60 protein-coding genes and 2 tRNA genes are annotated in these 56422 nt (G+C 30.9%); 40 read left to right on the forward strand and 22 right to left on the reverse strand.

The window, feature by feature from the left end; translation table 11 throughout:
- Positions 1-124: 124 nt before the first annotated feature.
- From GXK57_RS22405 to GXK57_RS22425, 5 genes are all read left to right on the forward strand, one after another.
- Positions 125-199, forward strand: a tRNA-Asn gene (locus tag GXK57_RS22405).
- Between the two features lie 406 nt (positions 200-605).
- Complete coding sequence (locus tag GXK57_RS22410; protein WP_160680245.1) at positions 606-1589, forward strand: polysaccharide deacetylase family protein; 984 nt, start codon at positions 606-608, stop codon at positions 1587-1589.
- Between the two features lie 254 nt (positions 1590-1843).
- Positions 1844-2530, forward strand: a complete 687-nt coding sequence (locus GXK57_RS22415) for a response regulator transcription factor (RefSeq protein WP_160680246.1) — start codon at positions 1844-1846, stop codon at positions 2528-2530.
- Between the two features lie 10 nt (positions 2531-2540).
- The gene (locus GXK57_RS22420; protein ID WP_160680247.1) at positions 2541-3926 is read left to right on the forward strand and encodes a HAMP domain-containing sensor histidine kinase; all 1386 of its coding nucleotides are present in this window, start codon (positions 2541-2543) and stop codon (positions 3924-3926) included.
- Between the two features lie 11 nt (positions 3927-3937).
- The gene (locus tag GXK57_RS22425; RefSeq protein ID WP_160680248.1) at positions 3938-5452 is read left to right on the forward strand and encodes a hypothetical protein; all 1515 of its coding nucleotides are present in this window, start codon (positions 3938-3940) and stop codon (positions 5450-5452) included.
- A gap of 86 nt (positions 5453-5538) precedes the next feature.
- Here GXK57_RS22425 and GXK57_RS22430 read toward each other — a convergent pair whose 3' ends face one another.
- Positions 5539-7401: an LTA synthase family protein gene (locus GXK57_RS22430; RefSeq protein ID WP_160680249.1), complete on the reverse strand. Its 1863-nt coding sequence runs from the start codon at positions 7399-7401 to the stop codon at positions 5539-5541.
- A 419-nt stretch (positions 7402-7820) separates the two neighbouring features.
- On the opposite strand from GXK57_RS22430, the gene GXK57_RS22435 reads away from it, so the two are divergent.
- Genes GXK57_RS22435 through GXK57_RS22450 form a run of 4 tightly spaced genes read left to right on the forward strand, consistent with a single transcriptional unit; the run spans position 7821 to position 10034 of the window.
- Positions 7821-8177: a hypothetical protein gene (locus tag GXK57_RS22435; RefSeq protein WP_160680250.1), complete on the forward strand. Its 357-nt coding sequence runs from the start codon at positions 7821-7823 to the stop codon at positions 8175-8177.
- Positions 8161-8949 (forward strand): histidine kinase, encoded by a 789-nt coding sequence (locus GXK57_RS22440; protein WP_160680251.1) that lies wholly within the window; start codon positions 8161-8163, stop codon positions 8947-8949. Before GXK57_RS22435 ends, GXK57_RS22440 begins: the two co-directional genes overlap by 17 nt.
- Positions 8942-9310, forward strand: a complete 369-nt coding sequence (locus GXK57_RS22445; protein WP_160680252.1) for a response regulator — start codon at positions 8942-8944, stop codon at positions 9308-9310. The genes GXK57_RS22440 and GXK57_RS22445 overlap by 8 nt, the downstream gene beginning before the upstream one ends.
- 4 nt (positions 9311-9314) lie before the next feature.
- Complete coding sequence (locus GXK57_RS22450) at positions 9315-10034, forward strand: LytTR family DNA-binding domain-containing protein (RefSeq protein WP_160680253.1); 720 nt, start codon at positions 9315-9317, stop codon at positions 10032-10034.
- A gap of 28 nt (positions 10035-10062) precedes the next feature.
- On the opposite strand, the gene GXK57_RS26415 is transcribed toward GXK57_RS22450, so the two are convergent.
- Positions 10063-10209 carry a CPC_1213 family protein gene (locus GXK57_RS26415; protein ID WP_202127770.1) on the reverse strand — a complete coding sequence of 49 codons (147 nt, stop codon included), beginning with the start codon at positions 10207-10209 and terminating at the stop codon, positions 10063-10065.
- Positions 10210-10464: 255 nt separating this feature from the next.
- Between GXK57_RS26415 and GXK57_RS22455 the strand changes: the two genes are divergently transcribed.
- Positions 10465-11451, forward strand: a complete 987-nt coding sequence (locus GXK57_RS22455; RefSeq protein WP_160680254.1) for an FAD-dependent oxidoreductase — start codon at positions 10465-10467, stop codon at positions 11449-11451.
- 148 nt (positions 11452-11599) lie between these two features.
- On the opposite strand, the gene GXK57_RS22460 is transcribed toward GXK57_RS22455, so the two are convergent.
- Positions 11600-12250 carry a GDSL-type esterase/lipase family protein gene (locus tag GXK57_RS22460; RefSeq protein WP_160680255.1) on the reverse strand — a complete coding sequence of 217 codons (651 nt, stop codon included), beginning with the start codon at positions 12248-12250 and terminating at the stop codon, positions 11600-11602.
- Between the two features lies 1 nt (position 12251).
- The gene (locus tag GXK57_RS22465; RefSeq protein WP_160680256.1) at positions 12252-12878 is read right to left on the reverse strand and encodes a RusA family crossover junction endodeoxyribonuclease; all 627 of its coding nucleotides are present in this window, start codon (positions 12876-12878) and stop codon (positions 12252-12254) included.
- A 192-nt stretch (positions 12879-13070) separates the two neighbouring features.
- On the opposite strand from GXK57_RS22465, the gene tsaD reads away from it, so the two are divergent.
- The 9 genes from tsaD to GXK57_RS22510 all read left to right on the forward strand — a co-directional run bounded on the left by tsaD (position 13071) and on the right by GXK57_RS22510 (position 22775).
- A complete protein-coding gene (gene tsaD, locus GXK57_RS22470) occupies positions 13071-14090 on the forward strand; it encodes a tRNA (adenosine(37)-N6)-threonylcarbamoyltransferase complex transferase subunit TsaD (protein WP_160680257.1) in 1020 nt (339 codons plus the stop codon).
- A 14-nt stretch (positions 14091-14104) separates the two neighbouring features.
- Complete coding sequence (locus GXK57_RS22475; protein ID WP_160680258.1) at positions 14105-15145, forward strand: alpha/beta hydrolase; 1041 nt, start codon at positions 14105-14107, stop codon at positions 15143-15145.
- 90 nt (positions 15146-15235) lie between these two features.
- Positions 15236-16573, forward strand: coding sequence for a trypsin-like peptidase domain-containing protein (locus tag GXK57_RS22480; RefSeq protein ID WP_160680259.1), 1338 nt, complete (start codon positions 15236-15238; stop codon positions 16571-16573).
- 177 nt (positions 16574-16750) lie between these two features.
- A complete protein-coding gene (locus GXK57_RS22485) occupies positions 16751-17656 on the forward strand; it encodes a BadF/BadG/BcrA/BcrD ATPase family protein (RefSeq protein ID WP_160680260.1) in 906 nt (301 codons plus the stop codon).
- 1 nt (position 17657) lies between these two features.
- Complete coding sequence (locus tag GXK57_RS22490) at positions 17658-18746, forward strand: MupG family TIM beta-alpha barrel fold protein (RefSeq protein ID WP_160680261.1); 1089 nt, start codon at positions 17658-17660, stop codon at positions 18744-18746.
- 190 nt (positions 18747-18936) lie between these two features.
- Complete coding sequence (locus tag GXK57_RS22495; protein ID WP_160680262.1) at positions 18937-19551, forward strand: GNAT family protein; 615 nt, start codon at positions 18937-18939, stop codon at positions 19549-19551.
- Positions 19552-19626: 75 nt separating this feature from the next.
- A tRNA-Glu gene (locus GXK57_RS22500) sits at positions 19627-19701 on the forward strand.
- Between the two features lie 422 nt (positions 19702-20123).
- Positions 20124-20606 (forward strand): hypothetical protein, encoded by a 483-nt coding sequence (locus GXK57_RS22505; RefSeq protein ID WP_160680263.1) that lies wholly within the window; start codon positions 20124-20126, stop codon positions 20604-20606.
- Positions 20607-20795: 189 nt separating this feature from the next.
- Positions 20796-22775 carry a hypothetical protein gene (locus tag GXK57_RS22510; protein ID WP_160680264.1) on the forward strand — a complete coding sequence of 660 codons (1980 nt, stop codon included), beginning with the start codon at positions 20796-20798 and terminating at the stop codon, positions 22773-22775.
- A 260-nt stretch (positions 22776-23035) separates the two neighbouring features.
- Here GXK57_RS22510 and GXK57_RS22515 read toward each other — a convergent pair whose 3' ends face one another.
- Positions 23036-24151, reverse strand: coding sequence for an FtsW/RodA/SpoVE family cell cycle protein (locus GXK57_RS22515; RefSeq protein WP_160680265.1), 1116 nt, complete (start codon positions 24149-24151; stop codon positions 23036-23038).
- A gap of 424 nt (positions 24152-24575) precedes the next feature.
- On the opposite strand from GXK57_RS22515, the gene GXK57_RS22520 reads away from it, so the two are divergent.
- From GXK57_RS22520 to GXK57_RS22530, 3 genes are all read left to right on the forward strand, one after another.
- On the forward strand, positions 24576-25145 hold the full coding sequence (locus GXK57_RS22520; RefSeq protein WP_160680266.1) for an RNA polymerase sigma factor: 570 nt from the start codon (positions 24576-24578) through the stop codon (positions 25143-25145).
- Positions 25135-26571 carry a hypothetical protein gene (locus tag GXK57_RS22525; RefSeq protein ID WP_160680267.1) on the forward strand — a complete coding sequence of 479 codons (1437 nt, stop codon included), beginning with the start codon at positions 25135-25137 and terminating at the stop codon, positions 26569-26571. The genes GXK57_RS22520 and GXK57_RS22525 overlap by 11 nt, the downstream gene beginning before the upstream one ends.
- A 220-nt stretch (positions 26572-26791) precedes the next feature.
- A complete protein-coding gene (locus tag GXK57_RS22530; protein WP_160680268.1) occupies positions 26792-27073 on the forward strand; it encodes a DUF503 domain-containing protein in 282 nt (93 codons plus the stop codon).
- A 250-nt stretch (positions 27074-27323) separates the two neighbouring features.
- Here the strand turns inward: GXK57_RS22530 and GXK57_RS22535 are convergent, their stop codons facing one another.
- Both GXK57_RS22535 and GXK57_RS22540 read right to left on the reverse strand, forming a co-directional pair.
- Entirely contained in the window at positions 27324-28427 is a 1104-nt protein-coding gene (locus GXK57_RS22535) for a glycosyltransferase family 1 protein (protein ID WP_160680269.1), read from the reverse strand.
- A gap of 10 nt (positions 28428-28437) precedes the next feature.
- A complete protein-coding gene (locus GXK57_RS22540) occupies positions 28438-29061 on the reverse strand; it encodes a hypothetical protein (RefSeq protein ID WP_160680270.1) in 624 nt (207 codons plus the stop codon).
- 167 nt (positions 29062-29228) lie between these two features.
- On the opposite strand from GXK57_RS22540, the gene GXK57_RS22545 reads away from it, so the two are divergent.
- Both GXK57_RS22545 and GXK57_RS22550 read left to right on the forward strand, forming a co-directional pair.
- Complete coding sequence (locus GXK57_RS22545) at positions 29229-30608, forward strand: radical SAM protein (protein WP_160680271.1); 1380 nt, start codon at positions 29229-29231, stop codon at positions 30606-30608.
- Between the two features lie 595 nt (positions 30609-31203).
- Positions 31204-32409: an ABC transporter substrate-binding protein gene (locus GXK57_RS22550; RefSeq protein WP_160680272.1), complete on the forward strand. Its 1206-nt coding sequence runs from the start codon at positions 31204-31206 to the stop codon at positions 32407-32409.
- Between the two features lie 376 nt (positions 32410-32785).
- On the opposite strand, the gene GXK57_RS22555 is transcribed toward GXK57_RS22550, so the two are convergent.
- Entirely contained in the window at positions 32786-33904 is a 1119-nt protein-coding gene (locus GXK57_RS22555) for a glycosyltransferase family 1 protein (protein ID WP_160680273.1), read from the reverse strand.
- A gap of 236 nt (positions 33905-34140) precedes the next feature.
- Between GXK57_RS22555 and GXK57_RS22560 the strand changes: the two genes are divergently transcribed.
- Genes GXK57_RS22560 through GXK57_RS22570 form a run of 3 tightly spaced genes read left to right on the forward strand, consistent with a single transcriptional unit; the run spans position 34141 to position 37022 of the window.
- Positions 34141-35142: a CotS family spore coat protein gene (locus tag GXK57_RS22560; RefSeq protein WP_160680274.1), complete on the forward strand. Its 1002-nt coding sequence runs from the start codon at positions 34141-34143 to the stop codon at positions 35140-35142.
- Between the two features lie 34 nt (positions 35143-35176).
- Positions 35177-35920, forward strand: coding sequence for a spore coat protein (locus GXK57_RS22565; protein WP_160680275.1), 744 nt, complete (start codon positions 35177-35179; stop codon positions 35918-35920).
- A gap of 31 nt (positions 35921-35951) precedes the next feature.
- On the forward strand, positions 35952-37022 hold the full coding sequence (locus GXK57_RS22570; protein WP_160680276.1) for a CotS family spore coat protein: 1071 nt from the start codon (positions 35952-35954) through the stop codon (positions 37020-37022).
- A 117-nt stretch (positions 37023-37139) separates the two neighbouring features.
- On the opposite strand, the gene GXK57_RS22575 is transcribed toward GXK57_RS22570, so the two are convergent.
- Complete coding sequence (locus GXK57_RS22575; RefSeq protein WP_160680277.1) at positions 37140-38255, reverse strand: glycosyltransferase family 1 protein; 1116 nt, start codon at positions 38253-38255, stop codon at positions 37140-37142.
- Between the two features lie 104 nt (positions 38256-38359).
- On the opposite strand from GXK57_RS22575, the gene GXK57_RS22580 reads away from it, so the two are divergent.
- Both GXK57_RS22580 and yabG read left to right on the forward strand, forming a co-directional pair.
- The gene (locus tag GXK57_RS22580) at positions 38360-39364 is read left to right on the forward strand and encodes a CotS family spore coat protein (RefSeq protein ID WP_160680278.1); all 1005 of its coding nucleotides are present in this window, start codon (positions 38360-38362) and stop codon (positions 39362-39364) included.
- A gap of 657 nt (positions 39365-40021) precedes the next feature.
- Entirely contained in the window at positions 40022-40792 is a 771-nt protein-coding gene (yabG, locus tag GXK57_RS22585) for a sporulation peptidase YabG (protein WP_160680279.1), read from the forward strand.
- On the opposite strand, the gene GXK57_RS22590 is transcribed toward yabG, so the two are convergent.
- The 8 genes from GXK57_RS22590 to GXK57_RS22625 form a co-directional block, all read right to left on the reverse strand.
- Entirely contained in the window at positions 40741-42381 is a 1641-nt protein-coding gene (locus GXK57_RS22590; protein ID WP_160680280.1) for a recombinase family protein, read from the reverse strand. The two genes, yabG and GXK57_RS22590, sit on opposite strands and share 52 nt — an antisense overlap.
- 203 nt (positions 42382-42584) lie before the next feature.
- The gene (locus GXK57_RS22595; RefSeq protein WP_160680281.1) at positions 42585-42998 is read right to left on the reverse strand and encodes a hypothetical protein; all 414 of its coding nucleotides are present in this window, start codon (positions 42996-42998) and stop codon (positions 42585-42587) included.
- 96 nt (positions 42999-43094) lie between these two features.
- Entirely contained in the window at positions 43095-43598 is a 504-nt protein-coding gene (locus GXK57_RS22600) for an NUDIX domain-containing protein (RefSeq protein WP_160680282.1), read from the reverse strand.
- Between the two features lie 53 nt (positions 43599-43651).
- Complete coding sequence (locus GXK57_RS22605; RefSeq protein WP_160680283.1) at positions 43652-44140, reverse strand: hypothetical protein; 489 nt, start codon at positions 44138-44140, stop codon at positions 43652-43654.
- A gap of 374 nt (positions 44141-44514) precedes the next feature.
- A complete protein-coding gene (locus GXK57_RS22610) occupies positions 44515-44658 on the reverse strand; it encodes a hypothetical protein (protein WP_160680284.1) in 144 nt (47 codons plus the stop codon).
- Positions 44659-44810: 152 nt separating this feature from the next.
- The gene (locus tag GXK57_RS22615) at positions 44811-45548 is read right to left on the reverse strand and encodes a hypothetical protein (protein ID WP_160680285.1); all 738 of its coding nucleotides are present in this window, start codon (positions 45546-45548) and stop codon (positions 44811-44813) included.
- Positions 45549-45678: 130 nt separating this feature from the next.
- Complete coding sequence (locus GXK57_RS22620) at positions 45679-46113, reverse strand: ImmA/IrrE family metallo-endopeptidase (RefSeq protein ID WP_202127771.1); 435 nt, start codon at positions 46111-46113, stop codon at positions 45679-45681.
- Between the two features lie 144 nt (positions 46114-46257).
- Positions 46258-46722 carry a helix-turn-helix transcriptional regulator gene (locus GXK57_RS22625; RefSeq protein ID WP_160680287.1) on the reverse strand — a complete coding sequence of 155 codons (465 nt, stop codon included), beginning with the start codon at positions 46720-46722 and terminating at the stop codon, positions 46258-46260.
- A 163-nt stretch (positions 46723-46885) separates the two neighbouring features.
- On the opposite strand from GXK57_RS22625, the gene GXK57_RS22630 reads away from it, so the two are divergent.
- From GXK57_RS22630 to GXK57_RS22665, 8 genes are all read left to right on the forward strand, one after another.
- Positions 46886-47095, forward strand: coding sequence for an XRE family transcriptional regulator (locus GXK57_RS22630; RefSeq protein WP_160680288.1), 210 nt, complete (start codon positions 46886-46888; stop codon positions 47093-47095).
- Positions 47096-47281: 186 nt separating this feature from the next.
- The gene (locus GXK57_RS22635; RefSeq protein WP_160680289.1) at positions 47282-47443 is read left to right on the forward strand and encodes a hypothetical protein; all 162 of its coding nucleotides are present in this window, start codon (positions 47282-47284) and stop codon (positions 47441-47443) included.
- Between the two features lie 176 nt (positions 47444-47619).
- Positions 47620-47796: a 4-alpha-glucanotransferase gene (locus GXK57_RS22640; RefSeq protein ID WP_160680290.1), complete on the forward strand. Its 177-nt coding sequence runs from the start codon at positions 47620-47622 to the stop codon at positions 47794-47796.
- A gap of 95 nt (positions 47797-47891) precedes the next feature.
- Positions 47892-48638, forward strand: coding sequence for an ORF6C domain-containing protein (locus GXK57_RS22645; RefSeq protein ID WP_160680291.1), 747 nt, complete (start codon positions 47892-47894; stop codon positions 48636-48638).
- A 269-nt stretch (positions 48639-48907) separates the two neighbouring features.
- Entirely contained in the window at positions 48908-50020 is a 1113-nt protein-coding gene (locus tag GXK57_RS22650) for a DnaD domain protein (protein ID WP_160680292.1), read from the forward strand.
- A 2-nt stretch (positions 50021-50022) separates the two neighbouring features.
- Complete coding sequence (locus GXK57_RS22655) at positions 50023-50247, forward strand: hypothetical protein (RefSeq protein WP_160680293.1); 225 nt, start codon at positions 50023-50025, stop codon at positions 50245-50247.
- Positions 50244-50396, forward strand: a complete 153-nt coding sequence (locus tag GXK57_RS22660; RefSeq protein ID WP_160680294.1) for a hypothetical protein — start codon at positions 50244-50246, stop codon at positions 50394-50396. The genes GXK57_RS22655 and GXK57_RS22660 overlap by 4 nt, the downstream gene beginning before the upstream one ends.
- Positions 50397-50420: 24 nt before the next feature.
- The gene (locus tag GXK57_RS22665) at positions 50421-52112 is read left to right on the forward strand and encodes a P-loop NTPase fold protein (protein ID WP_243156493.1); all 1692 of its coding nucleotides are present in this window, start codon (positions 50421-50423) and stop codon (positions 52110-52112) included.
- A 147-nt stretch (positions 52113-52259) separates the two neighbouring features.
- Here the strand turns inward: GXK57_RS22665 and GXK57_RS22670 are convergent, their stop codons facing one another.
- The 4 genes from GXK57_RS22670 to GXK57_RS22685 all read right to left on the reverse strand — a co-directional run bounded on the left by GXK57_RS22670 (position 52260) and on the right by GXK57_RS22685 (position 53633).
- On the reverse strand, positions 52260-52478 hold the full coding sequence (locus tag GXK57_RS22670; protein ID WP_160680296.1) for a DUF2922 domain-containing protein: 219 nt from the start codon (positions 52476-52478) through the stop codon (positions 52260-52262).
- 44 nt (positions 52479-52522) lie between these two features.
- A complete protein-coding gene (locus GXK57_RS22675) occupies positions 52523-52747 on the reverse strand; it encodes a DUF1659 domain-containing protein (RefSeq protein ID WP_160680297.1) in 225 nt (74 codons plus the stop codon).
- 148 nt (positions 52748-52895) lie between these two features.
- Positions 52896-53084: a YvrJ family protein gene (locus GXK57_RS22680; RefSeq protein WP_160680298.1), complete on the reverse strand. Its 189-nt coding sequence runs from the start codon at positions 53082-53084 to the stop codon at positions 52896-52898.
- Between the two features lie 48 nt (positions 53085-53132).
- Entirely contained in the window at positions 53133-53633 is a 501-nt protein-coding gene (locus GXK57_RS22685) for a hypothetical protein (protein WP_160680299.1), read from the reverse strand.
- 308 nt (positions 53634-53941) lie between these two features.
- Between GXK57_RS22685 and GXK57_RS22690 the strand changes: the two genes are divergently transcribed.
- From GXK57_RS22690 to GXK57_RS22700, 3 genes are all read left to right on the forward strand, one after another.
- Complete coding sequence (locus tag GXK57_RS22690; protein ID WP_160680300.1) at positions 53942-54205, forward strand: hypothetical protein; 264 nt, start codon at positions 53942-53944, stop codon at positions 54203-54205.
- A gap of 64 nt (positions 54206-54269) precedes the next feature.
- Positions 54270-54491 carry a DUF1659 domain-containing protein gene (locus tag GXK57_RS22695; protein WP_160680301.1) on the forward strand — a complete coding sequence of 74 codons (222 nt, stop codon included), beginning with the start codon at positions 54270-54272 and terminating at the stop codon, positions 54489-54491.
- 63 nt (positions 54492-54554) lie between these two features.
- The gene (locus GXK57_RS22700; protein WP_160680302.1) at positions 54555-54776 is read left to right on the forward strand and encodes a DUF2922 domain-containing protein; all 222 of its coding nucleotides are present in this window, start codon (positions 54555-54557) and stop codon (positions 54774-54776) included.
- A gap of 73 nt (positions 54777-54849) precedes the next feature.
- On the opposite strand, the gene GXK57_RS22705 is transcribed toward GXK57_RS22700, so the two are convergent.
- Positions 54850-55461 (reverse strand): hypothetical protein, encoded by a 612-nt coding sequence (locus tag GXK57_RS22705; RefSeq protein ID WP_160680303.1) that lies wholly within the window; start codon positions 55459-55461, stop codon positions 54850-54852.
- Positions 55462-56422: the final 961 nt, after the last annotated feature.

Here is a 56422-nt window from a genome sequence, read left to right on the forward strand (position 1 = left end):
TAAGCATGGTAACATGTTCAGCTGACCGATACTAATAGATCGAGGGCTTAACCAATAAAAATATTACAAAGTAAACTTAAGTGCAATTTTGAAAGAATAATCTTTCAAGATAATTTAATAATATTCCGCGGTAGCTCAATGGTGGAGCACTCGGCTGTTAACCGATAGGTTGGAGGTTCGAACCCTCTCCGCGGAGCCATTTGAATTTGTACATCAGTTATTTATTAACTGGTGTTTTTTGATTTTTTAAAAAGACTTATTACTACATAGTATGGCGAAAATTGTCACTTATAAAAATTATGTTGATAAAAAGATTTTATTATATTTTTTTATCACATAATTTGAGGTATAATAAATGTATATTCATTAAATTAATGTAAAAAAATACAATATAATTCACGCTATATATGTAAATTTAAAAAAACATCCAATAAAAAGGCAGTTAATTTACTTGATAAATGCATGATGTTACAAATTTGTAATTTTCTTTTATAAAAATGTAATTTGTAGAGATGAAAAATAGTTTATTATGTATATATGTTAGATTTATTTAGATATAATAAATCATAATATCCATACATATCGAAAATTAGGGGATGGTAGTTTTGTTTAATAACAAAAGAACAAAGATGATGGCTAGAAGAAAAAGACGCAGAAGGGTTAGTGTAGCAGTATTTACAGGTACATTAATAATAGCAGCAGGATTTACTGTATTCCATTATAGACAGGGTGTCTTAGTGAAAAAAGAAGTTGTACAAGCATCTGTTATTAGCGATGTAAAGAACAATGGTGCTAATATCGATAATACTAGTAAAACCAACAGTACTGATCAAGCTAATAGCAATAATAAAACTGATAGTGGTGAAATTAAGAGTAATACATTAAAAGAAATAAACAAAGAGCTTAGTGAAGACAAAAATAGTTATGATGCGGCACCTATACAGGATTTTATATCAAAGGGGATTAAGATTAATGATAATAAAAAAATAGCCTTTTTGACTTTTGATGATGGTCCTTCTACAACTGTAACACCTAGAGTCTTGGATATATTAAAAAATAATAATATAAAAGCTACCTTTTTTATAGTAGGTAATGAATTAGAAAAAAATCAAAAGGCAAAAGATATATTATTGGATACATATAAGCAGGGTAATGCCATAGGCAATCATACATATACACATGTTTATAAACATTTATACCCAAATGGAACTGTAGATGTGAATAATTTTATGGATGAAGTAGATAAAAATGATAATGCTCTGAAAGATGTTCTAGGTAAAGACTTTGTCACTAGACTGGTAAGATTTCCAGGAGGACATATGTCCTGGAAAGGTGTTGGAGCAACAGATAAGATATTTGATGAAAGAGGATATAAGTATATAGACTGGAATGTTCTAACAGGTGATGCAGAGGCAAAGCATAGGACTAAAGATCAGCTTTTCAATAAATATAAAGAAACCTTTAAAGGACAAAATAAGGTAGTTATTTTGATGCATGATACTTATGGAAAAGAAACTTCTGCAGAAGTTTTACAAGATATAATAACAGATTTAAAAAATAAAGGATATGAGTTTAAAACCTTGAAATAATGTACAAGCTATAAGTAGGGAACCAAGTATGGTATCTCTACTTTTATAGTTTTAGGATATATAATATAATTATATAAAATATTGCAAGTCAATAAAAAAAGGCTATGCTAATTTCAGCAATATTATTAAATATAGTCTAAAAATAAAAATTAATGATTTTTTAATTTATTGGCAATGAAAATAGTTTATTATAAGGCTAAGTTTAGAAATAAAAGATTAGATTATTATAGATATTTATGTAGGAGGATTAGCAAATGGCAAAAATATTGTTGGTAGAAGATGAAGATAGTATAAGAGGATTTCTAAAAATAAACTTTGAGAGAAATGATTATAATGTAATCGAAGCTCCAAATGGAGAAGAAGGAATAAGACTGGCACTTTTAGAGAAACCTGATATTGCGATTCTGGATGTTATGCTTCCAGGTATAGACGGTTTTAAGGTATGTGAAAGGCTTAGAAAGGAGTATCCTAACATGGGAATAGTTATGTTAACTGCTAAGGGACAAGACATGGATAGGATTATGGGATTAGAATTTGGGGCTGATGATTATGTCGTTAAGCCTTTCAATCCTATGGAAGTTACATTGAGAGTGAAAGCACTATTGAGAAGAATGGATGAAAAGGTGGACAAGAAGGACAGTGATAAATTAGTATTGGAACCTTTTGAAATGAATTTATATTCTCAGAAGTTATTTAAATTGGAGCAGGAAATAGATGTTACACCTAAGGAGTTTTTACTTATGAAGATATTTCTTGAGAACCCAGGTAAGGCCTTTAGCAGAGATGAACTATTAAATCTTGTATGGGGAGTAAACTTCTTTGGAGACCCTAAAATTGTTGATGTAAACATAAGAAGATTGAGATCAAAGATTGAGGATACAGCATCTACCCCTAGATATATAGAAACAGTATGGGGAACAGGTTATAGATGGAAGAAATAGGTGACAATATATGAGAAGTATAAAATATAAAATTACTATATATTTTCTGGTGGCAGTTTTTTTCACAGTTACACTGTTAGAAGTATTATTTATATTCTTTTTAAGAAGGCATTATTATGATAATACAGAGGCCTTATTAGTTAATCAGCTTAAAACTTCAGCAGACTTTTATAGAAAGTATTGTTATTCATCTTCTCTTGTTGATAATATATATGACAATGTGGATGTTTTTTGGAAGCAGACTAATGCTCAGGTTCAGGTTCTTGACTTAAATGGAAAGCTTATAGCTGATTCTATAGGTGTAAAAGAAGGAGCTGTAATTCATGATGATGATGTAAGAAAAGCCTTAAAGGGTGAAAAAGGAAGATGGATTGGAAGGGTTTATTATGATTCAAATGAAGTAATGGCAGTGTCGTACCCCTTAATGTCAGGAAATAAGATGGATGGGGTATTACGGTTTATTACTTCACTTAAAGAAGTGAACAAATCCATTCGGGCTATATCTATACTGTTTATATCCATAGGGGTAATGGTATTTATGATAGGCGTATTTTTAAGCTATATACTAGCCAATAGTATTGTTAATCCAATAAAGGAAGTTACGAAAGTTGCGGAAAGAATGGCAGTAGGAGATCTTTTAGTTAGAAGTAATAGTAAAAGAGTTGATGAAATCGGTAGTCTGGCCAATACTTTAGATTATATGGCTGAAGAGCTAAAAAAGAGAGATGAGTTGAAAAATGATTTTATATCATCTGTATCACATGAGCTAAGAACACCACTTACTGCAATTAAGGGCTGGGCAGTAGTTCTCAACAATGAAGAAACTGACAGAGCCATGCTTGATACTGGGTTTAAGATAATAGAAAAAGAGTCTGATAGATTGTCTGCTATGGTAGAAGAGCTTTTAGATTTTTCTAGATTTGTATCCGGGAAGGTTAAACTAAATAGAGAAGATGTAGATATAAGTCAGTTGATAGATTATGTTAATGTTTATCTAAGACCAAGAGCCGAAAGAGAAAATATAGAATTTAATGTTTATTGTGAGCCTGATTTACCTTTAATAAGTGCCGATTCTGGTAGATTAAAGCAAGTGCTTATCAATCTATTAGATAACGCCTTCAAGTTTACTGATTCACAGGGATCGGTTTTATTAAAAGTGTATAAAGTGGAAAATAACTTAAAAATTGAAGTAAATGATACTGGTTGTGGAATAAGTAAGGAAGAAATTCCAAGAGTAAAGGAGAAATTCTTTAAAGGTAAAAACTCAAAGTCTCAAAATGGTATAGGACTTTCTATATGCGATGAGATAATAGAGATGCATGGAGGAACTTTCCAAATTAGTAGTGAAGTAAATAAAGGAACGAAGGTACTTGTTACCATTCCTTTTGAAGCCTAAGGGTGAAGAATATGAAAAATGTGATTAAGATATTTGGAATATTGATATTAGCATTATATTTGACAGGATGTACAAGTATATCAGCTACACTAAAAGATCAAGGTGAAGTTATAGAAGCACCAAAGGTAAATAAACTAGATATAGAAGGTAGTTGGAAGATCACTAAGTATGAAATTATGGATAATACTATAAGTGATAAAGCGGAAGCTGAGGGGTTACTAAATAGCACAGTATCCTTTAACCAGGAATTAGCAGCTGTTGGTAAGAATTATTTGGCCAATCCTAAATATAAATTGAAGGTTGTTAACTTAAGATATTTTTTAATAAATGAATATAATTGGACTAACAGTAGTGATGCAATTAATAAAGACGTTGATGTGACCTCAGTATCAGATGATAATAACGTATTTAGTGATTTTATTAAGTTAGATTCTGTTAATGGATTACTTATATATAGAGGAGTGCTTTATACCTTAGCGAAGCTTGGTGATACAACTTTACATCAGAGTGAAGTTGGAGTAAATATAAAGTCTAGTGATTCTATAAACAACTCAAATGAAAATTATAATGATCCAGTAGGTGTATTGTTAGGCATAAAATCTGCTAGAGAAAATCTTTCTGGAGGAAAATATGGAGCTGCAAGTTATAGAACTATATGGGTTTCTTTTAGTGATAATAAATTAGGTGAAATAAAGAGTATAAGTGATTTGCTTGTACCTAGAGCGAAAGGCTTTTGGACAATAAAGCTTGATCATCTAGAAGAACGAGGAACTGTAAATGAAGAATTAGAAGTAGCACAATTAAACGAGGCCAAAAGACAAGTAAGTAGAAAGGTTATAACTAAACTTCCTAGTTATGATTTGTATAGAGATATACAGTTTATCAGCAATGACTACATAGCTACTCAGTATTATATAGGCAGCAATTTTAACAATAGTTATTATGCTGACCAGATGATGCCTATAGATAATACTAGATTTTCTAAAGGAATAGATATAGGAACCTTACTAGGTGAGGAAGCACAGAAAGCTTTTTACACGGCGTGGGATGAACAGGTCCGTAAGTTACCAAGCGCAGATAAAGAGAAATTGTACGTTTCAAAGCCTGACTATGAAAACTACACTATGGCAAGAAGAAATGGTCACTGGATATTACAGGGAAAGATAAGTGACAAAGATAAAAACAGTTCTAATGGAGTTTCTTTCAATATTAATTATCCACCTACTAAAAAGCTTATAAATCGTGATAAGTTGTTTGTACCATGGAATTCAATAAAGGAAGTTGTACCTTCAGCATATGATGCATATACAGCTTATAATGGAAGACTAGTATTTATAGTAACAAAAGATAAAGTAAGCATATATGAAATAAGTAAAGGTAAGATAGTAGCTCAGCCAGTAGGAAGTATTGATCTTAAGGCTGATGAAAGTATAGTTATGTGCGAGTGGGCCGTAGGTTATCAAAATGTAGATAGATGGTCTAAGGTTATAAACTCAGTTACCGGTAACTATGCAAAAAAACCATAATGGACTTTTCCATTATGGTTTTTTATTGCACTATATAACTCTAGTTAAAGTACAATCAAACAGTAATAAGTTTTTTTATGTTACATCTATTTCTTAAAATAATTACTCTTTATCATCTTGTCTGATAGTTGAAGAGATTTTACAGCTCTATCTTTATCGTCTGAAGAAATACTGCCGGTGCTCTTAAAGGTCTTATCTGTAAGTACAGCAAAGCTTTTGTTTGTTTTTAGAAGATTTCTTCCTAAAGCAGAGTTTGCATATTTATTTTCATCTATACCAAGTACATAAGCAATAGTAGGCATTATATCTATTTGACCACCGTAAGTATCAGATTTTAGTGGTTCTTTAAAGTTCTTTTGGTATATTATAAATGGCACAGTATGGTTACCATTATCTAAATACCATGGCTCTGGATTCTTTAGAGTGTTAACTTTATCATCATAGTATTTATGAACCCCTGTATGATCTCCAACAACTACGACAACAGTATTATCAAGTAAACCAGCTTTATCTAGATTATCTAAGAACAAGCCTATATGCTTGTCTGTATAATGGACACTCTGGAAGTAGCTTCCCATTATATTATCTTTTAACTCACCTGTTAGCTTTAACTCCTTATACTTGTCAGGAAGGTCAAAAGGACCATGACTAGTAAGAGTTACAACAAAGGAGTAAAATGGCTGCTTTAGACTTTGGATTTTAGGAACAACCTGTCTTAAATAAGTTCCGTCACTAAGACCTAAACCTATTTGCTCATCATCCTGATAAGAGTAATAGTCAAAAAACTTTTTAAATCCTATTCCTTTTAATCCAGCTGCATAGTTCCAGAAGGAACCTTTATCTGCGTGAATTGCGGCAGTATCATACCCCATCTCCTCTAATAACTTAGGAAGAGAATGATATGTAGTGTTAGGATATTTAAAGAATGTGCTTCCGCTTCTTAATGGAAGCATTGATGTATTAACCATTAAATCTGAGTCGGAGCTTGTACCTTCATTAACCTGCTCAAAGGTATTTGGAAAGTATATAGAGTTATTTATAAGTTTATTTAGGCTTGGAGTAATTTCCTGGCCATCAATCTTTTGATTTATAACAAAGTTTTCTAAAGATTCAACTTGAATTACTAATAAATTCTTATTAGCAAACACACCTTTGTACTTATTATCAGGAAGATTTTCTTTCTTGTCTGTAAAGAAATTCTCTATTCCTTTATTTTCTTCAGCTGTAAGTTTGTATGGCTTTGAATCTTTGTATACATTATAAATATCTAAAACGTGGTATCCAACTGCGGAAAAGTATCTAGCTGAATCCATAGGGTCATATCCGCTAAACATATAGCTACCACTGACATCTCTGTGAAGAATATGAACATTAAAAGGAATATAACCTATATATATTACTGAAATAGCAAAAACTATAGCAAAAGATTTTATACTACGCTTTACTTTTTTAAAATACTTTGAAGTAAAGAATATATATATGAATAAGATTATAAAATCTAGTATGAATACAGCATCATATTTGCTTACTAAAGAGAGTATTGTTCCAGACATATTGTCAAGGTTTGCAGTTTGAGTAACAACCATGACCGAAGGAACAGTTAGGAAACCTCTAAAGTACCATAAGTCAGCTATCATAAGTAATGTAAGAAATAAATTAATTACAAGCATATAGATATATTTGCCTATACCTTTAAATAGGAAGCCAAAGCTGAGAAATACAGCGGTAAAGGCTAGATAATATTTGAAAAAGTATCGAGCTTTATTATAACCTATGAAAAAGTTAAAGGAGTAAGGATCTTTATTTTCTGCAAATCCTAAGAAAAAAGCACCTTTAAAGGCTATTGAGTATAGAATAAGTATGTAAAAAATTGCCCTTATTATATTGTCTTTAGTTAATTTAGTGGAAAGTTTTTTTATAGACGAAAGATTAAGTTTACCAATTTTCATCAAAACACCTCATTAAAATAGTCTTCTTAACTCAAAAATTATATTATAACTAAAATTATAAATCAATGAATTTAGATAATTAATTTTTGGCATATATTGAAGTATTGAAGATAAAATTACATAATTCTACACAAAAATATATATATATTTATTATGAGTACAAAAATTTGTTGAAGATATCTCGTAATAATTATATTATATTAGGTAGATGAGTGGATAATATAGTATAACTTAAAAATAAGTTGGTAAATATGGTATTATTAACATAATAGTATTCCAATAACATAGATTTTAAGAGAATATTTAATTTCTATTCTATAAATAAGTAACTATTAGTGAACGATAATATATTATGAATAAATAGGGAAAAATTAAAAATTGAACTTACATTATAAGCTCTGGTTTTGAGAGGTATATAAATGATAACAGCAGGTAAAGTAGTTAGATTCTTTGGAGAATTAGGCGGATTGTCAACAGAGAAATTACTAGGCGCTGTAGGAAAATCAGCCTTAACAATAGGGGTAAAAGTAGAAAATAGTAAGATTAAAGGAATTGGGGATAAAAGTATTAAGCTAGGATATGTTGCTAGTGATAAGCTTTGCGCTTTATCCAAGAGTTCAGGAGAAAATGTAGATAATATTATAAAATCTGCTGAAGCTTCAATAAGGAAGTTAAAGGCTGGTGCATTTACTAAAGAAATAAGTATATATGGTGATGCCAAAGAAATTTATGGAGCAGAAAATTTTATTGAGGAAACCTATGAAGAAAAATATTAATTATAGTTTTTGTACAGAAAAAGTTATAAACAGTAAGAAATTAATTGATTTTGCTTTGTTATCAATTAATAGTTTATTTTTATATGTCTTTATAAAACAAAGATTACTTTGGGCTTTGTTACCAATTGGTGTTAATGTAGCATATTATTTATATAGTTTATTTGCATTGGATTACATAAAAAAGCATAAAAATCTAAGCGTTATAAAAAGAAAGTTACTTGATTATGAAACTCATACTTTATTTAATACGTTAAATACAATTTCATATTTTTCAAGAACAAATGATGTTATGGCTAGAAAACTAATAGTTGAGATAAGTACATATTTAAGAGAGATTTTGAAGGATGACAAAAAGGTAGTAGCAATACAGGATGAGTTAAAGGTGCTGGACACATATATTTATATTCAGAATATTAGGTTTGAAGGAAACTTTACTATAAATGCTGATATTTATGAGATTGAGTATGTACCAAGGTTTTTACTATTAAGAATGGTCAAGATGTCATCTAGATTTAATATACTTAAACAACAGAATTCGTTTGCAGAGTTAGAAGCTTTTATAGATAAAGACTTTGTATGTTATACATTGACATGTAAAAGTTTTGATGGCGAGTATGTAAATTATGATGAGTATGACAGTGATTTTACAAAACTTTTTAGACAACAAATAGAACTTGAGTATAATGGTACCTTGAAAATAGATATAGAAGAAAATAATGCAAAATTCGTTGCTTATATAAATAAATCTTTCTTAGGAGAAGTTGATGTATAAGATATTAGTTGTTGACGATGAGGTAAATGGTAGAAAGTTGATTAAGGAGATAATTGGAGAATATATAGATGAGGTTTGTTTCTTTGAGGCCTCCAATGGGAAAAATTCATTAGAATTAGTTTCTAATGATAAACCGGACTTACTGATTTTAGATTATAAATTGCCAGATATTGATGGTTTGCAATTGTGTAGGATTTTGAAAGAGGATATGAATTTAGATATCAAGACAATATTAATAACAGGAATGATGTACGAAGACCTAAAGGGTGATACAAAATATATAGATTCGTATATAGCAAAACCATATGATGAAGAAAATTTGATAAACATAATAAATACATTAAGGGATGTAAGGGGATAGAAGAATGCTTAAAATAATAATAATAGACGATGAAAAAATCGCTATTGAAGAACTGGCATTTGTATTGTCTAAGGATGAAGAGGTAGAGATTGTTGGTAAATACACTGATGTAAAGGTTGGAATAGAGAGTATAAGAGCCTTGAAGCCTGATGCAGTATTTTTAGATATATCAATGCCTGGAATAAATGGCTTTATAGCTGCAGAAGAATTTAAGAAGCTTGTTGATGATATACAAGTAGTATTTGTTACTGCACACGATAAATATGCTATTAAGGCTTTTGAATTAAATGCTTCAGATTATATACTTAAACCTTTTTCCGAAGACAGAGTATTATTGGCTATAAATAGATTGAGAGGGAAAAGAGAAACGGATAAAGACCACAATCACAAGATTTTAAAGAAGCTACCTGTATGGAAAAAAGACTCATTGATGCTTATAAATATTGAAGAAATACTGTTTTGTTATGTTAAAGAAGGTAGTGTATATATTGTCACTGAAAGTCAAGTATATACTAGTGAAGAAACCCTTGCCCAGGTTGAAACAAGATTAAAACAATTTAATTTTATTAAGTGTCATAGGAACTACATTGTAAACTTGGAGTGTATAACTAATATAGTGCCTTGGATCAATGGTACCTTTATCCTCAAGCTAAATGGAACAGATGAAGAAATACCTGTAAGTAGAAATTATAATAAGGCAATTAGAGGCGTATTTCATATATAAGGATTTAAGAGGGCTGTGAAAGGCCCTCTTAAATTTTAAAGTCTTTAGGATCATGCTCCTTAGCTTTAGGCTCTCCAAAAACTGATCTTGAACTTTCTTCTCTAGGATTATGGTCTACATGTATTTTCTTGTGCTTAGTTTCTTTATTTTGTTGTTGCTTTGATGCTTTAGTCATAAAGTTCTTACTCCTTTCAACTTTTATTAGCTAAGTTCTTTATATAGTTTGTTCATTTTTCTATTTTGTATGTGTTAGTATATAGGTTATTGTTTGCAATTAAGCTTATAAAAAATTAAAGTCTAGTTTAAGTCTTCTATGGCTTGTGAGATAACAACTTGAAAATATAGATTTAATACATATTAATATATCCATAAAAAAGGAATTATGATAAAATTAATATGTTTAAATATGATTTCCTAAAGAGGTGTTTGCATGTATCAATATGATTTGATTGTAGTTGGTGGCGGTACTGCTGGAATAGCAGCAGCTATTTCAGCTAAAGAAAAGGGGATAAAGAGCATACTGATATTGGAGAGAGAAAATACTCTTGGTGGTGCTTTAAATATATGTATACATAATTCATTTGGTAAAAAGATTCTTAGCAAGGAAGTTACAGGACCAGAATATGCTCAATTTTTGACAGATAAGGTGCATCAATTAGGCATTGAATACAAATTAGATACTATGGTAATCGATTTAAATAGAGATAAGGTTATTAGTTATGTTAATCCTGAAGAGGGAATAGTTGATATTAAAGCAAAATCAATAATATTAGCTATGGGCAGCAGAGAAAAGTTTACTGGTAATATAAATATTCCTACTCACAAGTTTGCTGGTATCTATACTGTAGGAACCGCTCAAAGGTTTGTAAATATAAGTGGTTTTTTGCCTGGAAAAGAAATTGTTATCTTAGGATCCTCTGATATCACTTTGATAATTGCTAGAAGATTACTTATTGAAGGTGCAAAAATAAAAGCTATAGTTGAGAAGAAGACCAATCTAAATGCAAGACAGGATAAGGTTAAAGACATAGTTGAGGATTTTAGGGTACCATTACTGCTATCTAGAGCTGTCCTAGATGTGGAAGGAAACGATAGAATAGAATCTGTTACAATAGCTAAGGTTGATGAAGAAGGAAATATACTCCATGAAGAGAAGGAAAAAGTAACTTGTGATTGCTTACTTCTATCAGTAGGGTGGATGCCAGAAAGCGACCTTGCAGAAAAGGCTAGAATAAAGCTTGAATCAAAGCAGAAGTACCCTGTAGTTAGTGAGAGATATGAGACTTCCATAGGTGGTATATATGCATGTGGTAACCTGATACATTCCTATGGATATGCAGATGACACAACACTTGAAGGCTATGAGGTTGGTAAATATGCAGCTGACTACATAAGTACATATTATAAAAGTGTATAAATTAATAGTTGATCTGACAAATCTATAAAGATGTGCCACTGCGATTTGAAAATATAAGTTTTAGTACGATGTAGTAATAGAAATTCCAAAAGGAAGATGGACAAAAAAACTTCACTGAAGAATATGGCTTCAGTGAAGTTTTCTACTTTTATAGGTTAACATATTCTATTAAAATATTGTAGATAATTTCATTTGCCTTTGAGGTTAGATGAATGCCATCAATATAAAAATCATTGCTTAAAGGAATAGCCTTACTTAGATCTATCACTGGTAACATAACCGCTGTGTCTTTATTTATAGAATGTAAGGGCATTAATTTGTATTCAGTAATTACTTGTGAAGTAGTTAAATGCTCTTCATTAATAAGATGAATAGCTTTTAAGTTTTCCTTAAGTAAATCAGGCATTGATAGTATCTCGTCATTTATGTAGTTATAATCTATTGAAGAGTACCATCTTTGTTCTGCTAGTTCTGGTAGTGAACATGGTGGAGTCATAACTATAGGAGCAATATTGTTTTGTACACAATCCTTTATCATACAGACAATATTGTCTATAACAGTTTTTATATTTCTTCCAGTCAATAAATCGTTAGTGCCTGCCATTATTATTACTGCATCTGGCCTTAGTTCTATACAGTCTTTATAAAAGCGGCTTAATATACCTACAGTAGTATCACCATTAATTCCTTTATTGATTATTGTATTGGGTGTTGAGGTGTTAAGAAGGCTTACCCATCCTTTAGCTGGAGCAACTCCATATCCATAGGTTAGGCTATCGCCAATACAAATTATTTTCATTTTAAAATCCTTTCCCTAAACAAGATTTACATATTACTGATTTACCCTTATTAGCGGTAATATAATCATTTCCTTTTATTTTTTTCTCACATATGGAACAGCAAAGACTTGTGTCGGAAGTTTTAGTTTTTTTAGTGGTATTATTAATTAGAGCATTGGCTTTATTCGAAGGTGGACCGTATATTATCTTTTCTAGAGGTTCTACTCTTTTTTCTATCTTATACTCCACAGAGAATTCACTTTCACCAAAGAGTTCTAGTTCAAATCTAGGATTCTCCTTATCATAGAACTCCTCTATAATTATGTGCTTTATCTGAGCATCATTTACTATCAAGCCGCTTTTTTCAATTCCGTCAAAGATACTTTTTGTTATATTATTGGTATCAGGGTGGCGCTTAGAGCTTTTGTAGTATACCTTTAAAATCGCTATTAAGCCTTCAGAAAGGATTGTATTAGGATTTTGAGCTCTAGCTTGTAGTGCTATCTCTTCCTCGTATAATGCATATCTATCATGATACTTACCACTGTTGTATGGCAGTATAGCCCTTCCGTTGGTGTTGAATAATTTAAAATTTGATTTGGATATAGGTGATCCTTGTATTACAACTTTTGCATATGACATATCCATTAAAATCTGGTCCCCTTTTTACTTGTCTTATAATAATATATTGTAAGCTAAGTAAAGGCGTATTACAAATGCAGTAGTGCGCATATATTACAATATTATTAAGATTGTTGTTTTCCAGCACTAATTCATTGATAATACATTGTCAATAAAGTATAATATCTAATGAATTTATTAAAAAAAGAGGTAATAAATATGAGTAGAACTTTAATTTTAGCTATAGAAAGTAGTTGTGATGAAACAGCAGCATCAGTGGTTGCTGACGGAAGAGAAGTCCTTTCAAACATAATATCATCACAAATTGATATACATACAAAGTTTGGCGGAGTAGTGCCAGAAGTTGCATCAAGAAAACATATCGAGGCAATAAACTCAGTGGTAGAAGAGGCTTTGAAGGAGGCTGGAGTAACTTTAGAAGAAATAGATGCAATTGGGGTTACATATGGGCCAGGGCTTGTAGGAGCATTATTAGTTGGATTACAGTATGCAAAAGGTCTAGCTTATTCACTTAACAAACCACTTATAGGAGTTAACCATATAGAGGGGCATATATGCGCTAATTTCATAGAACATAAAGATTTAAAACCACCATTTGTGTGCTTGGTAGTATCAGGTGGGCATACATTTATTGTTCATGTTAAAGACTTTGGTAAGTTTGAAGTTATAGGAGAAACAAGGGACGATGCAGCAGGAGAAGCTTATGATAAGGTGGCTAGAGCTATTGGACTTGGATACCCTGGTGGACCAAAGATAGATAAGTTAGCAAAGGAAGGTAATCCAAAGGCTATAAACTTCCCAAGAGCAAACTTTCACGATAATACCTTAGATTTTTCTTTCAGTGGAGTGAAATCTGCGGTGCTTAATTACTTAAATAAGATGGATATGACAGGACAGGAAGTTAATAAGGCAGATGTAGCGGCATCCTTTCAACAGGCTGTAATAGATGTATTAACAGAGAATGTATTAGAAACTTGTAAGAGAAAAAATGTTGATAAGATTGCCATAGCAGGAGGTGTTGCTTCTAACAGTGCACTTAGAAGGGAATTGACTGAAAACGCTGGTAAGAGAGGAATTAAAGTATTGTTTCCAGCTCCAGTTTTATGTACAGATAATGCTGCAATGATTGGAAGTGCAGCTTACTATGAATATATAAAGGGAAATATAGCTTCAATGGATCTAAATGCAAAACCGAACCTTAAACTTGGTGAAAGGTAATTAGGTGAATTTACATGAGTTTTATTCCTTATTCGAATAGTTTTCGTAAAATAAAATTGAAAGATCCTATACATCCGTTTAAAATAATAAAGATTATATTTTATCTGATCATAGCTCTTATAGTAATTGGGTTTATATATAAGGTTGTTGATACTAAAATAACTGATGCTAAGATAAAAGAAAAGGGTAAGTACTTAAGAATAGGTGGTAAAAAGTTTACCTATGATGTATATGGTAGTGGGGATTACACTGTCATCTTCGATGGTGATGCAGGACTTAGCATGGCTCAGTGGAGAAATGTTGTTAGTGGATTAAATGATGGGTTTGACGGAAATATATTTGTATATGATAGAGAAGGCTATGGGTTTAATGATGGAAGTTCTAAAAAGACTATAGAAGAGCAGGCAAAAGATCTTAGGATGATATTAAAGAAAGCTGCAGTTAGTGGACCTTATATACTAGTAGGTGAAGGTTATGGAAGTCTTGTAATGACTAACTTTGCCAAAGAGTACTCTCAGAGTATAGCAGGAATGGTACTTATAAATCCTATAAATGAAAAGTCACTTTCCGACAAGAATGTTATTAATGTATATAACAAGCTTATATTAAAGGAAAGATTGTTGTATGGCGGCTCTTATATTGGAATAACAGATGTTTTAAATAAATTTGGCTTATTAAAGGATAATAAAAATTTTATAGACGAGCTTAATTCTTATGATAAAGAGGCGTTCTCTTACCATAGACTATGCAAGAACTATAATGGGGCATATTTAAATGAGCTTAAGAATCTAATAAGTGTAAAAGATACTTCTCAGGAAGAGGGGCTTATCAATGATAGACCACTTGCCTTGCTTTTGGATGAAAGTAAGGATGTAAATATGCAGAAGGAACTTTCAAAGCTATCAAAATCACCGTTAGTTGATGAGAAGTCTGTTAATTCTAACGGAAAGATACTTAGTCAGTCTAATAGTGAAACCATAGTGAATCAGATTAAAGCTGTAGCCAAAAGATATAAGCAAATAAAAAAAGCTGAGCAGCAAAATAATAAGCAGTAAAAAAGTATTATTTGTCATTAAATTGTCACAGAAACACCGTATTATAAGATCATAGAGATGAGATAAATATACATCAGGAGGTAATTATAAATGGATAATTTTAATGATGATTACAAAAATAAATTTACAGATAATCTAGACAATAATAGTTACGGCAATAATTATAACAATAATTTTGATAATAATAGTGGAAACCAAAGTGATCAAAGTTTTGTATTTGTAAATAATGATACTCAAAGAGAGGTTAGTAAGCCTGTTACAAACTGGCAAACTGTAGATTATACACCACAGCAGAATAACAACACTCCAAAGAAAAAGAAGAGTGGTGGCAAGGTAGCTGCCATTATTGCAGGAGCATTGGTATGTGCTGTACTTGGAGGTGGAGTAGGTGCTGGAGCAGTGTACTATCTAAAAGACGGTAATACAGGATTAGCATCTTCTAGCAATGGAAGCGCGGCTATAAAGAAGGTAACATATGACCCACCAAAGTTTTCATCTTCTACAACTGCCATGAGCGTAACTGATGTGGTTAAGAAGGTTGCACCTGCAGTTGTAACAGTATCAACCAAGAGTATAGTAAGCTCGGAGAACTTTTTTGGTCAGAAGCAAGATCAGCAACAAGAAGGTGTAGGTACTGGATTCTTCATAAATGAACAAGGTTATATACTAACTAATTACCATGTTGTATCCGGTGCAACTCAAGTTAAGGTAACCCTTAGTGACGGAAAGGAATTGAATGCAAAAGTTTTAAACTATGATTCAACTCAAGACCTAGCAGTAGTTAAGGTTACTGATAGCTTTAAGGTACCAGCAGTGGCAGAGCTTGGAGATTCAGATGCTATTCAAGCTGGTGAAGAAGTTATAGCTATAGGTAATCCATTAGGAAAAGAATTTGTTGGAACAGTTACAAAAGGAATAGTAAGCTCTCCAGCAAGAACTATAACTATAAGTCAAAAGAAGGCAACTTATATTCAAACAGATGCTGCTATTAATCCTGGTAACAGTGGTGGACCACTTATAAATTCAAAGGGACAGGTAATAGGAATAAATACAGCTAAGACTTCTGAAGAAGGTGTTGAGGGTATAGGTTTTGCAATTCCAATAAATCATGCTAAGGATAGCCTAGGAACTTTATCTCAGCCAAGATTAGTAATAGGTGTAGGTGTAACAGATGTTACAGCTGATTTATCAAAGGCTTATGGATATCCAATAGGAGTTTATGTTAAGAGTGTAAGTGATTTCTCACCAGCTCAAAAAGCAGGAATACAGAATGGTGATGTTATAACAAAGTTCGATGGAAAAGAAGTTAAGACCACTGAAGAACTTAACAAGGCAAGAGATACACATAAATCTGGGGATAAAGTAAGTATAACAGTTGTTAGAGACGGAAAAGAAGTTAATCTACAATTAACATTACAAGCTCAATAATAGGGTTATAAAAACCATCGTTACTACTAAAGCATTTGGTAGTAGCGATGGTTTTTATTTTTAAAACTATTGATAACAATTACATATAAAGTATTGATAAAGAATTTAAGGAAATATATCATATAATTAGGAATAAAAATACATAGATATTTATTTGAATATGAAGGGATTAGGATTATGAGATATGTTATAGGTGTTGATGGTGGAGGTACAAAGACTGAAGCAGTAGCTTTTGATATGAATGGTAATATACTTAAAGCCACTATAAAGGGTTTTGGTAATCTTTTGAACGATAAAGAGAAAGCCTTAAGCAATATCAAGGATGCTATAGAAGAATTGACTAATACCTTAGGAATTGATTGCTTAGAAGCTATATATTTAGGACTAGCTGGTTCTGAATTTGGAGATATTTCATCGTTGGTAGAAGAGGAGCTTATAAGTAAATTTAATACCACCTGTAAGGTTATGAACGATGGTGAGTTGGCTTTAAAAGCCTTACTTAGAGGAGAAGATGGCATACTAACAATTGCAGGTACTGGTTCAATATGCTTTGGTGTAAAAGATGGACAGCTAGAAAGAGCTGGTGGTTGGGGAAATCTTTTAGGCGATGAAGGAAGCGGATATAAGATAGCTATTGAGGCAATTAAGCTTATGATTCATGATAATGATTACAATTTACCTATAAGTGATCTAAGTAGTAGTATTTTGAATTATTTAAATATAGATGATGTGGATAAAATCGTAGATTTTGTGTATAACGCAACAAAGGATGATATTGCAGCCTTAGCAAAGTTAGTATCTGAATGTGCAGTGGCTGGTGATGAAACTTCTAAGAACATACTAGTAACAGAGGGTATAAACCTTGCCAAAACCACTGAATGTGTATATAACAAACTTGGTTTTAAAAAGTGTAATATAGGTCTAGTTGGAGGCGTGGTAAAAAAATCAAAAATACTTAGAGCAGCCTTTGAAGAATATTTATCAGCTAATATAAAAGTACTGAATTTTATTGATGAGGATATGTCACCTGCAAAAGGTGCTTATTATATTTATAAAAATCATTTAAATGAGGGGGACAAGTAAAATGAGAAGATTAGGTATATCGGTTTATCCAGGACATCAAAGTAATGCTGACATAATAAATTATATAAACTTGGCAGGGAAGTATGGTTTTTCAAGAGTATTCACCTGTCTTATTTCCACCAATAAAGATATAGAGGAAACCGTCGCTGAATTTAAACAGGTAGTGTCTGTAGCAAAAGCAAACAATATGGAAGTAATAGCAGACCTAGATCCTACTGTATTTAATAGGCTAAATGCTAGTATACATGATCTAGGGATATTTAAACAAATGGGTCTTGATGGTATAAGACTTGATATGGGCTTCAGTGGAATGGAAGAAACCCTGATGACTTATAATAAATATGGACTTAAAATTGAGCTTAATATGAGTAATGGAACCAAATATGTTGATAATATAATGTCTTACAAACCTAATTTAGAGAATCTATATGGATGTCACAATTTCTATCCGCATATATACACAGGTTTATCCTATGACCATTTTGTAAGCTGTTCAAAACAGTTCAGAGAATTTGGTATTAGAACAGCTGCTTTCGTGAACTCTAAAGCTGCAGATCATGGACCATGGCCAGTATCAGAAGGTCTTTGCACATTAGAGGAACATAGAGCTCTTCCTATAAGCGTACAAGCTAAACATCTATTTGCTACAGGACTTATTGACGACGTTATAATAGCAAATGCCTTTGCATCAGAAGAGGAACTAAAAGATTTAAGTGAATTAAATAAGGATATGATAGAGCTAGAGGTGGAACTTGAAGAAGAGATATCAGATTTTGAAAAGAAAATTGTTCTTGAAGAGCACCATTTTAATAGGGGGGATGTGTCAGAGTACATGGTAAGAAGTACGATGAGCAGAGTTAAGTATAAAGGACAACCATTTCCTCCACACAATACTGTAGATATAAAAAGAGGAGATATATTAATAGACTCGGATCTTTATACAAGATATGCAGGAGAACTTCAGGTAGCATTAAAGCCTATGAAAAACTATGGTAAGACCAATGTAGTTGGACACGTAGTCCAGGAAGAGCTGTTCTTATTAGATTATCTAGAACCATGGAAAACCTTTGGATTTAGAGTGAGAAAGTAAAGCTGTAACACTTCAATTAAATGTTTATTTTCAAGGCTCCCCTTGGTTTATGAGAGGGACTTTGAAAAATATAAGAGTTACTGCTAAGGGGTACATCTGAAGGTGTACCTCTTAACCATTGTTTTAAATAAAGGTTCTAAAGTATTAAGTACTTTCATATAGATAAAAAAAGATTCTAATGGAGGTTGTCATGCCTTTACTTGCACGTTTTAAGCTTAACAATGTTGAAAATGTATTCAATGATTATGTAGAACTAGAAACAGAAGATTATAAGCTTAGAAAACTAAATAAAAATGATGCAAGGGACATAGTAGATATATACGAAAACAAGGACATAATGACATACGATAGAGCTTTATTTATAAAAAGTGAAAGTAAAGCAAGGAAGTTTATTGAAGAACTCAATGATATGTATGAAGATAGGGAACGTATAGACTGGGCTATAGAAGATAAGAAACTAGAAAAGGTTATAGGGTTGGTAGCGCTGTTTAATATTAGTGTACTTGATTCTAGAGCAGAGGTTGGCTATGTACTAAACAAAGATTATACCAATAAAGGTATAATGCAGTACATCTTAAGATGGATAGTAGACTTTTCTTTTAATTTTCTTGGTATACACAAGTTAGAAGCTAACATAAATGCTCAAAATGCTCCATCTATAAAGATTTGTGAAAAGATAGGCTTTGAAAGAGAAGGCTGTAGAAAAAAGCAGGTTTTTGATAGAAAGACTGGAGAGTATAACGATAACTTTACTTATGGATTAATCAATGAAAATTGGGAGATTATATTGGAAAAAATAGAATAATAAGCAGTATTTCAATAAATTTTATAAAAAAGTGTTGCAAAAAATAAAATTAGTGGTACAATATTATTTGTACCTGGCCCGTTGGTCAAGTGGCTAAGACGCCACCCTCTCACGGTGGAATCAGGGGTTCGATCCCCCTACGGGCTACCAAAATAACTCTTAAAGCTTATATATAAAGGCTTTGAGAGTTTTTTATTTGCGTGAAAAAAGATGTGAATTTTGACTTTTAAGAACAATTTAACTCCATTTCAAATCCAAAGTTATTAGGTGTAATACGCTACTATAGTATTAGGCTTAATTCTAATAATTCTAAGGTATCAACGGATTTTTTCCCGTATAAGACACGAAATGTTATAAAAGCATATAAAAAATGGTTATCATGTCACCTATAGATTTATAAACATATAATTGAACTTTTCAACAGCTTTCAGCTTCTGTTTGAGGATATCAATCACATTATTATTAAAGTAAAATCTAATGAATGGAAAATAATTTATGTTGTCATTTAATAATAGAAACTTGTGAGTGAAAAGTTTTTAATATATACTAATATTACAATTGGAGGTATTATAATGGTTATTATGAAAATAATGGGTATTGTAATTTTTAGTGTAATTTTTGTTCAGTTAGCAACCTTAATTCATGAAAGTGCTCATGCCTTAAGCGCTCTTATATTAACAAAGAATAAAGTAGATTTACTATTAGGTAGTTTTGATGGACCATTAATTAAAAGTTTTTCAATTAAAAGAATAAATATAAGAATATATGGATTTAATCCCCTATTTGGAGGGATTAATTGTTTTCTTGAAGGCATTAGGGATATATCAAAAGTAATTATATATTTATCAGGACCACTTATTAGCTTGTTAAGTGGTATTGTGTTACTTATAGTGATCAATATTACTAACATAGAAATATTAAATTATTATGCGGATTACATGCTTATACAATTTTTTATTACTATACTTCCAATTAAATATCCTAAAATATTTTTCCATTATTACAATAAAGAAAGTGATGGATATAATGCTATTCGTATTATAAAAAAATTATAGTACAAACAACAAATAAACTTAATGATCTCGTTTGGTGTATTAGCATAACCGCCTTTGTCTTCTCTGACACATCTTTTGAGAATGCAAAATGAAGATTAAGACACTGGAAATAATATGGAGTCATATTTTTGGGCATAGAAGGGCAGAAAAGGTAATATATTTGAATTCTAAATTGTTTAGGGGGTTACGATGAGGAGACTATTGCTAGCATTATCTATTTTTATTTTGATTTTTGGAACTACAGTAAAAGCTGAAGAGAGCAAAAAAGTAGTATTTTCCAAAGATGAAACTAGTTTTTTGGAGAACATAGGGTATTCATATGATAATAAAGTTCCTTTAGTATTTAACTATGATTCTTCTGATGATCATGCTAAACATTTTACTTCTTTATATAATGGAGAAGGATATGATTTGAAAAGTAGTGATACAAGGTTGGGGAGCAAAAAAAGTGATGAAGCTATATTTTTAGATACTGACGATATGAGAGTCAAGGCTTTGGCTGCGCAAATAGGAACTAAGCTAAAGTATGATTTAGTATTTGATAGTAAGCTATTGAGTCAATATTCAAAAGTCATAGTTTTTGATACTAAGCAAGCTTTTAATAAAGGTACCAACATAAATATTAATGTAGTATATAGGGATTTTCAAAGTATATATGATTATTACAATAAGGTAATAGATAGTACCGATTATACCATATATGTAGAGAGTGAAGATCTATCAGCCTTAGCTGCCTACATGGCTTGTTATAAAAATGCTAAGTTAACTTTTCAATTGCCTAGTAAGCTAGAAGGAAAGTATTTTCTTTGGTTTATAGACAGAGATAAGTATTCTAAAGATAGATATATAGAAATATATAATAAGCTGAAACCAACTTCAAAGCAAGGAATTGGTGTAATTACAGGCAATACTACTGGAGATATAAGCTTGTTTATAAATAGGATATTATATTATAACAAATTGAGTACTTCTAAAGATGTAAGTTATATTGATGGGCTTGGAACGAAGAATAGTACAAGTTATTCAGATAGTGGATGGAATGTGAATAATATAGTATTGGAAAATTATCAAGACGATAAGTTAAATGAAAAGTTAAGTAATTCAAAATATATAAATATTTTCACTCATGGAGCACCTAAGGTACTTTTAGGAATAAAAGATATTCCTGTATTAAGAGCTTCAGTTGTGGTTACTGAAGCGTGTAGTACTATGGAGAGTCTGCCTAATGATTCTGTTGCTATAGATTTCATATCAAAGGGTAGCGTAGCCTATATTGGTTCTCTAAAAATAGGAGGAACTTCAGGAGTTAGTGGAGATACTTATTTGCTATCTAGTAGTTCTTTTACTCTAGGAAACTTGATAACATTAAATAATGATTCGATTATGGATGGAAACGATAAGGTTCCAAGAGCAGTTTTATTGGGCGATCCATCCTTTAAACTTTTTGATAACATTATAAAAGGTGACAAAACACTTGATCTTCCCTTCAAGAGTAATGATGATTTGATTGTTCCAATTAACTGTAATGAAAAAAATAGATCTGCAGAAATAACAAGTTTAGAAAAGAAGTATAATATTTTATTAGAGGATTTTAGTAATATAGATAAGAACATTAAGCTATTACGGATAAAGAATATAAAAAGTGGAGAAGTAAACTTATCTACTAAAGTACCTTTAAATTTATTAGTAGATAAAGCAGGTAGATATATATATGATAGTATTAATGCTGTAAGTGAGCAATTTTTAAAAAATAATACTATAGCTTTGATGATGATTGTGGTTCTTATCATAGCTCGGTTTAGAATCAAAGATAATCTTAGGATATCAGTTAAGTATATTGCATTTCTAGTTTTATCTGTTGGAGTATTATTCTTACTTGATAGATTTTTTGATGTAGGATTTGAAATAAAAAAGCTAATTTTGTATGCAATTCTAATTGATACATTTATGACCTATAAGTCCTTTAAGAGTAAGCTTATACTTCTAGTAATAACTATATTCATACCTCTTGCTATTATTTTATCCCTAGTAGATAAGATAAGTCTATTTAACCTTGGAGTGATTTTGGTTTATAGCTTATTTCTATTACTTTACAGTGTTTTGTTGGATGTTATATATAGGAAGGTTATATGTGATTATAAAGCTAAACACAGTGATAACTCTATATAATTACTATTCCCTATAGTATATATAATAGTATAATAGCCTTCTAAGACAGAATAAAAAATTCGATATGTTAAGAGGTTATTAATTAAGTGTTTTATCCTAAATAGAAAATTGTAAAAGATAAATATTAGAGAGAGATTCTAAGTGTTAGTCTGTTATAAAGGAGAGTATTGTTGTCATATTAGACTTTAACAAAGCTGAAGATAGATTAAATCCAAGGTTTAAGATAACTTATAACCTTGGATTTTTTTATATTGCTATATTTAAAAGTTGATTGACTTTTTTCTCATTCCTATATTTAAAACAAGTCCAATTCCAATAAAGTATGAAACCATAGAACTGCCACCACGACTTACAAAGGGGAGGGCTATTCCTGAAACAGGCATGATTCCAATGGTCATACCTATATTCTGTAGTATTGAGAATAGAAAAGCTGATACAATTCCAATACAAATCAGCGAACCAAACCTGTCTTTAGAATTTCTAGCAATAAGTACTATTCTCCAAATGACCACACCATATAGTACCAAAAGAATGATCTCACCAGTAAATCCGTAATGTTCACCTAATGCAGAGAATATAAAATCAGTGGAGTTTTCAGGGACAGTAGAACTTATATCACTATTCTTCAAACCTTTGCCTACCATACCACCTGAACCAATAGCAACTTCGGAGTTATTAACTTGTAGGTTCATTCCTGTGATATCTTGGTCAGGGTTTAAAAGAGCTGAAACTCTGGACTTTTGATAAGATGGAATCAAATTTGTGTTCCATATAAGGATAAATGAAACTATAACTACTAATAAACCAGAAAGTAAAATTTTTACATTAATTTGAGCTAAATATAAGATACCTAAAACCATGGAAAAACATACTATTGCCATTCCAAGGGCCGGTTGCATTAGTATCAATACTGTTGGTATAACTGAATAGAGCGCTAATAAGGCTAGATGCTTGAACTTATTAATATCATAATCCATCTCTTCTATTTTCTTGGCAAGCATAAAAATTAATGCAAGCTTGGCAAATTCTGATGGAGCAAAGGTGTTCTGGCCAAGTGTTATCATGGCTTTAGCACCCTTCACTGATCTACCAAGGACATCGTTAAGTAAAAGAATGATTACACAAGCCCAATAAAACAAACCTATGTATTTACTAAGTATTTTATAATCAAAGGATATAATAACATATACTATGGCAAGTCCAATAAGTAGCCAAAGAAATTGTAATTTTGCATATCTAAATCCGCCGTTTTTATATGTAATACTATAAATATTTACTATTCCTAAAAGAACTATTAGTACTATTGTAATTATTAGAGTAAAATCTAGTTCTTTTAATAATTTTTTATCAATTCTTAAGTTTTTAAGAAAAGTCATATTTAATACCTCAACAAGTTCATCATATATTTTAAAAATTTAAATTGGTATACAAGCTTTTTGGTAAAGCAAAACTATGTAAATTATTGGATTGAAGTTCGTTATAAGATTTAATGACCTATTAATTATAAGGTATTGTTATGTAAACTAGTTTACGAAAGTATTAATTCTTTGCGAAAGCTAATTAAAGAGGCGGATGACTGACTACTTAATTTCAATACCATACTTCAACAGAGACATATTTTAAAAATCTCATCTTAGGAACTGGAAGAGCTTTGAAAGTAGACTTTAAGTCGAAGTGATGGAGCCTTATATGAAATTTATACAAAATAATAATGTTTTAAGAAAATAATGTTTGAATAAATGTTACTTTTTTCAAGTATAAACGTATTTAATTTGTAAGCTTTATTATGGGGAGGGTTCTATGGAGGATTTAGATTTAATTGATGCCATATTAAATGGTGATAAAAGATCATTTGAGATATTATTTTACAGATATGAAAAAGAAATAAGCAAGTATATATATGCCTATGTTAAGAATATATCCGAAACGGAAGATATAGTTCAGGAAGTCTTCATTTCGGTCTACAATAAACTTTTTACATTTAAGTCGGGAAAGAATTTCAGACCTTGGCTATATGCCATTGCAAGGAATAAAACAATTGACTATCTTAGAAAAAGCAAAAAAGCAATATTTGTTGATATTGATGACAGAAATATAAAAGTTACTGAACAAGCATATCATCCAGAGGACATTGCAGAATTTAAAGAAACCAAAGCTATAATTGAAAATTTCATTAAAGTCTTAAGCTTTAAAAATAGAGAGGTGTTGTATTTAAAGTATTATAATCAGGACATGACCTTTAGTCAGTTGGCTGAAATCTTAAATATTAGTGAAGGAGCTGCAAAACGTAGGTATTATTCAATTTATAAAAAGTATATAAGCTATATTAAAAAAAATAAAACATTAGGAGGCGATAATAGTGAAGTGTAACCAGTGTATTTCATTAATACCTAAAGTAGTAACTGATGATGTTGATATTAATGAAAAAAATGACTTTTTTGAACATATAGATATGTGTCCAAGCTGTAAGGCTGAATACTTATTTGAAAAAGATGCATTAGATAATCTTAAATCTAGTATACTATCACCTAATATCTCCACTAGCAATAAGCTGTCTGATATCATGCTTAATATAGATGAGAATAGATATAAAAATAAAAATGCAAATAAGCTTAGTTTTTTTAATATTTATTTGAAGAAATATGGACTTATAGCTACCTCGTTTTTATTAATTATTTTTTTAGTAACCATGGTATCTCACTATGTATTGAAGGATAGTAATGTTAGCCTAGCTCCTATAGCAAAAAAAGAAAAGAGCACTGAGCTTAAGATTGATATGACTCCTAATTCAGCTAAATTAGTTCCTATAGATAGAATTCCTAAACATGAAATTAAAGATTTACCTTTAAATTATAGTTATAAAGGCTTTTATGATAAGGAAAATCTTATAATTACAAATAGAAATAATAATTTTTCTGATGCATCAATTTATAATATAAAAACCGGTACTTCAAAACCACTTGTAAAGGCTATTTTGGAAAAGGGGTCCTTACAGTATGTAGAAGCAGAAGGTAACCTGGTTGTTTGGGTTGAATACATGCAGGTAGGTACTGAGGTTAAATGGGAACTGGCTTATAAAAATACTTCTGATGATAAAAACAATATTTTAGCAGAGGGAGTGCTTGATAATAAAGGAAATATAACTATATCAAGACTTCCAATCATAAGTATTAGCAAAGGTAAAGTAGTGGCTAGAATAGAAGATAATAATAATACCAAGTTAATGGTATATAATCTAAAGGAAAACAGTTCTAAAGAAATTAAAAGCTTAAAAAATCAAGATATATCGTATTTACAATGTGACGAAGACATGGTTTTTTGGAGTGAAACAAGTGAAAGTCAACATAATCCTAGACTATACAATATATGCAGTTATAATTTAAAATCAGAAGAAATAAAGCTTATAACACAAAAGTCGGACTCTTCAGATTTTTATGTAAAAAAAGATAAACTGTTTTTTGCTGAAGATAATAAGCTTAAACTTTATGATCTGAAATCAAGAATAAACACAGACATAGTAAGTAAGGAATTGCCAGCTTTTAAAGATATTATTGATAAGGGATTTTATATTTATAGCACTGGAGACTTCTTCTTATCAGATCAGTATATGGAATTTAAAAACGATAAGAAAATTTATATTTATGACTTAAAGAATAATGTGTTTTATAATATCATGGATTATATGGATGGACCTATAACTGGAATTAATTACATCCTGTTTAATAACGACGGCATTGTTGTAAAATATGTAGCTAAAGGTGATATTAAAACTGTTTATATTGATTTAAGTAAGTAGTTAAGAGAAGAATAAATAAGCTTCAAGATTCATTAATGAAAGAGTAATATGTTGCTAATCAGTAAAATTGTTTATTAATAAATTCCTTTAAGTTAATCTTATATTTTTGTTAAATAAAAGAGATAATAATATAAATGACCACTTAATTTAAGAAATACTATTAAACATAGTACTTAGTGTGTAATAATTAAGTGATAATTAATTAAAAAAGGTGATATTTATGATAGTAGGAACTGCAGAAGTAACCATTAGAATACCTTGGTCCCAATCCTTAAAGGAAAAAAGAATGGTGTCTAGGAGCTTAATTCAAAAGATTAAGAATAAATTTAATGTGTCTATAAGTGAAGTTGAGCATCAAGATAATCATAAGCTTTTGGTGTTAGGACTTGCTACAGTTAGTAATAGCACTAGTCATGTGAATAAATCCTTAGATGAAGTGGTTAACTTTATATATGATAACACTGAGGCAGAGGTAGAGGATATAAATATAGAGATACTTTAGAGGCTGGTGATGATGTGAAATTTGTAAGATGCAAATAAGTAGTTCTAATTTGGTTAGAGATGCAACTCTTTAGGCTGACAGTTATAAGCAAAACTCCCTAGGCCCGTAGATGTGGATTTGAGTGAATAAATGGTAGAGCGATATACAATAAACAATTGAATGTATAAATATAAACCACAGGCTAATTCACGTTGATGTAGCCTGTGGTTTTGCTTTATATTAACTTGAGTTTATCAATCAGAGTGCTGGCTTAAAATGAATACATATCAAGAAGCTGCTCATCATTAGAGTGAATAGGATCAATAAACTTAGAGGTAATCTGAGACTTATATGAGGAGTTATTATTCATTCCCTGTATAAAGTCAGCTATAGCTGGTATTTCATCGTTATTTGCATATACCACTGCTTTGTTAAGAACCTTAAGATTAACAGGGGTTTTATTGCAAATAACTACCGCCTTACATTTTGATGCTTCAACTATGGAAAGAGGATAACTGTTGTAATTTGAAAAGTCAAGTACGCATAAAGCACCACTATATAATATTGGAAGGTGAGTATACTTAACTACTCCTAGGAATATTACATCCTTGTCTAGATTGTACTCATTTATCAAGGTTTTTATCTTGTTAAGATAATCAGCTCTTTTACCGGAGCCATCTCCAGCTATAATAAGTTTTATTTTATTTTCTTTAGCTTTAACTTGCTTAAATATCTCTATTATAAGCTCTAAATTTTTTCTTTCTGTTATACTTCCAACATAAAGCATATAAGGGTAGTCAATCTTATAATTTCTTTTTAAGAAGTTTTTGCAAAGAACTTTTTCCATAGGCTTAAATATTTCACTGCATTTTGGGTATACCACCTTAATCTTAGTTTCATCTACCTTAAAGTAGTTTATAAGCTCATCCCTTGTAAACTCTGAATTTACTAATATTCTATCAGATATATCTAGAGCAAAAGGCACCATCTTAAGGAACTTATTTAAGTATTTATCATCAATGTTCTTCTTGTCAGCCATAGGATAAAGTGTGTGAATAGTTGTGACATATTTACATACTTTTTCTGAAGGAAGACTAAAGCCGTTATTTGGAGAGTGATATATTGCTACATCATTTTCCTTAAGAAAATCAACTAATTTTGAATAATCATTTTTAGTTCTATCTATGCTAAGAGGTACAAAGTTCATGTTTTTAAGTCTTTCCCAGTAAAAGCTTAAAGGGAAGCTATCCCAAATTACATTCATTTCATCAAATTTTGTGGAAGAGTTAAGTAAGCTTATTATTTCTCTAGAATATGAAAATAAATCTGTTCCCTGCATTTTAGCTGATGCTAATCCATCAATACAATAATTCATAAGTTACCTCCTATAAAAATTCTTCATCTATATCAAATTTACTGCTATCAATTACTAAGTTTTCTTCTGGAAGACTTATCTTTTTTGCAATTTTATCTGGATTAGGTATACTTGGGGCAGCGTCAGGTATATCAATATTGTCTGCCTCCACATTAGTAGAATTGTTAAAAGCATTGATAATAACATTAGGCTTAACTTCTAAGATATCTCCATCAAAGGCTAATAAGTATGTCACTTGTGATAGAACTACTTCATGATTTAGTATTTGAAAGGTTGCATCAAGAGTGTATAGTTTTAGATTGCTGTACTTTGAATTTACTGAACCTAAAACAATAGTTTCAGTGAAGGGCATGTTTCTTGTGGTAATTGCACGTTTTTTCCTATCATCTCTGTATTCTAAGGTAAATTGCTTTATTCCTTGAACAAGTAGTATGGCTTTATTTTTTAGAGATATTTTCTGATTATTAGAAATATCTACTGATATGTTTACTGATATGAGTTGATTTAGTGGATGCTTCCTCCTATTTATAAAGATATAGTCAGAATGGGAGAAAGTAATTATATGTTCACAAGCAATTTTGCTTAGCTCATCGGTATCACTCAAGCCAGTTATGTTGACTCCATTTTTTATCATACTATTCCTCAAAAAAATTACTTTATAAGATTATATGCGAGGTTTAGTGAATTCTTGATATAAATATATTTTCTTTTGATTAAAAGGCATATTTTAAAAGCCAGATAATAAAATATAGTGACTGGTCAGTATTAATAATATTATTCGCAATGGAAGGAGTTCCTTTTATGAAGTTTGTTGATAGTATTCAAAAAACTGCTAAAGAAGCAGTTGTAGGAACAGTTTGTGATATTATTGAACAAAATCCAGAGAAAAATGTAGATAAGTTATTTTCATTAGCAAAGCTATTAGCGAGAGATGAAGATTCAAAAAACGGCATAGATAGCGTTGAAGAGATGTACAACGAGATACCCTCAGTTAAGGAATATATACAGGACATACTTATAAATACCAATAAGAATTGTAGTAAGAAGTTATTTCAAAACTTTTTTTCAAATGCAATATGGTATGGAGTAGGTAAGAGAGAAAAGTGGATGGAGAAGGAAGATACTAAGATTCCTTTTGTGCTTTTGATAAGTCCTTCTATGAGATGCAATTTAAGATGTACCGGCTGTTATGCTGCCAAATATGATAAGTCCCAAGGTCTACAGTTTGAAGATGTAGATAGGATAGTAGGGCAGGCCCATGACTTGGGAATACACTTCATGATAGTACTAGGGGGAGAGCCATTTTTTGTAGATTACATGTGGGATATCTATGAAAAGTATAGTGATATACAGTTTGTACCATTCACTAATGGAACCTTATTTACTGAAGAGTTTGCTGAAAGGCTAGAAAAGCTTGGCAATGTAATGCCTATGTTCTCTTTAGAAGGTTTTGAAAAAGAAACAGATGCTAGAAGAGGGCCTGGGGTTTTTAATAAAGTAATGGATGGAATGGATTTACTTAAGGCTAGAGGCATACCTTTTGGTGTATCATCAGCTACAGCAAGAAATAATATGGATACTGTAACCTCTGAAGAATTCATAGATATGCTTATTAAAAAAGGTTCTAGGATGAGCTGGTACTTTATGTATATGCCAGTTGGTGATAAGCCAGATGTAAATTCCATGCTCACACCGCAGCAGAGAATAGAGCTTGGTAGAAGGACGAGAAACATTAGAGTAACTAAACCTTACTTTACAATCGATTTCTTTAATGATGCTCCTTATGTTGGAGGATGTATCGCAGGTAAATACTATTGTCATATTAATTCTCAGGGAGATGTAGAACCCTGTATATTTGCACATATAGCAGTAGATAATGCTAAAAATAAAGATCTTATAGATATCTTTAGAGGAAGTATGTTTAGAGAATTAAGAGCAAGACAGCCTTATAACGAAAACATGCTAAGACCTTGTATGATGATAGACAATCCTCATGTAATAAGAGAGGTGGCAAAGGTTTCAGGAGCTCATCCAACAGATGAGAGTGCTAAAGCAATGTTATATGATGAAAACTTCCAAAAGCAGTTAGAAGACTATGCAGAAGCTTTTGCACCAGTGGCTGAAGAGGCTTGGGAAAAAGACTTTAATAGGGAAGGTAACATAAAGTTTGCTAAAGGCTAAAGCTGTAGCCTAAAGAAGCTGTTAAAATTATAAGTTTAGGTTCTGTTAAACAATATTACTAAATATGGCCCAATTTTATATATAATATAAATTTATGAATAAGACATGCATATTAGTGGAGAGATAAACGCTAATATGCATGTTTTTTATTGTCTAAAAAAGCTCACTAAATAAAGAAACATTAAGTTATTATAGACTTCCTAACTCAACTTTCAATTTATACGTGGCTAAAAGCCAAGGAGCTGAGAGTTCCCAACAAGTATAAATTAAGTTTCCATATGCCAAATCTTAAGTAAATTTCAACATTAATAAGCTTAGCCGTATATATGCTAGAAAATAGCTAAAAATATAATGCTTACATAATTATTTAGAGAAAAACAGCATTTTCCCAGTATTTGTTGCAAATCACCAGTATACTTTTAGTTCCGTAATGTAATGGTAATATGCTATAATTAAATGAATTGCAGTAAAAAGATTCTATTCTTAGTTTAAGTAAAATGCTAAGATTTCATATAAGTGTAATTTGAAAGTTATGGTTTTATAAGTAAAAGTACTATATCACAGAGGATATAGCGGTTCTATTAGAGGTGGTATTATGAAAAAATGCATCACAACATTAATGGTTATTTTATATACAAGCATTTTACTCATAGGATGCAGACAAGATGTTAATAAAAACAAAGTTGGTGAAAAGGTATATGAGTATAATATATCTAGTTATGCTCCGTATACTAATTATTTGAAAGATAGAGTGATAGCTTTTAATAGAAAGTATCCAAATGTGAAGATTAACATAAATGATATAAACCAAGGTTCATATATTAGCACTATTGAAGCTAGTCTAAATGATGTTGAAAAAAGACCGGATTTAGTTTTGTTAGATGGTCAAGAATTAAATGACTTGTACAAAGCAAATAAAAATATATTTCTAGACTTTACAAGTGATATGAGTTCTAGAACAAAAGGTTATGCTCAAGGTAGAATAGATGAAATATCATTGGATGAAAAGCTTTATGGAGTACCATGGGATTCGAGGCCCATTATAATGTTTTGTAATAAGGCTCTTCTAGCAAAATATAATACTAACCTGGACGATATTACCACCTGGGATACTCTTATTGAAGAGGGGAAGAAGTATTATGAAGCCAGTGGGAAAAAAGAAAATCTCATTGTAATGAATGAAGACAATGAAAAAGTTTTTGTTAAGGTATTGCTTTATGAATTAGGAATACCAGCAGACAGCTTAGATATGACCTCTGGAAATAAGGATTTATCAAAGGTCATTGATATGATTTCAGAATTAAAAAAGAATAATGTATTACGAATTGATAATAATTTTGATATATATAAGTCACCATTGATATTTGGTTCTAGTGATACCTATATGAATCTAGAAAAGACCTATGGTGATGGCCAATTCTTTGTGAAAGAGCTACCTTCCTTTGAGCCTGGTGGAAACAATTCTGTAATCATGGAAGGAACTAATGCAGTATTAATTAACAACAAAAAGGCTGTTGCGACTCTAAAGGAGTTTGTTATAGAAGCTCTAACTGATAAGAAGGCATTGGCTAGTTATATGACAACAGATGGAGTGTTTCCAAGTTATGTGGATGCCTACTCTAATGCATCTTTAGATAAGAAGGTTCAATTCTTAGATTATGATAGGCTTTGGGCAAGAATGAGTCTTATAGAAGTAAATTCTAAGAGAAAGAAATATTTCTATGACATGAGTAAGATGATTGATTCATATATAGAGCAGAGCAACAAGCTTGAAGTACAAGTGAATGGAAATATTCATTAAATAAAGCTGTGATACTTCAATTAGAGAATATAAATTCTATCATGAAGCGTTACAGCTATATAGTTCCTGGCTCAATATTAGTTTATATATGTGCCAAAAGCCAGCAGCTTTAAACAAGTATAGATTAAGTTTCGGTAAATGAACATTTTAAATACGGGTTTTCAGTAAATTTATTATCTGAAAACCCGTGTTTTTTACTGTGTAGGAAAATATAATTTTTGATAAATAAATCTAGTAATATTAAGGGGAGAAAAGCTAGTTTGGGGAAACAGTAAAAAAGAAATCTTATCGGTCTGCCATGTATTGCTCGCATATATTTGGAAAGGCAGATGTTAAAAAATAGTGTATATTAAAATACAATTATATTAGATAGCTTTTACACCTGTGACAAAACTGAAGTATAGGCTTTTAGTGTGGCTTCAGAGGTTTTCTGCCAGTTGAATAATTTACTTCTCTCATAGCCTTTTAAGGCTAAGCTGTCTCTAGCTTCTTTTGATGATATAAGTTTTCCCATTGCCTCATAGAGTTCCTGTGAGCTTAAAGGATTTATAAGCAGAGCTGTATCTAAAACTACTTCTGGAATAGAGGTAACCTCTGAGGTAATAACTGGAGTGTTACAGCTCATTGCTTCCAGTGGAGGAAGCCCAAAACCTTCGTATAAGGATGGATATATAAATACTTGGCAGCCATTATAGAGTATAGGTAAAAAGCTATCCTCAACAAAGCCAGTAAATATAACCCTGTCTTCTAAGTTAAGTTCCTTACATATATCTACTAGTTTCATTCCCTCATCCCTTAGGGAACCAACTATAACCAAGCTTAGATTTGTATCTTTTCTAAGTTTATTAAAGGCTTGTATTATTCCTAGCACATTTTTGCGAGTACTAAAGCCACCGATATATAAAAGAAATTCGGTGTTGAAGTTAAATCTGTCATTAGTGATTTTTCTACATTGAGCCTTGTTCAGTGGCATAAAGGAAGTATCCGCTGCCAAAGGAGTTACGAAGATTTTGCTTTCATCTATTGATGGAAAAAACTTGAGTATATCCTTCTTTGAGTACACAGAAACTGTTAGTATTCCATCACAGTTTTCCATTATCTTAGGCATGTCGTTTAAAAACTTCTTTAGATAACCTTTGCCTACTGTTTCAGGCATAACGTAAGGAATCAAATCATGTATGGTAACAACTTTTTTACAATTTACTTGATCGTTTAGGCCTATTCCGTTTTGAGGGATATGATATAAATCTACTTTTTTATCATATAAATAATTAGGGAAGTATATATTTTCAAAAAATCGCTGATGTCTTCTAGAGGCCATTATAACTTCAGTTTTATCATAGGTAAACTCTTTGGATATAGGTCCTGACCAGAAAATACTATAATTATTTTCTAGGTCTATACTCAGCAAATTCTTTAGCACATTGTAGGTATAAGTACCAATCCCTGTTCCCTTATACCAATTGATGCCTCTTGCATCAACAGCAATTCTCATGTAGATCTCTCCTAAAATTCCTATATTATATAGATATTCCTTATGTTTTTTTTTGTGATAGTTAAAAGAGTTTATATAAAAAGAACTTTGATAACATGATGTCTTTTGTGATGGTATGCACTTTGTACAGCTCTAAAAATAACAATGGATAGATAGCATTTTAGATAACCATATGTTGGAACAAGGTGTTGCTTTAGTACATATAATAAAATGAAATATTTGCTGGAGGTTTCATTGTGAATATAGATGAAATAAAAGCTAGTATCAAGGAGAACTATGGCTTAGATGTTATAGAGTGTAAAAAGATTAAGAATATATACAGGATAAGAGCAGAGCATGGGGAGTATTGTTTAAAAATAATAAAGTATCAATATCCTCATTTTTATTTTATCTTATCAGCCATACTATATCTGCAGAAACAGGGCTTTAGCAAGGTTCCTGAGATAATAGACACTGTAAGTGGCGATAAATATATAAAGTTAGAGGGGTTATATGCCTATCTCACTCCTTGGGTTATTTCCAGGGAAAGTAACTATGACAATCCTATAGATTTAATGAGAGCAGCTGAAAAGCTTTCTGAGCTGCATGTGTGTAGTGAAGGCTTTACCTTAAATAAGGATATGAAGCCCAGAATAGGATGGTTCACCTGGATAAATGTATTTGAGACTAGAATAAATGAGATAATGGATTTTAAGAAGAGAATTGGTCAGAAGGCTTATACTTCAGAGTTTGATAAGCTATATCTTTCGTTAATAAAGGAAGAAGTAAAAAGAGCTTTGGCTTCAATAGAGCATCTCAAAGAAAGCAATTACGTAACTGTAATGGAAAAAGAGCTGTTAAAGAGAGGTTTCTGCCATCATGACTATGCTCACCATAATGTGCTTGTAGATTCAAATAATGAAATTTCTATAATAGATTTTGACTACTGCATACTAGATACACATCTTCACGATTTGAGTTCCCTTATGATAAGAGCCATGAAGGACGGAAAGTGGGATTTAGATAAGGCAGCTTTTATCATTGAAGCCTATGAAGCTAATAAGAAGATCTTAGATGAAGAGATACCAATTATGGCTGCCTTCATAGAGTTTCCACAACAGTTTTGGCAGATTGGTCTCCAGTACTACTGGGAGCAGCAGCCCTGGGAGGAAGAGTTTTTTATAAAGAAGTTAATGAAATACAGTGAAGACAGAGCAGAAAGACAGGAATTTGTCAATCAGTTTAGAGCTTCGCTTTAGTTAGAGATAAGTACTACATTCAGGAGGAAAAAACATGGATTCCTTAAAGGATTACCTAGAAAAAAGAGGTGTATTAATTTCAACAAATCAGAGAGAAGGAAGTCTACAGCAGCAATATAGTGAATACAATATTCTAGAACAAATAGATATTATTTGTGAGCTTCATAGGAAAATTAAAGATGGAGATGGCATATATTTATTAAGACTTCAGAGTAATATAGGCAAAGAGATGGAAGATTGCAAGGTACAGTTAAAAAGGTTAAAAAAAATGATTTCTTTTGTGCAGGGCAATGGTATTAGAGACGAGTTTGATAAGGAACTTTTATATAGCGGACCTAAAGAGCTTCAAAGAGCAGAGAGATGTATTAAGTTCGTTGAAGAGGCTTCTTATATAAAGCTTATCAAGAGAAGCATGAAAAATAATGAGCTATGTCTTACAAACTGTGAAAGAATGAATTTGTGGAAAGAAGATTATATCTATATTTTTGATACATCTAAGCTTTGCTTTAACATGGTTGAATGGGATTTGATAACATATCTTAATAAAATCAAAAGAAGAGGAATAAACATAGATTATGGAGAGGCTATAGATTATTTTGTAAAGCAATCAAGATTGGACAATGATAGTGAAAACTATATAAGAGCTATGATCTCTTATCCATACGGTTATATGAAGATATGTGAAAGAAGAAGAGAAGGTAAGAAAAAATGGAGTTCAGAGGAATATAGAAAAAAGTTATTGGAAGCTAGGTTAAAAGACGGCTATAGCTTAGTGTAACTTGGATAGTAATTTATAAAGGGTGAAGAGGATGTTAAAGTTAAAGTATGGCGATAAAAAATATCTTTGTCAGTATGATCTTAACATTGAGCTTTTTGAAAAGTTCTCAATAGAAGTAGAGGACTTGGTTCCGGTAAGAAGCGTATATATACTAGAGACTTCCAAAGGTAAAAAGATATTGAAGAAGATTGATTACTCTGTTGATAGACTTGATTTTATAACAAAGAGTTTAGATTATATAAAGAGAACATTTGAAAGAGCCTTGACAATAGAACCCTGCCAAGACGGAAACAAGTGTGTACAGTGGCAGAATGGAATATATACGCTGTTAGACCTTATAGAAGGAAGAGAATGTGCATTTTCCAATGTTGTGGACCTTTCAATTGGAGCAAGAGACTTAGCTTATCTACACAAAAGTTCCATAGGAATAGCAGAAGAGTTTAAAGATAAAATCAATTTAAATAAGCTTGAACATTATTCTGCTAATGAAAAGGATGTTACTTTGGGGCATCTTCCTGGATATTTCAATTATGCACTTAAAGATATGGAAAAGCTTAAGATTCAGGTAGAAGGCTACAAATATAAAAGTGAATTCGATCAATATTTTCTAAAAGATGTAGACTACTATATAGAAGAAATAAAACAGTGTATAGAACTTATAGAAAAGATAAAATACGAAGACTTATGTAAGGAAGAAGATAATATAGTACTATGTCATGGAGACTTAGCTCATCATAATATATTGATAAAGGATGAGGAAGCTTATTTTATAGATTTTGATTATTGTAGCATAGATCTAAAAGTAAAAGATATAGAACAGCTTATAACTAAATCTATAAAGAACTTTGCTTATGATATTGAGAAATATAACGCTATCATAAAAGCCTATAGCGAGGTATTTCCTATAAGAGAAGAAGAATATAAGCTACTATATATATTATTAAAATTCCCTTCAGATTTTTATACTGCAGCTACAGATTATTATTATAAAAATAAAGATTGGGACGAAGATGTATTCTTAACAAGATTCATAAATAAGCTGGAATTTAAAGAGGACAGAGAAGAATTTCTCAAAATATTAGGTAATAAAATTAGAATATAAAAATACGAAAAAGGACACTAATACTTTTTAAATATTAGTGTCCTTTTTCACTCTTTTTGTAAAACTTTCACTTTAGAGTTATATAGTTTTTCTGTAAAGAATAAATTTATATATATATTATATTGATTTATAGGCGTCCAGAGTGTCATAAGCGGTTTTTTTCCAGTTGAAACTGGCGGTGTGAACTAGCCCTTTTCTTATCAATGACTTATATAAATCTTGGTTTTCTAGAAGTGAAAGGATCTTTAAGCAAATGTCTTCAGTGCTTGATGGATTGCTTAACAAGGCTGAATCACCACAGACTTCTGGAATAGAAGTTTCAGTAGAGGCTACAACAGGAGTGCCACAAGCCATTGCTTCCAATGGGGGAAGCCCAAAGCCTTCATAATATGATGGATAAACAAAGACCTTTGCAGCGTTATAGAATATGGGCATATCCTCTAAAGGAATAAAATCTGTAAACAATACCCTATCTTCAACACCAAGTTTGATGGCCTTTTCTTTATAAGTTTCATAAGATATCCCTTTTTTACCTGTCACAACTAAGGACAACTTCTTATTGTGTTTATGGAGAAGCAATTCAAAAGCCTCTATGAGCCCTAGTATATTTTTTCTAGGACTAAAACCTCCCACATATAAAAGAAAATCACCTTCGATACCATATCTTTCTTGAAGGTAATATCTACATTCCTCTTTATTTAGGGGTTTATAAATATCTTCTGCTGCAAGATAAGTTACGAAGATTTTCTCTCTAGGAAAATTAAATTCTTTACATATATCTTCTTTAGAAAAGTTAGAGACAGTTATTATCCCATCACACTTTTCTATTATGCCTGGCATATCCTCGTTAAATATTTTTAGATATCTATCACTACAGGTTTCTGGCATCCTTAAGGGAATGATATCATGAAGAGTTATAACCTTTTTACAACTAATATTGCCAGAAAGTCCAACACCATTTTGAGGGATATGATATAGATCCATGTCATTTTCACTTAATACATTAGGTACTCGTATCTCTTCCCAAAAATTATTTAAACTGCTTTGCTTAGCTATATTAGTTTTAAAATTGTTTCTGAACTCTTTTTCAAAATGAAATTCTTCAGGCAAGAAGACTAAATAATTATTTAAAAAATCTATCTGATTCAAATTATTTATAAGTTGATAGGTATAAGTTCCAATGCCGGTTCCTCTATACCAATTAGCTGCTCTTCCGTCTATAGCTATATTCATATATAAGTCCTTTCAAATTTCTATATTTTATTATATTAAGCAATTATAAAAAGTGTTAATAAAAGGATATAGCCGCACATATAAATATATAGGAGGTGAGCACTATGATGAGGGAATTTGAAATTGAAAGACAGTTTGATATAAAAATTGAGACACTAAGGCCGAATAAAGGAATATACTATTTGAAATCAAATAAGGGGGATAAATGCTTAAAGAGAATAAACTATGGAGCACAAAAGCTATTGTTCGTATATGGTGCCAAGGAGCATCTTATAAAAAATGGCTTTGACAAGGTTGATAGGTATGAATTGAATATTGAAGGGGAGCCTTTTGCCTTAGTTAATGAAGACCTATATACGCTCTCTCAGTGGATACCAGGAAGAGAGTGTGACTTCCACGAACTAGAGGAAGTTAAGACAGCTGCAAAGACCCTTGCATTGCTCCACGAAGCAACAAAAGGATATGACCCTCCAGAAAACTCCAAACTTAAAAGTGATCTCGGAAGATGGCCACACCTGATGGAAAAACGAATGAAATCTTTAGATAAGATGAGAGACATGACAAGAAAAAGATCTCAAAAAAGTGACTTCGACTTGAACTATATAAAATCAATGGATTTTTACAAAGGACTATCAAAGAGAGCCTTTAATGTAATAGAAAGCTCTTCCTATATTGATTTATGTGAAATTGTAGAAGAGGATAAATCCTTCTGCCATCATGACTTTACCTATCACAACATAATATTAGGTGATGACAAGGAAGTCTATGTAATAGATTTTGATTACTGCAAGCGTGAGATTAGAGCATACGACATAGCTAATTTTATGATAAAAGTGCTAAAAAGAGTAGATTGGAACATAGAATATGCTAAAGCTATATTAGAATCATATAGCTCAGTTGGTAACTTAAAAGAAGAAGAATATAGAGTTATATTCGCCTTTTTACTATTTCCGCAAAGATATTGGAGACTTGCTAACAGATATTACTATAACGAAGTCAATTGGGGACAAAACACATTTAACAATAAGTTAGAGGGAATCATTAATGAGAAGGATATTTATCTGAAGTTCATTGATGATTTTAAGGAATTGTATGACCAAAAAGAGTAATAATAAATTTAAGCTGCCATAGAGGTAGCTTATTTTTATGTGCGTTGAAATTTATGTGTATCTCCTTCTGATGCTTAGATTAGCTTCGCAAAGAATTAATATGATTTTCCCAGATTACATGGCTAAAGCTGTATAACTCACTACGTTCGGACAATACAGCTTATTAACGCCATTCCATCTGAAAAAATCATTTAATTCTAATAGCTCGCTAATAGAGCATCTCCTGGAGATACACATAAATTTCAATAGTAAAAAATAAGCATATGAAGTTAGAAAGACATAGGTGTGACTTCTTCCGATGATTGAATGAACTGAGCAGAGAGTTAATATAATTTTCTCCGATAATGCAACTAAAATTGTATAACTCACTGCGTTCGGACAATACAATTTCTTAACGCTACTTTATCTACAAAAATTATTTAACTCTAGTTGCTTGTTCATATATCATCTCCCGAAAGCACACATAAATTTCAATAGTAAAAATAAGCATATATAGTTAGAAAGACATGGGTGTGACTTCTTCCGATGATTGAATGAACTACGCAGAGAGTTAATATAATTTTCTTTGATAAAGGGGCTAAAATTGTATGGGAGGTATAGCAAAAAAATCAATGTTACATAGTATATAATGTGAAACATACTTTCAAGGAGAAGTTTATGAAGGTCGGCGACTTAGTAGTTAGAAAGTCCTATGGTAAAGATATCACCTTTAAGATCATAGATATAAGAGAAGATAAAGATGCTGTTTATTATGTTTTAAAAGGTATTAATATAAGAATAATAGCTGATGCCAAGATAGAAGATCTAGAAGAAGTAGATGAGCAGTTTATGGCGGAGAAGGATAAAATATTTAATGCAAGGGTAAATGAAACTATAAAGAGGGTAATGGTTTCTAGAGATGTGGCTGGACATCAGAATATAACTAGAGTAACAAAGTCTCCCAAGATAATTCCTGAAAAAGAATTGACCTTTGGCAGACCAGGGAGAATACTACACGTAGATGGAGATCCACAATACTTAGATGCGTGTATGAAGGTGTACAAGCAACTTAATTTAAATGCTACTGGAAAGTCTATAGCTGAAAAAGATCAACCAACTCAAATAGTTGAGATAGTGAAAGAATTGAAGCCAGACATAGTAGTGCTCACTGGTCATGATGGCCTAGTAAAGAATGCAACAGACTATCTTGATCTGAAAAATTATAGAAACTCCAAATACTTTATAGAATCGGTTCAAAACCTTAGAAATTATAATTCAAGCTATGATGAGTTAGTGATATTTGCAGGAGCATGCCAATCTTGCTATGAGAATATATTGGATGCTGGTGGATATAGAACTCAGGTGCAACATTTTCCTAGAATGTGGCAGCTTGGAGTTCATTTTTTTTTATCCTCCTCGCTACCAACAAAATCAACTACAAAATCTTGAGTTGTTCCGTTCCAGGTTATCTTTTCTACTAGACCTTTCACAAGTTCTTTTACTTCATCATTAGAAAGGGTATCAATTAAAGAACATCTATCTAAGAGCATTTCTAAAAAAGAAAGGTTAACTTCTTCCTCATCAAATTCAGAGTTTAAGTTTTTTTGTTTTTCCAGTTCTGTATGTAAGCTGCTGATTTCTGTCTTTAAGGATTTTATCTTTGAAACTAGAATATCTTCAATATCATTATCCATAGAAAGTTTAGTTACTAGGTTATTCATTTGTTTTTTCTTTTCTTCGATTTGATTTTCTAGAGCATAGATCTTACTTGGAGAATCACTTTGGGATCTAGTGGCTTTATTTTTGCTTTTTATTTTTTCTATCAATGATTTTTTATTAATAGCTAGTTCCTTTAAGGAATTCTTTACTACAGTATCAAGTTGATCTACTCTTACATTCTTATTATTACATCTCACACCTTTTGAGTTGTATTTTAAAGTACATTTATAATAGTAAATATTAGTACCATTTTTATCAGTGTGGCCACGGGATATTCTCATAGAAGATCCACAAATAGCACACTTTATGATTCCTGTAAGAATAGCATTGTGAGCCTTTGGAGATGTAATATACCTATCTTTATTCTGAAGCAGTATTTGCTGAGCTTGTAGCCAGTCAGAAGCTTCAATTATGCCTTTATGAGAGCTTACTGCTGCTATCCAGTCACTTGTATCTCTATATACTCTTACTATCTTCCCATTATCATTGGATACACCTTTTTGCTTGTTATAGCTTAGTAGACCATGGATTCCATCTGGTTCACCGCAAGTTGTTATATCAAGGCTTTCTAGGTAATCAAATACTTCTTCAGTGGCTTTTACGTACACAGTATTGGATAATATTATTCTAAGATTATTTTTACTAAAGTTGTTGCCACGTTTAGTTTTAATATTGCTTTGAAGGAGATAAGTCTCAACCTTATTTAAGGCTTTGAACTCTAAATACTTATCAAAGATAAGCTTCACTGTTTTAAGCTCCTCAGGAACCTGTTTTAGCTTTACCATGGAGCGTTCGTTCATGCTTTCATCAAAGTACTTTACTGGATCAGCTTCATAGCCTAAAGGAGCTATACCTCCAAGCCATCTACCAGTTTTCGCAAGCTCAAGCATATTATCACGAACTCTTTCTGCTATGGTTTCTCTTTCAAGCTGAGCAAATACGCTTGCAATATAAATCATGGCACGGCCCATTGGAGAGGAAGTATCGAATTGTTCTCTGATACTTACAAAATCAATATCATACTTTTGTAAGGTTTCTAGGGTAGTAGAGAAGTCGGCTACATTTCTTGAGATACGATCTAATCTATAACAGATTAGAACTTCAAATTTCTTAGCTCTTGCATCTTCTAATAACCTTCGAAACTCAGGTCTATTTGTATTTCCACCGGAGAAACCTTCATCCTCATATATGAGGAATTCATCAATTTTCTTATGGCCTAAATGCATTGAGGCGTAGTCCTTACACATCTGCACCTGGTTCTCGATACTTTCGCCTTTTCCAGTAAATTTTGATTTTCTACTGTAAATTGCTGCTTTCAAAGTCATCACCTCACTATATAGTATTAAAAGATTTGTTGGTAAATGATTAAAGATGTACTACTTCAATCCTAAATCTGTTTTCAAAGCTCCTCTGGCTTCTGAGAGGAGAATTTGAAAATACATATTTTGTTATGAAGTGGTACATCTAGATTACCAATTAGTATAGTGTAACCATGATGGGGGAGTGATATTTACATTAATGATCAGAACAACCTCATTCCTTTAAGGACATCAGGTTCTATTCCGATCTTAGAAATATAATCTATAAGATTAATTACAGAATTGGGTGGAATAACATAAGCGCCATCTATGTTAGGCATTTCTAACATAGGATTTCCATCGTTTGAAATGCATTGCAAGCTCCAATCATAGGGATCTAAAGATGAAATATTATTATTCATATTCTGGTTCTCTATGAATCTATTAAAATTATCAATTCTTAATAATTGCTCTAAGTGAGTAAGTTGCTTAGTGCTCAGTTTAATTCCTTTTGTAGTATAGCCACCTTGAAAATTATTGTATGTAATTTCTAGTTCTCCACTTAGCATATTAATTTTAAAACAATATGCTAATTTGTCACAGGCTTCTGCATTAAAAACCACTTTTATATAATACATGGATTACCTCCTAGAATTAGTTAACGACACATAAACTTAATGTGAAAGAAGGCTTATTCTACAGTTTATTCTTACGCTGTAGTAAGTAATAGGAATTTAGTTTATTTCAGAATCTATAAGAGTATCATCATCCGAAAATAAATTTATTTTAAACCTTTGTTTTGCAATTTCTGTTGCCTCAAATATCTGTTTGTTTCCTACATCTCCCCAATTAAGCAAATTAGCGGCCTTTGTAGGTGTAGTCAAAAATCGCCCGTATATACGTCCATTATCGATATCAGGTTGTTGTTCTCCTATATTTTCAATCATTGCTGTCATACGAACTTGTGCGTATGGTTCAGAACCATCTTCTTCCTCCACAAGCTGATAACCAACTATATATGCTTTGCTAATAATCACATTTGATTCTTCTAACATCTCGCGTTTTAAGGTTGCTTCCATATCGCCGTCAGATGTTTCTGGCTTTCCACCAGTTAATTGATATTGTCCATTTTCAATACGTAAAAGAATACGGCCATCTTTTGTAAATACAATTCCATATACTTGCGTAACTTCAATATTAGATGGAACATTTCCAGAATGCCATGTTATGATAGGCATAATTTATTAACCTCCTAAAATCGAAATTTGTAGATCTAAACATAGTACCTTTTTTATAATTTCATGGTTTTTTCTATTACTTCATCCCAATTTTCAGCATCTCTAATTATTCTTACCACATCACTAATATGTATCTGTGATTTAAAATCTTTAAAAGCTTGCTTTCCCCACATGTAATTTCCGTTTTTTTTCTCGTTTTTTAATCCATTATCATTTTCATAGTCTCTCACAATTTTATATGCATTCTCTAGACTTTTACTCGACACTCCGGCAATCTCAGCAATAAAAAGTAGTAATTGTGGACATCTTAGATAATAATAAGTTGGTAACTTTTCTGACTTATCACTATAATAATCTAGAAAATGTACTTTTTGTGATGGTTCTGCCAATTTTATATCATCTTTTTCACCAGATTTCAAATAACCACCATACGACTGACCATAACCTTGCTTAACGCACAGATCTGAGATATATTCTTCTCCAATATTATTTTTGTGTGGTTCTATGGTTCTTACATATTCGCAAACTTTTCCATTATTCATTATTTCTCTCCCAATATCTATATATAATTTCTCATGTGCAAATTACTATTTAAGTATTCAAAACTGAATTGTAGTTCAAATCTTATATTTCCGTTGGTGATTATTGAGTCAGTTACTTCAAATCCTCATATATCGTATCCTAGAATTTCTGGTAAAGAACCTATTTTATGATACACTTTAAAAATCTTAAAACATAATTTGACACCTATAATATCATAACCCTCAATAGTTTTATGCCAACAGTTACTACAATTTTCTAATATTATAATCTTTTCTAAAAATAATTCAGAAAAATCTATAGTCACCGGAAATCTTTTATTATCACTTGTAGATTCATTTACTTTTACATCTATTTCTCAATCAACTAAGCCAGATTATTGAACTATAATAACACCATCAAAAATGTTGTTAACATTTTCTAAATTAATATAATTGAGATTATACGCTGAATATTCATAAATAACTCTTTTTTTATCTTCAAGTACCTTTCTGCAGGCACCACCTATACCTTTACTCATCTCAAAAACCTCATAAGCACTAACTCAATAAACTTAATAATAGTTTATTGAGCTATAAAATAATTTTATATTAATTATACAAATTGTAATTTAAAAGTTTGCTTTTCTCTTAATTAATAGTAATTTAATTTTTATTAGATTACCTGGAGACATCAATCAATATTTGCTAGTTGTTTTAATTTATTAATTATATCATTTATGCTATCTTTTAGTTCAACATCAATAACTACTCGGGATTTGACTTCCCCTGTTTTATCACAAAATTCATTAAACATAATGCTATAAGCGGTTTTAGCGTCTTCAATAGACAATTGATCTTCACTAATATTTATCACTTGCTTAACTGTATTTAAATCACCATATACTTTATAGAGAATCTTAGTGTCTTCACTAGATAAAATATGTGATAAGCTTGCTACATTTCGAATCCAATTATCATCTAAATATAAACGATACTTCTTTTTGTATCTTTTGAACTTGTCTATATCATCTAAAGTATTTGCAATAACTCCTTGGGAATTTAAATAATTTTCCATCAAATCTCTTATATCATTGGTTGCAAAGTAGAAATCATAATAAATTATCAACGCACTTTCTTTTAAATTCTTTTTTTCTGTTACTTCATCGATTTTTTTCTGTGTCCATAATGCTCCAGATACAGCCATAAATGTACCTAATATAGCACCGAATGTTTCGATATAACTACTTTTATACTCAGTTGTCTTTAAAGGACTTAATAGCAATGAAAATAAATTACTGAAAAATGGAACTCTCAATAAAATTGGCGTAATTAAAAATGTACCTCCAATACAGCATATAATGACAAAGATAATATTTTCATATTTTGGTTTATAAGATTTTGTGGTGTTTGTCTCAGTTGAATTATTCATTTGAATTTACTACTCCTTTAAAAATTACTATTTATTTATGTATTATTAGTTATCATAAAATATCATAGATGATATTGGCATGTCCAAAATAACTCTATGAAAAATAGGGTGTACCATAAAAATAATATTATTAATTCACTTGCAATCTCAATTCCAACAGCTCTCTAGGAACCCGTAACTTACATGAAACTTCATCAATTGTTTGTCCGTAAAATATATCTTTATTAACTTCAGGGATTAATAGTAGGGCAGAAAAGATATTTGCTTCTCTTTCGTATTTACTTAGGTTTGTATAGGTGTAGTTTTTTAAGAAGGTACAGTTTAATTTTTTATGTAGGATAGCATGTCCAAGTTCATGACCACAGATAGCCTTCTTTTCTTCTTCTGATAGATTTGAGTTTATATATATGAATTTATTTCTTTGAACATACTGATATAGACCATTTATCTCAGCATGTAGATCCATGACTATGCAATGTATATTTTCTAAATCGCATAATTCGAATGGATCTCTAGTTTTATTCTTTTTTACTAATTTATTTATCTCTCTCTCAATAAAGTGCAAAGCTTTAACTCCCCCTAATACCATATCTATCTATGTAATAAGAATATCTATATATTTAAGCTTTACCATTTGTTAACTGAAAAAAGTAAGTTATGAACAAATTGCGCATTATCTTATTCAAATAATGTGGACAATTTGCTCAAGTTACTCTTTATATTTATTTGGAGTATATTTTTTATTAATAATCTTTGCTTGCCTTATACCGAAGGCTAGTGCTTCAACTATGCTTTCTATTGCTTCAGGAGATACTGGATCACCAGATAGCATTAGACCACCAGTATTATTTAATAAATCTTCTCTTAAGCTTTGTATTTTTTTCTCTATTTCCATTTCATCTTTTGGAGATAGTACATTTTTAGAATTATCTTCACTTGAAGTATTTAATACAATATGACCAGCAGCTTTCATGAGATCTTCATAAGTAACGCCATTATGTGCGTGACTTGCAATCTTTCTAAGAGTCTCTGGTTTAGGTGCTTGGGCATTCTTGTTGTTTACAATTCTAGATAGATTACCTGGATCAATGCCACAGTTTTTTGCAAATTGGTTTAATGAACGGTCTCCTTGAGCCTGCTTTATTAATTCGATTAGCAAATCTGAATTAAACATTTTATTCACTCCTTACTATTCATAAATATATTGTAATGTGGTTTATTGCATGTATGCAATAGGTGAAAAGAAAATTATTTAAAATGTATTGCATAATTGCAATGAATAGAGATATAATAATTGCATGAAAGCAATGATGTTCTTGTGCAAAGGAGGTGTGGTTGTGAATATTAATGTAAATACTTTTCAAAGATTAATTGAGGATAACTTCTGTGGAAGCTATAATAAATGCGCTAAAGCATTGAATGTTGCACCAAGTACAATTTGTAGAGTAGTAAATGGTAATAACAATGCTGGTGTAAAACTTCTTAGTAGTCTTATGCAATATTGCAATGATAATAATCTAAAGTATGATGACTATATTTTTTTATAGTAAGTGTTGCAATAAAGCAATAAAATTAAAACTATCTATAGTATGGGCATTTTTATGAGAAAAAATCACTATAATTTAATGAAGAGTTGTAAGAGTTTAGGTTCATATATATTAGGTGTGTTAACAGATTAAAGGAGCTTTTCATAAGATAGATTAATAGTGTTCTGAAGGGATGGTAGGGGGAGAGTGGATATTAATGTCACTATAAACTATCCAAAAGATCTTGATGCACTTACAGATAAGGCCATTGATATTATGTCAGATATTCTTATAAAGAAACTGAACACAAAGGAAGTTGAAAAGCTTATAGATATATTGAAGGATGATTCGCTTAAGATAAGCTTATGAAAAGTAAGAACATAGAATATGTACATAAGAAAAGTAAAAGGCTTTAAAAGCCTTTTATAAAAGCATTGATGGAAAAAGCATATACTTCCACATTGTATGATATGCAGTGATTAGAAAATAAATGACAGTATTATAGCAGCTAATTTGAAATTTATTTAAAAGAAAGGAAGAGTTATATGGGAAGAAAATCTGAAGAATATGAATTCAACATAACAGTGAATCCACCAACTGAAGAAAATAGAGAGGCCTATGACTTAAGAGTTGGTAAAGCTGCAGCAAAGATATTAACAGAAATACTCACAATGGATCAAATTGATGAATTTATAGAAGCATACAAGAGACAACATCAGTGATAAAGAACTGTTTATAAAAAGCATTTTCCTTAATGAGGTATATATCCTTACAAGTATGATATGGGTTAATAAAAAAATATGATAGGAGGAAAGAAATGAATTTAAAGGTTATTGAGAATAAAGGAAATAGAGTGCTAACAACTCAGCAGCTAGCTGATAGTTATGAAACCAGTGTAAAAAGAATCTCAGAAAATTATAGCTTCAATAGAGATAGGTATATTGAAGGAAAGCATTATTATTATCTTCAAGGAGAGGACCTAAAGAAATTTTTGCAATACGGAAATTACGGAACGCAAAATTCGAGTAAAGTAAGAAGTCTTTATCTATGGACAGAAAAAGGAGCCTTGCTTCATGCAAAAAGCTTAAATACAGATAGAGCCTGGGAAGTATATGACTACCTAATAGATAATTATTTCAAAACTAATAAAGTGATAAATATTAGTAAGAATGATGAATTTAAAGCTATATCTTTAATACATTCAGAGGTTGGTGAGCTTATAGCAGCTACTCTTAAGATTAAAGATAGAGTTGAGAACTTAGAACAGAATATGACTATAGATTATGGACAGCAGCTTATCATTCAAGAGATAGCTAAGTATGTTGCGATAAAAGCTTTAGGTGGAAAAGATAGTATTGCTTATAAAGATAAGAGTGTAAGAAGTAGCGTATTTTCAGCAGTATGGAGAGATTATAAGGATTATTTTCAGATAAACTCCTATAGGAACACTCCTGCATTAGAGTTTGAAAAAGCTAAGGAATACTTAAGTCAGTGGAAAGCTCAAGGAAAGATATTAAGAGATATAGAGATAGCGAATGGGCTTTTAGTAGAGGAAGAACTATGAATAAAAGACAAAAATAAAAATACCCTCGACAAAGGGTACTTTCATATTAAGGAATTATGATAAGAGCTCTGCAAAGCTCTTATCTTTAATATAACACATTGTGAAGTTTAGTAGAAGTTTAAAACTGTATATATGAGAGGTGCTTTATGAATGTAAAAATACTTAAAGCCTATTTGAAAAACTGCAAGATGATGAAGCTAACTCCAACATTTAAAGGACTGAATAATTTCAAATGGTTTTATTATTAGAATTTAGAGAGGTGTATTGATATGGCATATAGATTAATTTATGAAGAGTTTTGGACAGATCCAAGGACTTTAGAAGAAATGTCTCCTGAAGATAAGTATTTTTATCTATATCTTTTAACTAATCCTTCAACTACAAGTATAGGTATTTATGTAATAACAAAAAAGAAGATGGCCTTTGAGCTTGGATATAGTATTGAAACAATAGATAGCCTTATGGAGCGTTTTATAAACCATCATAAGATAATAACTTATAACAAGGAGACAAGAGAGCTTGCCATTAAAAATTGGGGGAAGTACAACCTAGCAAGAGGAGGCAAGCCTGTAATGGACTGCTTGACTAAAGAGTTGAGGCAAGTTAAGGACAAGTCCCTTATAGTGTATGTTGCTGAGAGTATATTAAATCAACCAATAAAGGAACTTTATCTAAGTTATTCCGGTACGTTAACGAATCGTGGAGAAGTAAATGAAGGATTCGCTACACGAAAGGACGGCAATACAGAGAAAGATACAGATACAGAATCATATACAAATACAGTTACAGATACAGAGAAAGAGAAATATACAGAAGCAGATACCGAAGCATTAAAGTATAACAATCAAAATCAATTTACAGAACCAAACCTAAATACTAACCAAAGTACATTTAATAACCAATCTACTGCGGCAGATCAAAACAGTATTTCATCACAAAATCTATCTTTATCTCAAACTAAGGATAATCAAACACAATCAAATTCATATTTCCAAGGTAATACTCCTTCTCTTGAATCACAGTCTGATCAATCTCTTATTCTCTTAAAGTACTTTGAGACAGCAACAGGGTTCGAGTATACCGTTAATTTAGGTGCACTTAAAGTGGCTATAACTCAACATACTGCTGAATATGTAAAGAAAGCTATGGATAAGGCCATAGAAGTAGGAAAGCCTACTATGAGCTATATAAATGGAATATTAAAGAATTGGGCTAAGGAAGGTTATCCAAAAGAGGATGAGATAAACAAAACTACTAAAGGATATAGCAATAGTAGAAAACTTAGGTTTGCTGATTATGAGCAAAGAACATATGATTATGATGATTTAGAACAGAAATTGCTTTATGGAATTGGAAAGCAAGGGGGAAGAGGTAATGACTAGGTTTGAGGAATATCAGCTCTTGTGTAATCAGAAAAAAGTTAAGAAGAAGCTACTTAGGTGGATCAGAAGTTAACTTAGAAATTAATCATCAAGAATTGAAAGGGAGAGGAAGAATGGAAGAGGACGTTGATAGAGTACTTGAAGATCTAAGAGAAAGTTTAGTGGAGAAGGAGGAACGCATAAAAAGGCTTGTTGGAGAGAATATCACTTTGTTACTGAGAATATGAAGCTTGCTTATGAGGTTAAGCAGCTAAGAAAGAGAGTAGAATCCTTAGAGCTTTACGATAAGGGATATATGCTTAATGGGATGGTTGAGAGTAATGGGGAATATATGGTGGTGCTTATTAAGAAAGAAAGGTATAATAATAGCAACTAGGGAGGGGGAATTGTTGTGAATAGTATGAAAGCCAAACAAGTTCTTAATAAAATTTTTAATGATAATCGTACAATACTTAGTAATAAACAATGTATCTTGGTAGATGGTCCATGGGGAATAGGGAAGACTCATTTTATTCAAAACTATTTTACTGAGAATGAAGAGAAATATGAGTTGATTTATGTGACCGTATTTGGTAAGAATTCCATTAAAGATATAGAAAAGGCTATTCTAGTTAATTCATTCCCAGGATTTAAAAATTTTGATCCTGAGAATGGTGCGGCTAAACTTACTAAATCAGTAATGAAAGACATAGGGAAAAAGTTTTTAGGAATAAATATAGATAATTATATTAATTTATTTTCAATTGAAGATATTAAATGGGATTCGATTAGCGATAAACGCAAAATAGTTTGCTTTGATGATATTGAAAGAAAATCAGAGAAAATAGAAATGAAAGACCTATTAGGATTGATTGAGCGGACAAAAAGAAAATTTGATGTCATATTAATAGGCAATTTTAATAAAGTAGAAGAAAAAGGCAATGGAGTATTTAATGAATATAAGGAGAAAATAATAGACGATATAATCACGATTGATTGTTTGGATAGAAGCACTTTGAAGCATATTGTGAATGGTATTGGACTGAAAAATATAGATACAATAATTGATGTGTTTTTAAATGATAATATAGCGTTTGGAGAAGCATTAAATGATAAAACTTTTCTTCAAGATAATGTTAATAATCTAAGAATTTTTATTAAATACATAGAGTTAATAATGAGAGTGAAAACTTATTTAGAACCATATGATGTTGATAGAAATGCTGCAAAAGTATGCAAGGCTGTTATTTATGATTATTATTTTCAGGATAAAAATAATAACAAAGTTTCTATGAATTTTGATATATTTAATATTTATAAAACTATAAAAAAAGTTTTTTTAAATGAAGATATTAAAAAGGAAGAATTTAGAGAATATTTTGTAGCTAATTCTGAAATAAGAAAAGACATAGCGAGCATAAACAATGCTTATATGCTAAATGAAGATGAATTTAAAAAATTAAAAGCAAAAGTGTTTGAAAAAGTAGAAAACAAAGATTTAAAATATTTTCTAAAACAAAGTGATGTTATTTCATTAGTTAGTTCCTTAAATGAAGTTATTAAAATTGATCCTAGGATAAATGGAAAATTATTAAGTATCGCTATAGAGTTATATTCTCCTGAAGAATCTCAACCATATATAGATATTGATTATTCAGATTGGGATTATATAGATGAGTCTGATGAAGAAGTTTATTGTGCTGATCAGACAAAAGAGTTTATTGATGAAGTCAATCAAATATGCAAAAAAAAGTTTAATGAATTTATTAATAATAAGTATGATGAAGCAATGAAAATTAAAGATTACATGCAAATTATTAGACTATTAGAAGTTACTCAAATAAGAAAAATAAAAGACTTCGAAGAAATATTTGATTATTACTTTAATGAACTAAATGTAACTTATTCTGAAGATGTAGAAAAAATAATAAGCACATTAATTAGTAAGGTCAATAGTGAATTAATTGGTGTTTTTTTTCAAGATAGAATTAAAAATGAAAAACAATTGACTAAAATTAAAAAATATCAAAGATTTGATTTAGAGTTAGAGCAAAAGATACAACAAGAGTATGCATATGAATATTATAGTGAAAATTACCAAGAAGATTTTTAGATTTTATAATGCTTCTATAAATATGGTTTTAAGACTAGATATGTGTTAAGAATAAATGGAAAATATTTAACATGTTATATAATAAAAGAAAGAAATAGCTTAGATGAAAATCTAAGCTATTTCTTATTAAATCAATAATAATATAAGTTATTGTAAATCAAACTTAGTAGTCTGTCTTTGAGTAAGTTGAGCGCCATACTTTGAAGCTAAAGAAACGCCTTTGTTTTCAAATACATCTTTAGCTATGATAGTGTCCATAAGGCTGTTTACTTCATCTTTAGTTATATCAGGCTTAACACCTGCTATGCTTAGGGACACCTTGTCCCCAGCAGCGTTAACGAAAGTTAAAGATAATGTATATTCCATGATTTTTCTCCTTTCACTTAATTAGATTTGGTAGTTAAAAATTACTAAGCATTTACTATCTTTGATGCTTCATTTAAGTAGTAGTCTCTAGTACCAGCACTTAAAACAGCTTTGATAGCATCAGCTACAGCATATACATTTTCAGGAGTTGCACTGTTCTTTACTCCTGAGAATATCTTCTTTCTGTAGATCTTTGCACCAGTTTTATCTGTGCCACTTTCAACCTCGATTGCAAATGAAGTTGTGTCTAAAACTTTGCTTATTGCCATAATGTTTTCCTCCTTTTAGAATTTAGTTTTGAAGCTTAAAGCTCTGTGTCTTTAGCTTTCAATTAGTATATATGCCTTAGTTAAAAAGTTTTGGGAAATTTATAGTTATTTTTTCTTTGGAGTGTTTAGATGCCTTTATTAATGGTGTTTAAGCACTTTTATTTTCATCTGAATAGTCTACAACAACTCCAAGTTTAGTTGAAATTATGGTATTGAGCTTATTGATTGATGCACTTAATCCAACTATCTGCTTTTCAAGTCTTATAAGAAGATATCCGCTTATAACAACTGGAAAGCCAGTATTCGAGATCAAATTTACTAAATCATTAACCTCCATATTGAAATCACCTCCATTCATAAGGTATATATGCCTGTGAATGAAAGATTAAAGAAAAGTTCCATCTTCTTTGAAAATATAATCATGATATTTTCTTATAGCAGCATCGATTATTGTACTTAGATAAGCATTAGGATCTGGGTGAGCTGCTTTGATTTCATTTAGAAGTCTTGCAGTAGATACTCTAAACTTAAAAGTACGTGTTATTAGAAAAGCTTCTCCATCAATAGGAGGGGTTACTCCATTCGGTTGGGACTTTAAGGTTCTGTTATCTATAATAGTGTTATTATCATTTACATTATAAGAATTGGCTTTTGTTACGTTGGTATTAGTAATATTTAAATCAATCTTACTAGTATTGTTATCTTTATTTATAAAATCAAGTTCTCTATTAGCTGGTGGAGCGCTCGAAGCCTCTTCACAAAAATTAAAGGTAGCAACAGGTGTACCAACAACAGTATGTTCAATAAAACCATTTATCTCTACCTCTTCTTCATAAGCTAAATCATTTTTATCTATAGTAAAGCTCTTTGATTTTTTCTTAGCCATTTATAATTCCTCCAATTTATTTTCTATATAAATTCTTATATGCCTGAAGTATATAAATTTTAGAAAAATAAGTGTCTGAAAATGAAGTGGAAACCTCTTAAACCCGCATGGTTCCTATATATTTATATGATTTTTTAAATATTTGATTTTATGTTTATATGAATTTTTAAATATATCTTTATATGAAGATATATTTTTTTGATTAAATAATTATTTAAATAAACCCTAAAAATCAGCCTTTGAGGCATATAAGCTAATTAGAAGAGTAAGAAATTGCTCAATTAATTAGGAAGGGAAGTAATGATTTTATGATTAGAGATTGTATTTCAATTAATTCAGAAGAGGTGCAGAGCTTTGATAAGATGCAGATTGCATTGGCAATAAGAGATTCTACCTATGGAGATGAACTTAGCTGCTCATTATTAGAGAATGAAGTGATAAAAAATTGTGAAGGCTGCTCCTTAAAGTACATCTGTGGCAGACTTGATGAGCTAGCTGATGACTATACTGAAAGAACTACAAAAGTTGTAAATAGCTTTAGCTTTGAAGAAGAATTTGGGGAGGCAGAGTAACCCCTAAAAGGTAGGAGAGTATCTAAGCCTTGAAGACTAAAAGCTATGAGAGGAGGTGACAAGGATGGCAACAGCAATATTAAGCGGTAATGCAATGATCTTAAAGTATAAGACTGGAACAAATGATAAAGGAGACGATACCTTTGGAAGTCAAAGATTTTCTAATGTAAGATTAGATTTAACTGATGATGATCTATATGCAGTTGGAAAGGCTCTAGAATGTCTAATGAGTTCAGATATAGTTTATATAAGAAAGCAGCAGGATTATATAGTTGAGGATATATAAGATTAGGTTCATTATGGATTATAAATAATAAATTGAAAAGTTTTATAGGAGGGAGAGAAAAACATGGAAACAAAATACTTAGTTCTTACCTTTAAGAATGAAAGTGGAGATAAAATCAATCTATCGCTAAAAGGTATCAAGGATACTTTAACTGCAGCAGAAATATCAAATGCAATGGATATTATAATAAGTAAGAATGCATTCTATAGTTCTGGTGGTAAGCTTGTACAAAAGGCTGGAGCTCAGATTATAACTAAGAATGTTGATGAGTATAAGGTAGGATAGATAAGAAAGCAACCTGAATTGGGTTGCTTTCTTTATATAAAATACATTATTTATTGAATTACAACATAAATTCTTAATCTATGCTATTTCTTCTCCATTTATTCATAGGAATAACACGGCCATAATCTTGCCAATCAAGAAGCTTATTTTTATCTACGGCAACTACATCAGTTATATGCTCAAATAGAATTGAATATGAAATTTCTTCTTCTTTTTCATATCTACATAATCCATCAGGTTTTTTGAAATTACTTGGAATTTCAGTTATATATTCATTTTTAAATAGAAAATATAATAATCCAAATACATCAATTCCGTTAACTGCATATCCAACTATTAATAGTACTTTATCGCTTGATATTGGAACATTTGAAGCCCCCTTCAAATCTCGTGACCATGATTGGTAGTATTTATTTTCAAATATATATCCTTTATTTTTAGGATTATAATGTTGAATCCTATAGATTGGACCAGTATAAGTAGCTAAATTTAAAAACTCATTTTCTATATCATTTAACGTAGATTTACTGGATAATTTATTAACGAGGTCTATAATTAAATTCCATAATTCCTTTTGATAATATTTAAGATCTCCCATATAAGCTTTATCACCTGAAGTATGATTTGCTAGCCAATCATATATTAATTCATACATTTTATTATATTGTTTGTTTGTAAAAAACATATAATGCCCCCTTTAATCTTAAATTGATATATACCTTTCTGATGTATTGTTTTGTATATATTAACGGATTATTACAAGTATTTAATTGATATCAAATACATTGCATTATAATTATTATAGCTGTTTTCTAGATAATTCCACATGATTTATTATAAATAAAGTACTAATAAGCGATAAAAACTACTATTTTAGTTAGGGCACAATATTCTAATAAGTGTATTTAATTATAAATTTACTATAAATTTAATAAGGACACTTTTTTCTATGACAATCCTCATGACATTCAAAAAGCTCCTAAACTAAAACTCACCCCTAAAAAAATAATCTAGAGCCTAACTTCCATTGTAAGATTATTTTTTTACAAGTGAGTCCTTCTAACTACATATGCACTTAAACTAATTTGTCCTACAAAAAAGTCTTAAATTGATGTCCACTCCCTGTACTATAGGTAAATAACCAATCTATGCTTTCCCTCCCTTATTCCACACAATTTCATGGATTTATAGATGTATTGCTCCAGAAAATATTACTGGGTTTTAAGCTTGCACACTTCGCCAAACATGTTGTTTTGTAGCAATGACATAGGGCAGGCGCTTTTAAGCAGTTTATTAGGTCAATGCCTGTCCTATTTACAAGCTGCTATTAAGCATTACTTTTGGGTCCAGCTTGCACACTGCACAAAACAATGTTTAGCGGCTACGCCCAAATGTACAAGCTTTAAGTTAAAATATAAAGATCCATAAAGAAAGGTGAAAATCATCATAAGTTAATAAATATTACCAATGAGAATATAGAGAAAATTAGTGCTACTTATAAGCAGTATAAAACAATTGAAGGGTTTTCTAAAGTTAGTATTATAGAAAAGATTGATTAAAACAACTTTAACTTAAGTGTATCTGTGTGTAGTGTAAATGTCAACGTCAAAATGTTGAAAAGTTCCAACATGAAAATGCATAATTAT

This window comes from Clostridium sp. C8-1-8, from assembly GCF_009928445.1.
GTDB lineage: Bacteria > Bacillota > Clostridia > Clostridiales > Clostridiaceae > Clostridium_AR.

Coding starts and splice junctions, on each gene's coding strand:
- GXK57_RS22600 (WP_160680282.1), bottom strand. CDS start 43,598: ATGCCTATCATAACATGGCATTCTGGAAATGTTCCATCTAATATTGAA.
- GXK57_RS22660 (WP_160680294.1), top strand. CDS start 50,244: ATGAAGCTTGCTTATGAGGTTAAGCAGCTAAGAAAGAGAGTAGAATCC.
- GXK57_RS22425 (WP_160680248.1), top strand. CDS start 3,938: ATGAAAAATGTGATTAAGATATTTGGAATATTGATATTAGCATTATAT.
- GXK57_RS22495 (WP_160680262.1), top strand. CDS start 18,937: ATGCCTTTACTTGCACGTTTTAAGCTTAACAATGTTGAAAATGTATTC.
- GXK57_RS22640 (WP_160680290.1), top strand. CDS start 47,620: ATGGGAAGAAAATCTGAAGAATATGAATTCAACATAACAGTGAATCCA.
- GXK57_RS22605 (WP_160680283.1), bottom strand. CDS start 44,140: ATGAATAATGGAAAAGTTTGCGAATATGTAAGAACCATAGAACCACAC.
- GXK57_RS22415 (WP_160680246.1), top strand. CDS start 1,844: ATGGCAAAAATATTGTTGGTAGAAGATGAAGATAGTATAAGAGGATTT.
- GXK57_RS22555 (WP_160680273.1), bottom strand. CDS start 33,904: ATGAGAATTGCTGTTGATGCAAGAGGCATCAATTGGTATAAGGGAACA.
- GXK57_RS22615 (WP_160680285.1), bottom strand. CDS start 45,548: ATGAATAATTCAACTGAGACAAACACCACAAAATCTTATAAACCAAAA.
- GXK57_RS22540 (WP_160680270.1), bottom strand. CDS start 29,061: ATGATAAAAAATGGAGTCAACATAACTGGCTTGAGTGATACCGATGAG.
- GXK57_RS22550 (WP_160680272.1), top strand. CDS start 31,204: ATGAAAAAATGCATCACAACATTAATGGTTATTTTATATACAAGCATT.
- GXK57_RS22645 (WP_160680291.1), top strand. CDS start 47,892: ATGAATTTAAAGGTTATTGAGAATAAAGGAAATAGAGTGCTAACAACT.
- GXK57_RS22705 (WP_160680303.1), bottom strand. CDS start 55,461: ATGTTTTTTACAAACAAACAATATAATAAAATGTATGAATTAATATAT.
- tsaD (WP_160680257.1), top strand. CDS start 13,071: ATGAGTAGAACTTTAATTTTAGCTATAGAAAGTAGTTGTGATGAAACA.
- GXK57_RS22545 (WP_160680271.1), top strand. CDS start 29,229: ATGAAGTTTGTTGATAGTATTCAAAAAACTGCTAAAGAAGCAGTTGTA.
- GXK57_RS22685 (WP_160680299.1), bottom strand. CDS start 53,633: ATGGCTAAGAAAAAATCAAAGAGCTTTACTATAGATAAAAATGATTTA.
- GXK57_RS22510 (WP_160680264.1), top strand. CDS start 20,796: ATGAGGAGACTATTGCTAGCATTATCTATTTTTATTTTGATTTTTGGA.
- GXK57_RS22475 (WP_160680258.1), top strand. CDS start 14,105: ATGAGTTTTATTCCTTATTCGAATAGTTTTCGTAAAATAAAATTGAAA.
- GXK57_RS22690 (WP_160680300.1), top strand. CDS start 53,942: ATGATTAGAGATTGTATTTCAATTAATTCAGAAGAGGTGCAGAGCTTT.
- GXK57_RS22625 (WP_160680287.1), bottom strand. CDS start 46,722: ATGTTTAATTCAGATTTGCTAATCGAATTAATAAAGCAGGCTCAAGGA.
- GXK57_RS22570 (WP_160680276.1), top strand. CDS start 35,952: ATGTTAAAGTTAAAGTATGGCGATAAAAAATATCTTTGTCAGTATGAT.
- GXK57_RS22485 (WP_160680260.1), top strand. CDS start 16,751: ATGAGATATGTTATAGGTGTTGATGGTGGAGGTACAAAGACTGAAGCA.
- GXK57_RS22465 (WP_160680256.1), bottom strand. CDS start 12,878: ATGGATATGTCATATGCAAAAGTTGTAATACAAGGATCACCTATATCC.
- GXK57_RS22650 (WP_160680292.1), top strand. CDS start 48,908: ATGGCATATAGATTAATTTATGAAGAGTTTTGGACAGATCCAAGGACT.
- yabG (WP_160680279.1), top strand. CDS start 40,022: ATGAAGGTCGGCGACTTAGTAGTTAGAAAGTCCTATGGTAAAGATATC.
- GXK57_RS22700 (WP_160680302.1), top strand. CDS start 54,555: ATGGAAACAAAATACTTAGTTCTTACCTTTAAGAATGAAAGTGGAGAT.
- GXK57_RS22460 (WP_160680255.1), bottom strand. CDS start 12,250: ATGAAAATAATTTGTATTGGCGATAGCCTAACCTATGGATATGGAGTT.
- GXK57_RS22565 (WP_160680275.1), top strand. CDS start 35,177: ATGGATTCCTTAAAGGATTACCTAGAAAAAAGAGGTGTATTAATTTCA.
- GXK57_RS22450 (WP_160680253.1), top strand. CDS start 9,315: ATGCTTAAAATAATAATAATAGACGATGAAAAAATCGCTATTGAAGAA.
- GXK57_RS22430 (WP_160680249.1), bottom strand. CDS start 7,401: ATGAAAATTGGTAAACTTAATCTTTCGTCTATAAAAAAACTTTCCACT.
- GXK57_RS22665 (WP_243156493.1), top strand. CDS start 50,421: ATGAAAGCCAAACAAGTTCTTAATAAAATTTTTAATGATAATCGTACA.
- GXK57_RS22580 (WP_160680278.1), top strand. CDS start 38,360: ATGATGAGGGAATTTGAAATTGAAAGACAGTTTGATATAAAAATTGAG.
- GXK57_RS22440 (WP_160680251.1), top strand. CDS start 8,161: ATGAAGAAAAATATTAATTATAGTTTTTGTACAGAAAAAGTTATAAAC.
- GXK57_RS22505 (WP_160680263.1), top strand. CDS start 20,124: ATGGTTATTATGAAAATAATGGGTATTGTAATTTTTAGTGTAATTTTT.
- GXK57_RS22535 (WP_160680269.1), bottom strand. CDS start 28,427: ATGAATTATTGTATTGATGGATTAGCATCAGCTAAAATGCAGGGAACA.
- GXK57_RS22595 (WP_160680281.1), bottom strand. CDS start 42,998: ATGTATTATATAAAAGTGGTTTTTAATGCAGAAGCCTGTGACAAATTA.
- GXK57_RS22490 (WP_160680261.1), top strand. CDS start 17,658: ATGAGAAGATTAGGTATATCGGTTTATCCAGGACATCAAAGTAATGCT.
- GXK57_RS22520 (WP_160680266.1), top strand. CDS start 24,576: ATGGAGGATTTAGATTTAATTGATGCCATATTAAATGGTGATAAAAGA.
- GXK57_RS22480 (WP_160680259.1), top strand. CDS start 15,236: ATGGATAATTTTAATGATGATTACAAAAATAAATTTACAGATAATCTA.
- GXK57_RS22610 (WP_160680284.1), bottom strand. CDS start 44,658: ATGAGTAAAGGTATAGGTGGTGCCTGCAGAAAGGTACTTGAAGATAAA.
- GXK57_RS22670 (WP_160680296.1), bottom strand. CDS start 52,478: ATGGAATATACATTATCTTTAACTTTCGTTAACGCTGCTGGGGACAAG.
- GXK57_RS22515 (WP_160680265.1), bottom strand. CDS start 24,151: ATGACTTTTCTTAAAAACTTAAGAATTGATAAAAAATTATTAAAAGAA.
- GXK57_RS22435 (WP_160680250.1), top strand. CDS start 7,821: ATGATAACAGCAGGTAAAGTAGTTAGATTCTTTGGAGAATTAGGCGGA.
- GXK57_RS22680 (WP_160680298.1), bottom strand. CDS start 53,084: ATGGAGGTTAATGATTTAGTAAATTTGATCTCGAATACTGGCTTTCCA.
- GXK57_RS22675 (WP_160680297.1), bottom strand. CDS start 52,747: ATGGCAATAAGCAAAGTTTTAGACACAACTTCATTTGCAATCGAGGTT.
- GXK57_RS22575 (WP_160680277.1), bottom strand. CDS start 38,255: ATGAATATAGCTATAGACGGAAGAGCAGCTAATTGGTATAGAGGAACC.
- GXK57_RS22455 (WP_160680254.1), top strand. CDS start 10,465: ATGTATCAATATGATTTGATTGTAGTTGGTGGCGGTACTGCTGGAATA.
- GXK57_RS22530 (WP_160680268.1), top strand. CDS start 26,792: ATGATAGTAGGAACTGCAGAAGTAACCATTAGAATACCTTGGTCCCAA.
- GXK57_RS26415 (WP_202127770.1), bottom strand. CDS start 10,209: ATGACTAAAGCATCAAAGCAACAACAAAATAAAGAAACTAAGCACAAG.
- GXK57_RS22445 (WP_160680252.1), top strand. CDS start 8,942: ATGTATAAGATATTAGTTGTTGACGATGAGGTAAATGGTAGAAAGTTG.
- GXK57_RS22420 (WP_160680247.1), top strand. CDS start 2,541: ATGAGAAGTATAAAATATAAAATTACTATATATTTTCTGGTGGCAGTT.
- GXK57_RS22695 (WP_160680301.1), top strand. CDS start 54,270: ATGGCAACAGCAATATTAAGCGGTAATGCAATGATCTTAAAGTATAAG.